The sequence below is a fragment of the Maribacter antarcticus DSM 21422 genome, assembly GCF_000621125.1.
GTDB classification, from domain to species: Bacteria; Bacteroidota; Bacteroidia; order Flavobacteriales; family Flavobacteriaceae; genus Maribacter; species Maribacter antarcticus.
In genome coordinates this window covers 115,343-173,013 of the sequence record NZ_JHZC01000008.1, presented here as the reverse complement: position 1 = coordinate 173,013, position 57,671 = coordinate 115,343, and the positions used below count along the sequence as shown (strand labels likewise).

At 38.2% G+C, this 57,671-nt stretch carries 48 protein-coding genes (2 of these 48 running past the window's edge); 16 read left to right on the top strand and 32 right to left on the bottom strand.

Going from position 1 to position 57,671, the window contains the following annotated elements:
• The 6 genes from bioB to bioA all read right to left on the bottom strand — a co-directional run.
• Positions 1-1,063, bottom strand: partial view of a biotin synthase BioB gene (gene bioB, locus Q360_RS0109240; RefSeq protein ID WP_027076840.1) — the 5' portion only. 32 nt of this gene lie to the left of the window's left edge; the window shows 1,063 of its 1,095 coding nt (coding positions 1-1,063); its start codon is at positions 1,061-1,063; its stop codon lies beyond the left edge, outside the window.
• Positions 1,064-1,230: 167 nt separating this feature from the next.
• A complete protein-coding gene (locus Q360_RS0109235; RefSeq protein WP_027076839.1) occupies positions 1,231-1,614 on the bottom strand; it encodes a DUF3037 domain-containing protein in 384 nt (127 codons plus the stop codon).
• A complete protein-coding gene (locus Q360_RS0109230; RefSeq protein WP_027076838.1) occupies positions 1,604-2,383 on the bottom strand; it encodes a HipA family kinase in 780 nt (259 codons plus the stop codon). The genes Q360_RS0109235 and Q360_RS0109230 overlap by 11 nt, the downstream gene beginning before the upstream one ends.
• A gap of 204 nt (positions 2,384-2,587) precedes the next feature.
• The gene (locus Q360_RS27140; protein WP_051554647.1) at positions 2,588-2,944 is read right to left on the bottom strand and encodes a hypothetical protein; all 357 of its coding nucleotides are present in this window, start codon (positions 2,942-2,944) and stop codon (positions 2,588-2,590) included.
• A 97-nt stretch (positions 2,945-3,041) separates the two neighbouring features.
• On the bottom strand, positions 3,042-4,208 hold the full coding sequence (locus tag Q360_RS0109220) for a beta-ketoacyl synthase N-terminal-like domain-containing protein (protein WP_027076837.1): 1,167 nt from the start codon (positions 4,206-4,208) through the stop codon (positions 3,042-3,044).
• An 8-nt stretch (positions 4,209-4,216) separates the two neighbouring features.
• The gene (bioA, locus tag Q360_RS0109215) at positions 4,217-5,485 is read right to left on the bottom strand and encodes an adenosylmethionine--8-amino-7-oxononanoate transaminase (RefSeq protein ID WP_027076836.1); all 1,269 of its coding nucleotides are present in this window, start codon (positions 5,483-5,485) and stop codon (positions 4,217-4,219) included.
• Between the two features lie 43 nt (positions 5,486-5,528).
• Here bioA and Q360_RS0109210 point away from each other — a divergent pair, with 43 nt between their 5' ends.
• Together Q360_RS0109210 and Q360_RS0109205 are read left to right on the top strand one after the other, a co-directional pair.
• Positions 5,529-6,293: a glycosyltransferase gene (locus Q360_RS0109210; protein WP_027076835.1), complete on the top strand. Its 765-nt coding sequence runs from the start codon at positions 5,529-5,531 to the stop codon at positions 6,291-6,293.
• Complete coding sequence (locus tag Q360_RS0109205) at positions 6,286-7,779, top strand: ArnT family glycosyltransferase (RefSeq protein ID WP_027076834.1); 1,494 nt, start codon at positions 6,286-6,288, stop codon at positions 7,777-7,779. Before Q360_RS0109210 ends, Q360_RS0109205 begins: the two co-directional genes overlap by 8 nt.
• On the opposite strand, the gene bioD is transcribed toward Q360_RS0109205, so the two are convergent.
• From bioD to Q360_RS0109190, 3 genes are read right to left on the bottom strand one after another with little or no spacing between them, the layout of a single operon-like run.
• Entirely contained in the window at positions 7,765-8,382 is a 618-nt protein-coding gene (bioD, locus tag Q360_RS0109200; RefSeq protein ID WP_027076833.1) for a dethiobiotin synthase, read from the bottom strand. The two genes, Q360_RS0109205 and bioD, sit on opposite strands and share 15 nt — an antisense overlap.
• Before the next feature lie 2 nt (positions 8,383-8,384).
• A complete protein-coding gene (locus tag Q360_RS0109195; protein ID WP_027076832.1) occupies positions 8,385-8,768 on the bottom strand; it encodes a putative signal transducing protein in 384 nt (127 codons plus the stop codon).
• A gap of 5 nt (positions 8,769-8,773) precedes the next feature.
• Entirely contained in the window at positions 8,774-9,928 is a 1,155-nt protein-coding gene (locus tag Q360_RS0109190) for an aminotransferase class I/II-fold pyridoxal phosphate-dependent enzyme (protein ID WP_027076831.1), read from the bottom strand.
• 62 nt (positions 9,929-9,990) lie between these two features.
• Between Q360_RS0109190 and Q360_RS0109185 the strand changes: the two genes are divergently transcribed.
• The 3 genes from Q360_RS0109185 to Q360_RS0109175 all read left to right on the top strand — a co-directional run bounded on the left by Q360_RS0109185 (position 9,991) and on the right by Q360_RS0109175 (position 12,757).
• The gene (locus tag Q360_RS0109185) at positions 9,991-11,784 is read left to right on the top strand and encodes a M61 family metallopeptidase (RefSeq protein WP_036195543.1); all 1,794 of its coding nucleotides are present in this window, start codon (positions 9,991-9,993) and stop codon (positions 11,782-11,784) included.
• A 252-nt stretch (positions 11,785-12,036) separates the two neighbouring features.
• Positions 12,037-12,549: a DUF2975 domain-containing protein gene (locus tag Q360_RS0109180; RefSeq protein WP_169734642.1), complete on the top strand. Its 513-nt coding sequence runs from the start codon at positions 12,037-12,039 to the stop codon at positions 12,547-12,549.
• A gap of 1 nt (position 12,550) precedes the next feature.
• Positions 12,551-12,757, top strand: a complete 207-nt coding sequence (locus tag Q360_RS0109175) for a helix-turn-helix domain-containing protein (RefSeq protein WP_027076828.1) — start codon at positions 12,551-12,553, stop codon at positions 12,755-12,757.
• 98 nt (positions 12,758-12,855) lie between these two features.
• Here the strand turns inward: Q360_RS0109175 and Q360_RS0109170 are convergent, their stop codons facing one another.
• The 7 genes from Q360_RS0109170 to Q360_RS0109140 form a co-directional block, all read right to left on the bottom strand.
• Positions 12,856-13,134: a F0F1 ATP synthase subunit epsilon gene (locus tag Q360_RS0109170; RefSeq protein ID WP_027076827.1), complete on the bottom strand. Its 279-nt coding sequence runs from the start codon at positions 13,132-13,134 to the stop codon at positions 12,856-12,858.
• Positions 13,135-13,205: 71 nt separating this feature from the next.
• Positions 13,206-14,714, bottom strand: a complete 1,509-nt coding sequence (gene atpD, locus Q360_RS0109165; RefSeq protein ID WP_027076826.1) for a F0F1 ATP synthase subunit beta — start codon at positions 14,712-14,714, stop codon at positions 13,206-13,208.
• A gap of 167 nt (positions 14,715-14,881) precedes the next feature.
• Positions 14,882-16,516 carry a hypothetical protein gene (locus Q360_RS0109160; protein ID WP_027076825.1) on the bottom strand — a complete coding sequence of 545 codons (1,635 nt, stop codon included), beginning with the start codon at positions 16,514-16,516 and terminating at the stop codon, positions 14,882-14,884.
• Positions 16,517-16,540: 24 nt separating this feature from the next.
• The gene (locus Q360_RS0109155; protein WP_027076824.1) at positions 16,541-19,342 is read right to left on the bottom strand and encodes a TonB-dependent receptor; all 2,802 of its coding nucleotides are present in this window, start codon (positions 19,340-19,342) and stop codon (positions 16,541-16,543) included.
• Between the two features lie 195 nt (positions 19,343-19,537).
• On the bottom strand, positions 19,538-21,382 hold the full coding sequence (gene glmS / locus Q360_RS0109150) for a glutamine--fructose-6-phosphate transaminase (isomerizing) (protein WP_027076823.1): 1,845 nt from the start codon (positions 21,380-21,382) through the stop codon (positions 19,538-19,540).
• Positions 21,383-21,530: 148 nt separating this feature from the next.
• Positions 21,531-23,417 (bottom strand): DUF4270 domain-containing protein, encoded by a 1,887-nt coding sequence (locus Q360_RS0109145; protein ID WP_027076822.1) that lies wholly within the window; start codon positions 23,415-23,417, stop codon positions 21,531-21,533.
• Positions 23,418-23,422: 5 nt separating this feature from the next.
• The gene (locus tag Q360_RS0109140; RefSeq protein WP_027076821.1) at positions 23,423-24,232 is read right to left on the bottom strand and encodes a glycogen/starch synthase; all 810 of its coding nucleotides are present in this window, start codon (positions 24,230-24,232) and stop codon (positions 23,423-23,425) included.
• 103 nt (positions 24,233-24,335) lie between these two features.
• Here Q360_RS0109140 and panC point away from each other — a divergent pair, with 103 nt between their 5' ends.
• The 5 genes from panC (at position 24,336) to radA (ending at position 29,329) form a co-directional block, all read left to right on the top strand.
• Positions 24,336-25,181, top strand: coding sequence for a pantoate--beta-alanine ligase (panC, locus tag Q360_RS0109135; RefSeq protein ID WP_027076820.1), 846 nt, complete (start codon positions 24,336-24,338; stop codon positions 25,179-25,181).
• A gap of 13 nt (positions 25,182-25,194) precedes the next feature.
• Complete coding sequence (gene panD, locus Q360_RS0109130) at positions 25,195-25,545, top strand: aspartate 1-decarboxylase (RefSeq protein ID WP_027076819.1); 351 nt, start codon at positions 25,195-25,197, stop codon at positions 25,543-25,545.
• Positions 25,546-25,547: 2 nt separating this feature from the next.
• Positions 25,548-26,516 (top strand): lysylphosphatidylglycerol synthase transmembrane domain-containing protein, encoded by a 969-nt coding sequence (locus Q360_RS0109125; RefSeq protein ID WP_027076818.1) that lies wholly within the window; start codon positions 25,548-25,550, stop codon positions 26,514-26,516.
• Positions 26,517-26,538: 22 nt separating this feature from the next.
• Positions 26,539-27,681, top strand: a complete 1,143-nt coding sequence (locus Q360_RS0109120) for an alpha/beta hydrolase (RefSeq protein ID WP_027076817.1) — start codon at positions 26,539-26,541, stop codon at positions 27,679-27,681.
• 286 nt (positions 27,682-27,967) lie between these two features.
• The gene (gene radA, locus Q360_RS0109115) at positions 27,968-29,329 is read left to right on the top strand and encodes a DNA repair protein RadA (protein WP_027076816.1); all 1,362 of its coding nucleotides are present in this window, start codon (positions 27,968-27,970) and stop codon (positions 29,327-29,329) included.
• A gap of 105 nt (positions 29,330-29,434) precedes the next feature.
• On the opposite strand, the gene Q360_RS0109105 is transcribed toward radA, so the two are convergent.
• The 3 genes from Q360_RS0109105 to Q360_RS0109095 all read right to left on the bottom strand — a co-directional run bounded on the left by Q360_RS0109105 (position 29,435) and on the right by Q360_RS0109095 (position 32,902).
• Positions 29,435-30,475, bottom strand: a complete 1,041-nt coding sequence (locus Q360_RS0109105) for an aldo/keto reductase (RefSeq protein WP_027076815.1) — start codon at positions 30,473-30,475, stop codon at positions 29,435-29,437.
• A gap of 93 nt (positions 30,476-30,568) precedes the next feature.
• On the bottom strand, positions 30,569-31,999 hold the full coding sequence (locus Q360_RS0109100; protein ID WP_169734641.1) for an FG-GAP repeat domain-containing protein: 1,431 nt from the start codon (positions 31,997-31,999) through the stop codon (positions 30,569-30,571).
• 141 nt (positions 32,000-32,140) lie between these two features.
• Complete coding sequence (locus Q360_RS0109095) at positions 32,141-32,902, bottom strand: exodeoxyribonuclease III (protein WP_027076813.1); 762 nt, start codon at positions 32,900-32,902, stop codon at positions 32,141-32,143.
• A gap of 201 nt (positions 32,903-33,103) precedes the next feature.
• Here Q360_RS0109095 and Q360_RS0109090 point away from each other — a divergent pair, with 201 nt between their 5' ends.
• Complete coding sequence (locus tag Q360_RS0109090; RefSeq protein ID WP_027076812.1) at positions 33,104-33,658, top strand: hypothetical protein; 555 nt, start codon at positions 33,104-33,106, stop codon at positions 33,656-33,658.
• A 30-nt stretch (positions 33,659-33,688) separates the two neighbouring features.
• Positions 33,689-35,770, top strand: a complete 2,082-nt coding sequence (locus tag Q360_RS0109085) for a TonB-dependent receptor family protein (RefSeq protein ID WP_027076811.1) — start codon at positions 33,689-33,691, stop codon at positions 35,768-35,770.
• Here Q360_RS0109085 and Q360_RS0109080 read toward each other — a convergent pair.
• Positions 35,767-37,311, bottom strand: a complete 1,545-nt coding sequence (locus Q360_RS0109080) for a glycine--tRNA ligase (protein ID WP_027076810.1) — start codon at positions 37,309-37,311, stop codon at positions 35,767-35,769. The genes Q360_RS0109085 and Q360_RS0109080 overlap by 4 nt on opposite strands.
• Positions 37,312-37,349: 38 nt before the next feature.
• Positions 37,350-38,246 carry a hypothetical protein gene (locus Q360_RS0109075; RefSeq protein ID WP_027076809.1) on the bottom strand — a complete coding sequence of 299 codons (897 nt, stop codon included), beginning with the start codon at positions 38,244-38,246 and terminating at the stop codon, positions 37,350-37,352.
• 42 nt (positions 38,247-38,288) lie between these two features.
• Between Q360_RS0109075 and Q360_RS0109070 the strand changes: the two genes are divergently transcribed.
• A complete protein-coding gene (locus Q360_RS0109070; protein ID WP_027076808.1) occupies positions 38,289-38,993 on the top strand; it encodes a ComF family protein in 705 nt (234 codons plus the stop codon).
• Between the two features lie 222 nt (positions 38,994-39,215).
• Entirely contained in the window at positions 39,216-40,832 is a 1,617-nt protein-coding gene (locus Q360_RS0109065; protein ID WP_027076807.1) for an Ig-like domain-containing protein, read from the top strand.
• Here Q360_RS0109065 and Q360_RS0109060 read toward each other — a convergent pair.
• Together Q360_RS0109060 and Q360_RS0109055 are read right to left on the bottom strand one after the other, a co-directional pair.
• Positions 40,816-41,592: an amidohydrolase gene (locus tag Q360_RS0109060; protein WP_027076806.1), complete on the bottom strand. Its 777-nt coding sequence runs from the start codon at positions 41,590-41,592 to the stop codon at positions 40,816-40,818. The two genes, Q360_RS0109065 and Q360_RS0109060, sit on opposite strands and share 17 nt — an antisense overlap.
• Positions 41,593-41,801: 209 nt before the next feature.
• Complete coding sequence (locus Q360_RS0109055) at positions 41,802-42,281, bottom strand: ankyrin repeat domain-containing protein (RefSeq protein WP_036195539.1); 480 nt, start codon at positions 42,279-42,281, stop codon at positions 41,802-41,804.
• A gap of 925 nt (positions 42,282-43,206) precedes the next feature.
• Between Q360_RS0109055 and Q360_RS0109050 the strand changes: the two genes are divergently transcribed.
• On the top strand, positions 43,207-43,611 hold the full coding sequence (locus tag Q360_RS0109050) for a response regulator (RefSeq protein WP_027076804.1): 405 nt from the start codon (positions 43,207-43,209) through the stop codon (positions 43,609-43,611).
• A gap of 1 nt (position 43,612) precedes the next feature.
• On the opposite strand, the gene Q360_RS0109045 is transcribed toward Q360_RS0109050, so the two are convergent.
• Together Q360_RS0109045 and Q360_RS0109040 are read right to left on the bottom strand one after the other, a co-directional pair.
• Positions 43,613-44,995 (bottom strand): DUF5689 domain-containing protein, encoded by a 1,383-nt coding sequence (locus tag Q360_RS0109045; protein WP_051554654.1) that lies wholly within the window; start codon positions 44,993-44,995, stop codon positions 43,613-43,615.
• A gap of 9 nt (positions 44,996-45,004) precedes the next feature.
• Positions 45,005-47,746 carry a TonB-dependent receptor gene (locus tag Q360_RS0109040; RefSeq protein WP_027076802.1) on the bottom strand — a complete coding sequence of 914 codons (2,742 nt, stop codon included), beginning with the start codon at positions 47,744-47,746 and terminating at the stop codon, positions 45,005-45,007.
• Positions 47,747-47,858: 112 nt separating this feature from the next.
• On the opposite strand from Q360_RS0109040, the gene Q360_RS0109035 reads away from it, so the two are divergent.
• On the top strand, positions 47,859-48,905 hold the full coding sequence (locus tag Q360_RS0109035) for an endonuclease/exonuclease/phosphatase family protein (protein WP_027076801.1): 1,047 nt from the start codon (positions 47,859-47,861) through the stop codon (positions 48,903-48,905).
• Between the two features lie 181 nt (positions 48,906-49,086).
• On the opposite strand, the gene Q360_RS0109030 is transcribed toward Q360_RS0109035, so the two are convergent.
• From Q360_RS0109030 to Q360_RS0109000, 7 genes are all read right to left on the bottom strand, one after another.
• Positions 49,087-49,683 (bottom strand): 3-keto-disaccharide hydrolase, encoded by a 597-nt coding sequence (locus Q360_RS0109030; RefSeq protein ID WP_027076800.1) that lies wholly within the window; start codon positions 49,681-49,683, stop codon positions 49,087-49,089.
• Between the two features lie 104 nt (positions 49,684-49,787).
• On the bottom strand, positions 49,788-50,246 hold the full coding sequence (locus Q360_RS0109025) for a hypothetical protein (RefSeq protein WP_027076799.1): 459 nt from the start codon (positions 50,244-50,246) through the stop codon (positions 49,788-49,790).
• Positions 50,247-50,342: 96 nt separating this feature from the next.
• The gene (locus tag Q360_RS0109020; RefSeq protein ID WP_027076798.1) at positions 50,343-53,597 is read right to left on the bottom strand and encodes a TonB-dependent receptor; all 3,255 of its coding nucleotides are present in this window, start codon (positions 53,595-53,597) and stop codon (positions 50,343-50,345) included.
• A gap of 175 nt (positions 53,598-53,772) precedes the next feature.
• A complete protein-coding gene (gene pgi, locus Q360_RS0109015) occupies positions 53,773-55,410 on the bottom strand; it encodes a glucose-6-phosphate isomerase (protein WP_027076797.1) in 1,638 nt (545 codons plus the stop codon).
• A gap of 1 nt (position 55,411) precedes the next feature.
• Positions 55,412-56,689, bottom strand: a complete 1,278-nt coding sequence (locus Q360_RS0109010) for a peptidoglycan DD-metalloendopeptidase family protein (RefSeq protein WP_027076796.1) — start codon at positions 56,687-56,689, stop codon at positions 55,412-55,414.
• 9 nt (positions 56,690-56,698) lie between these two features.
• The gene (locus tag Q360_RS0109005) at positions 56,699-57,661 is read right to left on the bottom strand and encodes a tryptophan 2,3-dioxygenase family protein (RefSeq protein WP_027076795.1); all 963 of its coding nucleotides are present in this window, start codon (positions 57,659-57,661) and stop codon (positions 56,699-56,701) included.
• A gap of 6 nt (positions 57,662-57,667) precedes the next feature.
• Positions 57,668-57,671: the end of a DUF3108 domain-containing protein gene (locus tag Q360_RS0109000; protein ID WP_027076794.1), read on the bottom strand. 776 nt of this gene lie beyond the right edge of the window; the window shows 4 of its 780 coding nt (coding positions 777-780); its start codon lies off the right edge, out of view; its stop codon occupies positions 57,668-57,670.

Here is a 57,671-nt window from a genome sequence, read left to right as displayed (position 1 = left end):
TCTCGTTACGTTCAATTTTATGTCCTGGCCTTGTCCATTTTGGCTTTTCTCCTAAGGTTTGAAATTCCGATTCCGAAGCTTCTACCGTTTTGGGCTGGGAAACTTTAGTAAATGGTTTTTGAGGATTAAGACCCAAAAGTTTGAACATTTCCATATCATCGTTCACATTAGGGTTTGGTGTGGTCAATAATTTATCTCCTGCAAAAATAGAATTAGCTCCAGCAAAGAAACACATCGCCTGCCCTTCTCTGCTCATCTCTGTTCTACCTGCTGAAAGCCGTACTTGCGTTTCTGGTAGTACAATACGTGTCGTTGCTACCATCCTAAGCATATCCCAAATAGCTATTGGTTCTATATCTTCCATAGGGGTGCCTTCCACGGGTACCAAAGCATTAATAGGCGTAGACTCTGGTTGTGGACTTAAAGATGCAAGAGCAACGAGCATACCCGCGCGGTCTTCCAGTTTTTCTCCCATTCCTATAATACCCCCACTACAGACCGTAACGTTGGTCTTCCTAACATTCTCTATCGTGTTCAAGCGATCTTCAAAAGCACGTGTAGAAATCACATCTTTATAGTAGTCTTCTGAAGTATCTAAATTATGGTTGTAGGCGTATAATCCAGCTTCCGCCAAACGTTTTGCTTGATTTTCTGTAATCATACCCAAGGTACAACAGACCTCCATATCCAATTTATTAATGGTACGCACCATTTCAAGCACTTGGTCAAACTCTGGACCGTCCTTTACATTTCTCCAAGCTGCTCCCATACATACCCTAGAGCTGCCTGATGCGCGCGCGCGCAAAGCTTGGGCCTTTACATGAGGTACAGTCATTAAATCATTCCCTTTAATATCGGTGTGGTAACGTGCTGCTTGCGGACAATAGCCGCAATCCTCCGGACAACCTCCTGTTTTTATAGAGAGTAAGGTAGATACCTGAACCGTATTAGGGTCATGGTTTTTCCTATGAATGGTAGCTGCATCATAAAGAAGCTCCATCAAAGGGGTATTGTAGATCTCAAGAATTTCTTGTTTGGTCCAATTGTGTCTTGCCTCGCTCATAAAATATTTGATTGTAACTAAGCTCAAAAATAGCTGAATTAGAGTACATATAATAATTTAACGAATTGAAATATATTTAGAATTTTGTTGCCTACACAGATACGGAATCTCTAAAAAGACATCTTAACCTCAGCTAGCGCTTTATTCTTTCTATAAAACACAAATCTTTACAAAACAATCTTCATGAAAATATCTTGAAGCTCTTTTTCTGGATTTTCACATAGCCCTGGGTGGGTTTTAGAGCTTTGGATAATGGTACTTCTCGTTGCTGTCAACCAACGAAACCTATCGGATAATTCTAGCTTTCCAATAGCCCCTCCTAATGGTGCTCCCGCACAAATTAATTCCCATGCCTTTAGATATTCCAATAAATTTTCTACTCCTATCTCGTCCGTAAACGCTTCTAAAAGGTTCTCATTTATTTGATACTTTACATTAAGAAAATTTTTTTGCTTGGAGAAAAGTATGACCCCTACATTAAAAAACTCCTCGCGCTCCACTTTAGGAACGACTCTGATAATGGCATATTCAAATGTACATCTATCTTGCATCCTCCGCTTCTTTAACCAGTAAATCTATCTTAGCTAATTTTACCATAATAAAACGTACATACGCCGCCCTAATCTCTTGAGGTGACATGGTATCTGTTTCATTTATTAGCCAGTCCTCCGGTATGTTGGATACAATCTCGATAATCCTCTTTTTATCTAATAGCTCTATTATTGCTATAGCCGCCTCTAGCAAATCAGTTGCTTGAGATAATAATACATGATCTTTAATAAGTGGAAAAGTCCTTGTTAAATGGCTTTCCCAAGTTTCCCAATTGTGGTGAAAATAAAAACTTGCCCCGTTATCTATAATCCATAATTCTTCATTCCATTTTAACAAATTTGTATTTTTAGCTGTTCGGTCTATATTACTGATAATACTATCCAACAACACAACTTTTGACGCTGTTACACCATCTATTTTAGACGCTAAAGGGTCAAAAGTAATAGCACTTGACAAGAAATGTAATCCTAGATTTAGACCAATACTAAATTTAAGCAAATCCTGAATTTCCTCATCTGGTTCCGTTTTGCTAAACGAGTCATCTAAATTCATAAATACGAGTTCCGGAACTTTTAACCCAATTGAACGCGCAAGTTCTCCTCCAATAAATTCAGCGATAAGAGCCTTCTTTCCTTGACCTGCGCCTCGAAATTTTAACACGTATAAGAATCCATCATCTGCTTTTACAATTGCAGGAAGCGAACCTCCTTCCCTTAAAGGTTTTATATATTGAACTACATCTACGGTACGGATTTCAATTTTATTCATGATATCTGCTATACTAAAACTTAAAAATCAATAATTCTAATGCTTGTACATAATTGTAAATTCTATGAAAAAGACCAAAGAACAAAAGTTCAATAGCCGATATGCTTCCTAATCATACAACATCAATCTACTCCTCCTTCTTCTTAGTAGAAGTTGTTTTCTTAACATCTACCAATTCTTCTTCACTAGTAATATCTTTCCCTTTTAAATACTCTGGCAACGGCATCCCAGCCATATTGAGCATATCCTGTAATGGAGGAACCAACTTGTATAACCCTGAACTAAAGTTAGCGGTAGCATTTTTACCATCTTCCGTTTTTCCGCCAGAATCCCAGACCAGCTAAAGATGGTCAAAAAGCCCATTACGTTTTTAAAGGATAAAAATGGAAACCCTATTCCGGAATCATCTTTTATCTCCACATCCACATCTCCACCTAGGCCATCGGCATCACCACCGAATAAGGTCATGACAATTAGAACTACAAATACGGAAGATGAAATGAGTGCAACGACCCAATAAAATTTTTCAAAAAGCGATAAAGCTTCGAACCATTGTTCCATATCAATTATGGGTTAATTGGTTACTTGAAAGGTACTATTTTATACTATTCGATGAACTTTTAAAAACATCCGAATAGAAAAAATATTGAGATTATTCCTAAACAGGCGATTCAAGTAAAATACTTACCGCATTACCACCAAAACCTACGGCATTCACTAACACTTTATGTATTCTCTTAGGCAAATATTGCTTTTTAATAAATGGAACTGGAATAGCTTTTTGATGTTGCAGCATTAGCACGGCCAATTCTATATTCAACATGCCCGACGCTCCAAACGTATGACCTATTTTCCACTTATTGGTAGTTAAAAAAGGTGTTTTGCTACTAAAAATCTTTTTTATAGCTCGATATTCGGTTTGATCTCCTTTTATAGTTCCAGGTGCGTGCAATACTATTACATCTACTTCCTCTGGTAAAACACCTCCTAAGGCCATTGCGATGGACCGCTGAAAACAAAGTGCATCCGTAGAGATAGAAACATTATGCACTAGAGGCTCCGTAGCGTAACCTAGACCAATAATCATAGCCAACGCATTAGGTACAGCCCCTATCTCTAAGCATGCCATGGCAGCTCCCTCTCCCAAAATCATAGTGTTTTCTGTCTTTTGGAGGTCTAAGGCTTGACACGGGTAGCTTCCGCTTTGCCTGTTTTGAGCGTAGATTTTTAAAGCTTGCATCTGCGCGATGGTAAAGGGTGTTAAGGGTGCTTCGCTTCCGCCTACCAAAAATTTATCGGCCATACCGCTTTGTAACCATGCAATACCGTTCAAAACTGAATGTAATGCCGTAGAACAGGTAATGGAATGCGAAATTTCTGGCCCTTGGGTTTGTAAATCATGGGCTACCCAAGAAGAAATATTACCCAGTGTAGTAGTGGGCGAAGCTAACGTAGTTGTCTTTTTCTCTTGTAAAAACTCTTTATGATACTTTTCAAATAGCGAGGTGGCCCCGCGCGAAGACCCAATATTGATTCCGAAATTATCAGCAGGTTTCCAACCAGCGGTACGTATTGCATTTCTGGCAGAATGTATAGCAAACAAAACGCTATCATCCAGTTTTTTATATTTTGTATCCGATTTCCGTAGTGCATCTACTTTACTTTTTAGATGCTCTGGTAAACATGCTGCCCAAGCTTTCTCACCATTGAACGATTGTTGGCTAAAACAATGATCATCGCTTTGGTAATTCTCCCAGACCTCACCTAAACTATTCCCTAAAGGAGAAATTGAGGCTATTGCTGTTATGGCTATTTTTTCTTTCAAAACCTTAGTTAAAATGTTTCCAATGCTTCCAAAATGGCATCGTATATTTTCTTCAATTGGACATTTGTAATAACAAATGGCGGCAGTATATACACCGTATTCCCAAGAGGCCTTAAGATAACTCCTCGTTGCATAAAGAACTGATAAAGTTTATCGCGCAAGTTACCATAACGTTCCATTTCTATGTTTAGGTCTATTGCCAGTATTACGCCCTTAGAACGGGCATTACCAACTTTTGGATGGTCTTGAACCTCAGCTATAAATTGTTCGTGGGCATTTTTGATATACTGTCGCCGTTCCAAAATTTCGGGTGATTCCAATAAATCCAATCCAGCCAGCACTGCAGCGCATCCTATGGGATGTGCACTAAAGGTATGTGCATGGAAAAAACCTTTGGATACGGCATCGCTTAAAAATCGATCATACACCTCTTGCGAACAGCTCGTAATACTTAACGGGAACATTCCCGCGGTCAGTGCTTTGCTCAAGCACATAATATCAGGTTTATGTTTCATATTCTCAGAAGCGAAATTTTTGCCTGTTTTCCCAAATCCAGTCATGATTTCGTCCGCTATACAAAGAATTTCTGCTTTCTTGCATAGTTCTAGAAGTGTATCTAAACCACTTTCGGAATGGAATTTCATTCCTGCCGCGCCCTGTACCAAAGGCTCGTAAATAAAGGCAGCACAATCGTTTTTTTGAATGATATCTTGGAGCTGCGATACGACTGCATCTAAATTATCTTCTTTTGGAACTGGAATACGCTCCACTTTTAATAAAAAATCAGCGAACGGTCCGTTATAAGAAGAGAGTCCGGACACACTCATAGCGCCGAAGGTATCGCCATGAAAACCATCTTCAAAAGCAATAAGCGTATCACGCTTTTCGCCCTGATTATGATGGTACTGTAAGGCCATTTTTATCCCTGCTTCTACTGCAGTAGAGCCATTGTCATTAAAAAAAATCTTTGCTTGGTTATTTGGCAAAAGTGGTAATAACCTTTCTGATAATTGTACTGCTGGCTCATGGGTAAAGCCACTGAAAAGCACAAAATCCAACTGCTTCATTTGGGCAGTCATAGCATTTATAATATATTCATTTCCATGCCCGTACATACTAGTGTACCAAGAAGCAATACCATCTATATATTCCTTACCTTCTTCATCCCAAAACACAGCTCCCTTTGCTTTAACAATACCCAAAGGGGCTGCTGCCGTTTTATGCTGTGTTAACGGGTGCCAAAGGTGTTTTTTATCTCTTTCAGAAAGATTTTTCAATTGAAGCTATTTTGTTAGACGGGGTTTTACGTATTTTGCAAAGATGGGAAATAAAAACCTTGGACAACTACTAATTATTATTCCATGCTATAATGAATACAGTAGATTACCCATTTCCGAAATTCAAAATTTCCTAACAAAAGAAACAAGGGCCACCCTATTTTTTATTGATGATGCCTCTACCGATAATACTATAGATCGCATAGAAGCATTGGAAAACCAATTCCCCGCTAAGGTCCTAAAATTATCAAATTCAAAAAACTTAGGCAAGGCAGAGTCCATTAGAAAAGTAGTGCGTTATTGCCTAGCGCATAAAATAGGAGAAAACTTTGCCTATTTAGATGCTGATTTAGCCACTAGCTTAGAAGAATGCTATTCGTATTTACAATTTTTAGAAGATGGAAAAACGTTTGTTTTTGCATCTCGAATATTAAAAATAGGATCCATAGTAGAACGGAAATTTTTAAGATTTTTGTCGGGCCGTGTTATCGCATCCTTTATATCCAATCTTCTGGACATAAAAGTATACGACACCCAATGCGGCTGCAAGTTGTTTACGGCTACTATTGCCAAACTTACATTTGACAAACCCTTTATTTCCAAGTGGCTTTTTGATGTTGAGATCTTTAGTAGAATCCTGACACATTATGGGAAACCGCAGGCGTTAGCACTAATGGATGAAATTCCCGTAAAAAAATGGATAGATAAGGGCGACTCCAAAGTTAAGCTATCCTACTTTTTTCGTTTATGGGTAGATTTGTATTGTATTTGGGGTAGTCATAGAAAAAATTTGAATTTAAATGAATAATGGCTTTCTTTCTACAATTATAGAAAAATGTAAAGCATTTGAAAGTAAGACGACCTTCTTACTACTCTTCTTTGCGTCCTTTTTTATTCGGTTCCCCTTTTTTTTTCGAGATTATATAGACCGCGATGAAAGCACTTTTATCCTTGTCGCGCAATCTTGGGTAGAAGGTAATTTACCGTTCACGGAACTCTGGGACGTAAAGCCGCCACTTACCTTTTTCTTTTTTGCCAGCATCATTTATGCTTTTGGCAAGAGTATGATTACCATTCGCCTATTTGGGGTTCTACTGGTGGCCATCAGCTCATTTTTTACGTATAAAATAGGGTTACATCTATCTACTAAAAAAATAGGATTTTGGTGCGCTGTAGGCGCTGTAGTACTACAAAGTTTATTTGGTAGTCTACAAGGTGTGATGTCCGAACATATTACTATGGCATTCTTTATGCCTGCAACCTATATCTTATTGAAAAACCGAAGCTTTTTCATGGTCTTTATTGCCGGCTTGCTTATGGGAATTGCTTTAATGGTCAAGTTAAATATGGCTTATGCCGTTCTCTTTATAGGTCTCTATCTTTTATTTCAATATAGTAAGGAAAAAGAGTATACAAAAGGGTTTTGGAACACGCTGGCATACGGTTTGGGAATACTGATTATCATTAGCCTCACCATACTACCCTATTTTTTAGAGGACCACTTGGAACTTTGGTTCAACTCGGTCGTAAGGGCACCATTGGAGTACTCGGCGGCAAGGCGTTATTCCATTTTAAAATTGACACCTATTCTAGTTATCTTGAGTGCTTTCTTCTTTATTGTATGGAAAAAACGATACATTGATTTTAAAAATCCAATAGTTCAGACTCTTTTTATAGCAATCTTTGGGGTAGTCCTTTCTTTTATAAAGGGTGGTCGAGTAAACGGACATTATTTAATTCAATTACACCCCTTGCTTATTATTTTTATTGGTATCGTAATATCCAAAATTAGTTGGCCCAGAACTGTGCGGTTTAAACAACTACTTTGGGTTCTATTTCTACTTATACCCGTAGAAACCTATCTAGAATATGGAAACATTATTAAAAATAAAATAACCAAGGGAACGTTTTTCAATGGAGAGGGGATTTCTGTCCCAGCCTATGTGACAGAAAATAATCTTGATAAAACAAATATCTTCTTCCTAGAGTATCAAATCGGATATTGGTTTCTTAATGTAAATCCGCCTACGAAAATAGCCACGCATCCCAGCAATATTTGTAAAGACGAAATGTTCGAGTTCTTTGACAACCCTAGAAAAACATCCGTAGAAGAATTAAAATACATCATGGAAGTCCTTCAGCCAAAAACAGTAGTACTTAGAAAAGGCAGACGTATCTTTGATAAGAAAGAAATCGAAGAAAATACTTATATTGAAGCGTATTTGGCTAAGCATTATAACGTGTATGCTGTGGTAGAAAAAGCAGAAATACTACAACGCTTAGAGGGTTTCTAAAATGTTCTTGAACTTCTCGGCATAACCTGATATTACACTTTTATCGAATTTTTCTTCTTCATTAATTCTACCTATCAATGAAACCCCAGTTTTATGCAGAATGATATCCTCTGTAAACGGGTTGGCATCTCCACTGAACAAAACCGAAACATCATAACCTTTTTGTTGCAGCCAGCCGATGGTTAACAAGGTATGATTTATACTACCTAAATAATGCCTGGAAACCACGACTACCTTGTAACTAGGCATAATAATATCAAATATGGTATCCTCTTCGTTTAAGGGAACCAAAATACCCCCTGCTCCTTCTATAACCAAATCATTCTCCGTTTCTGGTTCGTTGATATGAAAGCGATCTATACGGACCCCATCTATCTCCGCGGCCGCATGCGGACTCATAGGCGTTTTAAGCTCATAGCTGCTTGGGTGTATTACCGTTTTGGTATTGGAAATCAGCCTTGCCACTTTATGACTATCCGTATTATCCAAATCGCCTGCTTGTATTGGTTTCCAATAATCGGCCTGTAAAGCCTCGGTAATTATTGCTGACGCTATAGTTTTACCTACTTCTGTGGATATTCCGGTAACAAAAATTTTTTGCATGCCTAACTTGGTTTCGTGATTATGCCACAATTTAAACACTTATATTTTCTTTTTTCAAAAAATGGGAAAAGTTTATAAAAAATACCCCTTCTATTATAAAACGTTTCGGATTTGGTCGCCTTGCAATTAGGACACACAACTGGATTATCATTGGCATCCAAAGCATAAGCTCGTACCTCGTTATAAATAGCAACGGCCCTTTCTTTGTCCTTAGTGTACACTTGTAACTTTACACCACCTATGGCATTACTAATTATCGGGTCGGAATTTAAGGTATTCTCATCCCTTAGGAATACGGGAATACCCTCAAACTCCAATTTCCCTTTAAGAATTTGCACATCGGCTGCATACTCAAAGGATGCTAGTTGGTAAAAAGTTTCTTCCATAGCGATTATAAATATTTTGATAACAGTTCTAATACCAGGCCTATTTCTTCCTTACCCTTTGTACTGTGCAAACAAAAGCGGAGTCGCTCTTTCCCTTCAGGCACAGTTGGTGAGCGAATAGCCTTCACATAAAAGCCCTTATCCAATAAGGTTTTAGAAATTTTTAGTACTCTTGCGTTACCTTTCAAGATACAAGATTGTATGGCAGAACTACTAGGAATAAAATGCTTTTCTAGCCCTAGCGCACTGTACTTTTCTTTAAAAAACACAAGATTTTCTTGAAGACGCCTTATCTCTGAAGTACCCTCGTTTTGTAAATACCCATACGCCGAAATAATAGTTGCTACTGTGTGTGGCGTAAGGCCGGTAGTGTACACAAAACTTCGTGCAAAATTAATAAGGTATTCCTTCAAGGCACTTGCTCCTAAAATAGCGGCTCCATGGCAACCCATAGCCTTACCAAAAGTGATTATCCGTGCAAAAATCTCGTTTTGTAAACCCAGTTGCTGCACTACGCCTTGCCCTTTTGGCCCCATAACACCTAAGGCATGCGCTTCATCAACCACCAAACAATACCCTTTTTTAGTGCAAAAAGCGGCTAGGGCCTTTAAGTCGGGCGTATCACCATCCATAGAAAAGACAGATTCGGTTACCACATAGATGACTGCTTGCGTTGCGCTTCGGTCTTGCTCGGTTTTACATCTTGATTCTAAGTCCTCAACATCATTATGCTTGAATTTATAACTTTTAGCATTGCCTATTTTGATACCATCTCGTATACTAGCATGAATATGTTCGTCATAAAACACAATATCGTCTCGTTGTGGCACCGCACCAAAAAAACCAATATTCGCATCATAGCCCGAGTTGAACACCAAGGCACTCTCCGTCTCATGAAAATCGACTAAAAGTTGCTCTAATTGCAAGTATAACTTATGGTTGCCAGAAATAAGCCGAGATCCTGTTGCACCATTCTGGGCTATATTCTCGGTCAACAACAACTGAAAGGTTTTGGAAAACAAGGTTTCGTTATGGGCAAATCCCAAATAATCATTAGAGGAAAAATCTATGAGCCCAGCTGTTTTTTCCAAAGAGCGCAAAGCTTTTTCCTTAGTTCGCTTGGCTATCTTTTGCTGGAGGTTTGTTGGTAGTTTTTGCATCAAGTCAAATTTAGTGTTTACACTGATTAAATAGTATATTCGTTTTTATAAAATTTTGAATCATGCAACGTCCTATTTTCTTTATCCTATCGCTATTCGCTACAGGTCTTTTGGCACAGACCAACTCCTACAGTATTTCCTTTGAGAATGCTGTACATAATGAAGCTAGTGTTACAGCCAACTTTCCAGATATTAAAACTGATACACTTGAAGTACGAATGAGCCGTACCTCTCCGGGAAGATATGCGGTGCACGAATTCGCAAAGAATGTCTATGATTTTAAGGCAACAGACAGCAACGGGAATCCATTGAACATTTATAGAAAAGACCCATATTCGTGGTTTGTATTAAATCATAAAGGCATGGTAAATATAACGTATACCTTGTTTGCCAACCATGGTGATGGCACCTATGCCCAAGTTGACGAGACACATGCCCACTTAAATATTCCCGCTACTTTTATGTACGCACCAGGACTAAGTGAGCGAAAAATCGAGGTTGAATTTAAGGTGCGCGATGATTTAGGTTGGAGGATAGCCACACAACTTCCCTTGGTTTCAGGCACTACATATTCAGCACCCAACCTACACTATTTTATGGACAGTCCTACAGAAATAAGCAATTTTGGACTGCGGGAGTTTATGGTAGATGGCCAAAACGTGCGCTTAGCGCTGCACCACAATGGTACCGAAGAACAACTAGACACTTATTTTGAAAAGGTAAAAAAAGTAGTGCTTGAACAACAGAAAGTATATGGCGAATTACCCGATTTCGATTATGGAGCCTACACCTTTTTGGCTTGCTACATTCCCAACGCATCTGGCGATGGTATGGAGCATAGAAACTCGACCATTCTTACGAGCACTAGAAGCTTAGCCGCTGGTGGTATGAAACGCAATATTGGGACTGTTTCCCATGAATTTTTTCATGCTTGGAATGTGGAACGTATTCGTCCAAAAACCTTAGAACCTTTTGATTTTGAAGAAGCAAATATGAGCGGAGCCCTCTGGTTTGCAGAAGGGTTTACCAGCTACTATACGAATCTTATTTTATGCCGGGCCGGGCTTATGCAGCCAGCAGCATATATTGAAGGGCTGTCAAGTACGTTTAATTATGTCTGGAATTCGCCTGCTAGACAATTCTTTAATCCAATTGAAATGAGTTTTCAAGCACCTTTTGTAGATGCATCTACCTCTGTAGACCCTGTAAACAGGGAGAACACATTTATTTCTTATTATTCCTACGGTAGTGTACTTGGCTTGGCGCTAGACCTTTCTCTTAGAAAACAAGGCCTTAACTTAGACGATTACATGAAGCTGGTCTGGACAAGCTATGGTAAAACAGAAATACCATACGCCATAGCAGACCTACAAAAAACCTTGGGGATATATGCAGGTGATACGTTTGCAAATACGTTTTTCGGTAACTACATTTACCAAAGTAAAATGCCAAACTACCAAGAACTATTTTCTAATGTCGGCGTTTCACTTTCTCAAAACCCAGACACATCTTATTTTGGTGCTTCCGTAACTGTTAAGAATGATGGGCATGGCTTTGTTGACAGCAATCCGCTTAAGGGTTCCCCTGCGTACAATGCAAACCTAACCAAGGGAGATGCTATTAGCCAAATTAATGGTCAGCCATTACCCACAAATCAAAAGTTTACGGCATATCTGCAAGACTTTAAAGTGGGTGACAGCATTCGTTTAAATTTTGAAAGATATGACCAAACCCTGAGCACCACTGCTATCCTAAAAGCGAATCCAAAGTATAGTATTACTCTTTTAGAAAAAACAGCAACTGTACCTACCAAACAAATGTTGGAACAAAGAAAGCAATGGTTGGGCTTGGATTAGTTTTAGCTACCATTTTTACCATTAACAGATACTGCTCCGTAGGTACCTACGGTTTTTTATAAACTATTGATTCACTACTCGATATAGTTTTAGGTTAGAAAAACAGATTGATTTTGGCTTATCAGGAATAATTCAAAACGATATATAGGCTTGTAAACCATACTTCTATTAACTAGAAAACTTTGAATTCCAAATTTTTATTATTGTTTATCAATAATTTTTATATATATGTTATTGATAAAAAATAATTTTATGAGTATGTTCGGCCCAAAATACCTTTCCCATATCCTTTTCTATCTTTTTAGAGGTCTATCAATTTTCGGTTTGCTTTCGGTTATTTATTACGATGTGTCATTCTTGATAGAGAATTTTAGGCATGAAAACGACCGATACCTTATTGATATTCCCCTTATCGGAACGTTTATGAAAGGTGAGTTTCAATTTAACGTCATCCTTACTGTTTCACTAACCCTTATTTTTATTATTATCTTCTTTTTTGTGCTTTCCAATATTTTCAAAGCACTCAAAGAAGATGTGGTTTTTAATCACAAAACTATTAAAAACCTTCATTACTTTACTGTGCTAAATTTAGGTGTTGGTCCAGCTTTATATCTCCTTGTTCATTATGTTATTATGCAAAAGGAGAATTATCGGGATATTCATAACCTTATACTTCTTATCCTATTTGGGGTAGTAGCACTTTTTTTAACAACTACATTTAAAAAAGGTGTGCATGTTCAGAATGAAAATGATTTAACCATATAACATGAGAATCATCGTAAACTTAGACAAGGTATTGGCAGACCGAAACATGAAAAGCAAAGAACTGGCAGAAAATATTGGAATTACTGAAGCTAACCTGTCCATACTAAAATCTGGTAAAGCTAAAGCAGTTCGATTTTCTACTTTGGAGGCTATCTGTAAAGAATTAGATTGCCAACCTGGAGATATTCTAGCGTTCCAATTAGACTGAAAGAGAAGGCCCCAAAAGTTGATACTGAAACAAATTCAGAATCAACTTTTGGGGCCTTGCTATTATTTTTATCCCCACCTTTTAAGGGCGAGTTGACTTTAATCTGCCAATACAATTACCTTATTGTCCTTGAGTTCTATTGTTCCGCTGGTAATGGCAAGTATCGTCTTTCCTGAAGCATCTTTTGTGAACGCTCCTTCGTGTTCTTCCTCCAAAATAAGCTTTCCTTCTACCTTAACATTACCTTCTTGCAACAAAGAAACAATAGGTGCGTGACCTTGTAACATTTGAAACTCCCCATTTATTCCGGGTACGATTACCGATGTCACTTCTCCTGCGAATAGAGTAGCTTCTGGCGATACAATTTCTAAATACATATTTTTTAGTGTATAATAGGTAGCTATAATTGGCAGTACTAAATACTGTAAACCATTCCTACCTGCTAAATTTAAGCCTCGGCCAACATTTTCTCTCCAGCTTCTATAGCTTCTTCGATAGTTCCTTTAAGGTTAAAAGCAGATTCTGGAAGGTGATCTAATTCTCCATCCATAATCATATTAAAGCCTTTTATTGTCTCCTTAATATCTACCAACACCCCTTTAAGTCCAGTAAACTGTTCTGCCACATGAAAAGGTTGAGATAGGAAACGCTGTACACGTCTTGCCCTACCTACAGCTAATTTATCTTCTTCGGATAATTCCTCCATACCAAGGATGGCAATAATATCCTGTAATTCTTTATACCGTTGCAATAACTCCTTCACGCGTTGCGCACAATCGTAATGGTCGTTACCCAAAATATCTGCTGTTAAAATCCTAGACGTAGAATCCAATGGATCTACAGCTGGGTAAATACCTAACTCCGCAATTTTACGAGACAATACCGTGGTAGCATCTAAGTGCGCAAATGTCGTCGCTGGTGCTGGATCTGTTAAATCATCCGCAGGCACGTAAACTGCCTGGACCGATGTAATAGAACCTCTCTTCGTTGATGTAATACGTTCTTGCATAGCTCCCATCTCTGTTGCCAAAGTTGGTTGGTACCCTACTGCAGAAGGCATACGTCCTAAAAGTGCTGACACCTCTGAACCTGCTTGCGTAAAACGGAATATATTATCTACAAAAAACAGTACATCTTTTCCTTGTCCTTCTCCAGAACCATCACGGAAGTACTCTGCAATAGTTAATCCAGAAAGCGCAACACGTGCCCGTGCTCCTGGTGGTTCGTTCATTTGTCCAAAAACGAATGTCGCTTTAGAGCCTTTCATTACTTCTTTGTCTACTTTGGATAAATCCCATCCGCCTTCTTCCATAGAATGCATGAAATCATCTCCGTATTTTATAATACCTGACTCGAGCATCTCACGAAGTAAATCGTTTCCTTCACGCGTTCTCTCGCCAACTCCGGCGAAAACAGAAAGTCCACCGTGTCCTTTTGCAATATTATTAATCAATTCTTGAATCAGAACGGTCTTACCAACTCCAGCACCACCAAATAATCCAATCTTACCTCCTTTTGCGTAGGGCTCTATCAAATCGATTACCTTAATGCCAGTAAACAATACTTCTGTTGTAGTCGTAAGGTCTTCAAATTTTGGAGCTTCACGGTGAATAGGCAAACCCGCTGCACCTGCCTTAGGTAAATCACCCAAACCATCGATAGCATCACCGATTACATTAAACAAACGTCCATAAATATCATCACCAATGGGCATTTGGATTGCAGCTCCAGTAGCGAAAACATCAGTGCCTCTGCTTAAACCATCTGTAGAATCCATAGAAATGGTTCTTACGGTATTTTCTCCTACGTGAGACTGCACCTCTAATACCAGTATAGATTTATCTTTATTGATGATTTCCAAAGAATCATAGATTCTTGGGAGGTCTGCACCTGATTGGAACTCTACATCAACCACGGGGCCAATGATTTGTGAAACTTTACCTGTAACTTTTGACATTACTTATATGTTTATGTATATCGTTTAAACTGTACTAAAAAATACGTGTATTTTAAGGCTGCAAAGATATGTTTTTACATTTTAAACGAAAACTGTTTTTTAGCTTTTTTAAAAAACAAAAAAGGCGCTCTAAGAGCGCCTTCAAAATCAATTATAACTCGTTCCTATTATTGTAACAAAGGAGAATAATTTGTTGGGTAATTTCCGACGTTTACAAAATTTCCTGAAGCTTCAAAATTACTTCCGTAGGTAACGTCTATAGCCCTCATGAATTCATTAGCTATAAAGGCATATCCTCTTGCTGTAGGATGAACACCGTCCAAAGAAAAAGCACTACCCGTTACCAAATTTGACGCCAGTGTATACTGCCCAGTTATTACACCTCCATTTGCCATCTGATTAAGAAGTGCATTCGCATCTACAAACGCTAATCCTGCTGCACTCGCAGCAGCTGAAATTATTGAATTAAAAGCAGCAGTTGCTATCGCGATTTCTTGCTGCTCGCTGGGTAACAATACCCACTTGTCTTCTAGAGGCAGTGTAACCCCTTCCACGGCAAATTGACCAGCCAACGCTTGCGGTAAACCTTGTGCCATTAAGGCACCAACTACCGTAGTGTTCACCGTTCCAATTACAGCAGAAGAAGGAAGAACAAGTAAATCTGCCGCAGTGGCCTCACGTGTTTGACCGTAGGTAGCTCCAAGCAAACCAGCTACCAATGGTGCTGCTTCCGCAGGCAAACCAAAAGAGGCTACAAATGCTGGAAATGTGGGGCTTGCCCCGAGAACTCCTGCAATCTGAGCCGATAAATCTGGCAAGGTTTCATCACTAATCACTACTTCACTAGCAGCCGCGGCAGAAAACTCAATGGAACGTTCTGGAACACCCAGAAAGGCATACACTTGATTTATTTGTCCAAAAATACCGTTTAATGTAGGTATCTGAGGCCCAAAGGATTCATTGGTTGGGTCTAGTGGATTGTGCGGAACAGTCGTAAAATGCGGGATACTGGTCACATCAGGTATGTTAGCGACCACACCCTGTGCATCACCTGCAGTAAGCGTTGCTATTAAAGCACCATAAGTGCCATCAAAACCAACGCCAGGCATCCCGTTTACAGGGGTAATAGGGTTAGAACCGTCGCCACCAGTTGTGGCATATCCTAACACATCGTTAGCCCCAATCCATAAAGAAAAAAATGTTGGCGATTGTACCATAGCATCACCCAACATAGAAGCACCGTCGCTAGATGCCATCCTTACAAAATATGGATTGGCCGTCGGAGGATCTGAAGATACTCCTGCAATATTTCCATACCCAGGAGCCAATAGGTGAAAACTTTTAGCTGCCGGTACACTCATATTATTAAATGGTCCTGTTGGATTATTCAGAACTATATCGGTAGTAACAGTAACTGGACCAATCAAAGATTCCAAAGGTACTGGCCCGGTACCGCCAAATACAAGTCTTGGACCAACTATTCGATTACCGCCGGCAGCAAGACCCCCAAAATTATCGTTTACTAAAGGTTGTGTAAAATCTCCACCACCTACCAGTCTAAATTTTTGAGATAGAATATTAGGTAGGGAATTTTCCTGACTCGCTCTAAACAAGGAGCCATCCGTAACACCTGCAGATAAGGAATTCCCTAAAGAAACATAGTTAGAAAAATCGGCAGAACCCGCTGTTAATTCAGGCACTACTGCCTCTATAATAGGATTTAAATCTACATCTTCGGGGTCGTTACAATTCGTAAAGAACAGCAGTGAAGAAGCAAAAAATATATATTTAAAATTTTTCATGTCAAATGTTGATTTGATTTTCGTTTAGTTATTGATAACCCAAGATACATAGTAAATAGAACCTATAAACCCGGTTCCAAATGCCGTAAAGTATTCCTCGCCCAAAAGATTATTGGCCCCTACCTTAAAGGTAGATTTGATACTAGGCACAGAATAATTGACCTGCGCATCTACCACATGGAATTCAGGAATTATCCCGTTACCGAACGTAGCCTCCCAGTAGTAATCATCGCTAAACCTATAGTTTACATTAAAACCAAAGTTATTAAACAGCTCGTCATTTCCAAAAGACGCCTTAAACTGATGCTCTGGCGTATTAAACTGTACCTGAAAATCAGGATTCGCTTCTCTATCAAAATCCAATCGCGTGAAGGTATAACTACCGCTTAGGTCATAGTTGCCAAACACTTTGGCACTCAATCCTAAAGAAGCACCATAAGAAGCGATATCTACATCTGAGTTAGTGTAGGCTTGATACGTGGCAAAATCTCCATTGGCTATTGCCGCCAAGGAAAGTGAATTATCCCCAACGGTACCATAATAAGGTGCAATCACGTTTTCTGGTGAAATAAAATCTTGGTATTGGTTAAAATAAGTGCTAAAATCGATAACCAACTTATCCAATTTACCACGGTATCCTATTTCATAAGAGGTGACCTGTTCCGGTTGCACTGCATTGGGATTTCCAATTTCGATATCGGCAACATTGCCACTGGCTGCAAAGCGCTGTAAAGATGCCGCTGAAAAAGAATTTTCATAAGCTGCCCTACCTGTTTGGGTAATGGTGGCTGGTTGGCCCAACAGCTGTCCACCGCCACTAACGGAAAGATTCCTGGAATAGCGATCTAAGTTATCCGGAGCCGCACCAATTAAAACAGCTCTACCGGCATCAAGCCCAATAAACAAATCCTGTGTGGAAGGGTTTCTGAAACCTGTTTGTATCGATGCCCTAACGTTATGGTTTCTATTAACCGTATACCCAGCTGAAATCCTAGGTGAAAAGAAACCATCGAAAAACTCATTTTTATCATAACGTACCGAACCGGTGAGCTTTAAGCTTTGCTCTCCTGCTAGTTCAATTTTCTTTTGAACTTGCGTATATAATCCAAACTCATTATATATAATGGGGCCATCACTATCTGTATAGATGGTGCCAAAAGAATTCAATTGAAACTGACGAAAAGAACCACCCACTTGAATTTCTGCCCAATCTATCACATGTCCTAAGTTGTAATTGGCATCGGAATGATAGTATTTGGAGGCATCCCTAAATTGGGAACCTTGCGAAAGATCCGGATTTTGGATTACACGGTCAAACGCCGACTGAAATTCAGGTGTTCCCGGTAAAAACCGTCCAGATTCTGCTTGAGCCCTACCCAACGCATGTGCTTGTTGCTCTGTGGCACCTCCTAAAGTTGCTTGCACAAATGCCCCTGTATATTCTCCAAACCATTGGTTGTCCGGTTTCCATGCTCGGTTAATGTTAATTCCAGTAAATACCATGTCATAAGAATCACCTGCCTTGTCCCCTACCATATACCCCCTTACAAAGAAGTTATCGTTCTTGATCTCAAATTTATGTTGCTGTTGAAAGAAATTTCGAATGTTATAGCGGTTGGTGCCTTGATATATGGTATTTCCGGTTCCCACTTTACCTACGTAGGACAGCTCCAAACTATTCCCTTCAATAGGGCGATAGAAAAGTCCCCAATCAGATTTGATACTTCGCGCGGTATAATCGGTCAAATACCTTTCATTATACCCCGTTCTACTCACTGCTTGTGATGGCACTAAGGCATTAGCTCCAGCTGGCAATCTGCCTAAGCCTTCTAAAGTAAGTGCTACATCCTTAATATCAGCGGACACTTCGTCCCCGTAGACATTTATACCGTTGTAATTTAAATCATTAGCTCTCGTACTACCAGGCGAAGCGGTATTTTGAACATTTTTGCCAACTTCACTAGTTGCGGCCCAATCAGTACCGTCCAAATAGCCAAAGTTCCATTTTACAGCAAATTTATCACTGAACTTGTGAGCAGCCCGTATACCAACATCTGTATAAGAATTGGTTCCTGCAGCTTCTTGAGAAGTAACTCCTTGCTTTATAGAAGCACTTATCCCTTGGTAATCAAAAGGACTCTTACTTCGCATGAAAAGAATTCCATTAAATGCGTTTGCACCATACAATGCGGAAGCAGCTCCTGGAAGTAATTCTACGCTAAGTACATCTACCTCTACTAAACCTGACAAATTTCCAATAGGAAAGTTCAAAGCAGGCGTAGAATTGTCCATCCCATCTACCAACTGCATAAAACGCGTATTTGCAAAGGTGGCAAAACCTCTAGCGTTTACCGATTTAAAGGTTAAACTGTTGGTGTTTACATCTACCCCTTTTAAATTCTCCAAACTCCCATAAAAATCAGCAGAAGCAGTATTTTTTATAGCCTGTTGGCCTATACGCTCTACCGTAACAGGAGATTCAAAAATACGTTCCGGAGTTCTGGATGCGGACAGCACCACTTCATCTAAAAAAGTCTGTGCCTCTTGTAGCACCACATTTATTGTTTGTTTTGCCGTGCTTATGTTTTCACGAACTTCTGAATACCCTAAACTTGAAATAACTAGTTGAAAAGGGGGGACTTCTGAAGTTTCTAAAACAAAATTACCGTCAAAATCAGCGATCGTACCTATTCTTGTTCCAACAATAATAATATTAGCTGCCGGAATAGGTTGGTTGTTTTCGTCTACAACGGTTCCACTAATGGTTGTTTGGGAGAAACCAAATGCTACAAAAAACATCAATACTAAAAACAGTATCTTTCTCATTATTTTCTTGAGTTAAAATTAGTTAAGCCCAAGGTACAGATAATTTTAAACGCAATATAGGAAATTCAAATAAATTATGCATGCATAGTATTACTATGATAAAATAACCATATTAATATTGTGAATTTGATAAAGTAAAAAAGAGACCCTTAAAATTCAAGAGCCTCTTTTAAGAAATACTTATTTTGATATTTTTTATTCTACCGTCACAGATTTTGCCAAATTCCTTGGCTGATCGACATTACAATCGCGCATTACCGCAATATGGTAAGATAGAAGTTGTAATGGAATAGTAGTTAATAAAGGGGTCAGACTTTCCAAAGTTTCCGGCACCTCAATCACATGATCCGCTAAATCCCTTACTTGCTCATCACCCTCGGTAACAATTGCAATGATTTTACCTTTTCTAGATTTTATTTCCTGAATATTACTCACCACTTTCTCATAATGTCCCTTTTTGGTAGCAATTACAAAAACGGGCATATGCTCGTCAATCAAAGCAATAGGACCGTGTTTCATTTCCGCTGCCGGATAGCCTTCTGCATGTATATAACTAATTTCCTTCAACTTTAAAGCCCCTTCCAGTGCTACTGGGAAATTATAACCTCTACCTAAATAAAGACAATTTGTGGAATCCTTATACACATTAGCAATAATTTCAATTAAAGGATTAGATTCCAAAGCCCTTTCAACCTTAGCCGGAATCGTCTCCAATTCGGTTAAATACTCATGATATTTGGTTTCAGAAAAAACACCTTTGGCTTTCGCTAGTTTTAGGGCAATCAAGGTCAACACCGTAATCTGTGTGGTAAAGGCCTTTGTTGAGGCAACACCAATTTCTGGACCTGCATGCGTATAGGCTCCTGCATCGGTCTCCCTAGCAATAGTAGAACCGACTACATTACAAACCCCAAAAACGAATGCTCCTTTCTCCTTTGCTAGTTTAATAGCAGCTAACGTATCTGCTGTTTCGCCAGATTGTGATATGGCAATTAACACATCCTTATCTGTAATTACCGGATTTCTGTACCTAAACTCTGATGCATATTCTACCTCTACTGAAATTCTGGCAAGGTCTTCAAAAATGTACTCCGCTACCAAACCTGCGTGCCAAGATGTCCCACAGGCAACTATAATAATTCTATTGGCATTGGTGAATTTTTCCAGATTCTGGTCAATTCCTGCCATTCTAATAAGGCCTTGGTCTGCGTGTAGCCTTCCTCTGTACGTATCTTTTATTGCTCTTGGCTGCTCATAGATTTCCTTTAGCATGAAATGCTCATAACCACCCTTTTCAATCTCCTCTAAGTTCATCTGTAATTCTAGAATCCTTGGGTAGGCTACGGAATCATCCTTTATCTTTCTTAGTTTAATTTCTTTGCCAAGACGAATAATAGCCATTTCCTCATCTTCTAAATACACGGCATTGTTCGTAAACTCAATAAAAGGAGAAGCATCGGATGCAATGAAAAATTCATCTTCACCAATACCTATAGCCAATGGGCTTCCCAGTTTAGCAACAACAATTTCATCTGGCTTTCTCTTGTCGAAGACTGCAATAGCGTAGGCCCCAACGACTTGGTTAAGCGCAAGTTGAACCGCTTTACCCAACATCACGTCTTCTGTTTTCTTAACTTCTTCTATAAGGTTGACCAGAACCTCAGTATCCGTATCGGAAGAAAAGATATAACCCCTTTTTGAAAGCTCTTTTTTTATAGATTCATAATTCTCAATAATTCCATTGTGTATAATGACCAAGTCACCAGAATTAGAATAATGTGGATGGGAATTCACATCGTTTGGAACACCGTGAGTAGCCCAGCGCGTATGACCAACCCCTAAACTTCCCTTTTGAGAAATTTCACTTGCCTTATTTTTTAAGTCTTCTACTTTTCCTTTTGTTTTGGCAAGATTGATGTCTTTGCCATCAAACAACGCGATACCTGCACTATCATAACCCCGATACTCTAGGCGTTGCAATCCTTTAATAATAATAGGAAAAGCATCCCTATAACCGATATATCCTACAATTCCGCACATAATTTAATACTATTTGATAGTTGTTGTGTTATAAATTCTTACGCAAATGTAAGTGAACGCCTAAGAATCAAATTGTTATTCGGGATATAGAATGCATTTACTCTGTAAAGCGATATAAACAAAAGCTAAAAAGTATAAAAATAAAAGACTAATCTACCTTAGTGTAGGAAATTTCTAACCTTAATCGTTTATCAAAATCTGGATCTGTAACAGGGATATTACTTCCAAACAGGACTGTTCCTAATGGGGTTAAAGTAGAGGTTACCGGAATAAACCTTTCCACATTATCTGCAAGCATAGCATTGGCTGAGCCAATCGACAAAATATTCGTAGTCAAGGTTAGACCAAGAGTTACGTTAGTAGAGTCCCGCAACACCAAATTATTGATGTGATCGGTGATTTTAACCGAATATTTTATACCATCCTCTCCAGATTTTTCTATTACCCCATCATAGTTAGGATAACTATTCAATAATGGAAAAGGATCTCCCTGTATAGGTCCGGGGTCTGTAAAAGGATTATACAAAGGAACGTTTGATTGCGTATTATATAGATATAATCTAGGTGGCTCTATAATCCCCCCAACCATGTCCAATTCATCCCTATCTATATAAAAAACTAAATTCGCTTCATTAATAATCCAATTTTCAGACTTTATTTGGCTAATTGCCTCTCTACCATTTGCTGTTTCAAATAAATCGATTTCTGAAAATATCCCAGCACCACCTTTTACATATATCCTAGACGTAGTTTCTCCAGTATCCAAGGTCTGTGCAATGGCAGTTGGATAATTATCGTTTATCAATGTGTTAACAGCATTTCCATTAACCGAACCTGTTTGAGTGTTTGGGGTAATAAGATTAATCTGGTAGTTCTTTTCCAATACCTCAATAGAATTTTCATTTGTGCTATTAGCGTTATAAGAATCATGGGTGTAAGTTATCTGAATATTAGCAAATCTTAAATCTAACAATAACATTAGGCCTTCTGGAGCATCACTCTCTAAAGATAAATGTATCCCTCTTAAGTATGTACTGAAATTAGATTGACTAAAGAGTTCCGAACTCCCTTCTTTACTTAGAATGTAATCCTGAAAGAAATCATTATCAAGAGGTACCCGAATGCCTGGGTTAAGTTTTTCAAATGTTAAGGACTCATCTACCTCATCTGTAGTTTCATTATCCTCTTGGGATAATAATATTTCTTTATCATCAATAAATAATTCCCCTGACTCTGCCGAATCATATAATACATCAGATACAAAATTTGGAGAGAACTCTTGCGTAGAAAAATAAGCCTGTGATTCTTGAAAATTGCTGTTTGGGTCTAAATCTCGTAAAAAGTAGGTGCTGTGCTCCACTTTTAACCTAAACGAAGCATCGATTGCACCGTAAATACTATCCAATACCCTACGTTGCGCAAAATTATTTGCTACAATCGGTTGGCCGTCCGTATCATTTATACCGTCTGCGTTTGCATCTAAACTCTCGGTATCCCATGGATCCGTGTTTGTGGCGCGCTCCAAGCTATTGGATACGCCATCGCCATCACTATCGTTATCGGGATTTTCTGGCTCAACATCTAAAGCATCCACAACACCATCAAGGTCTCTATCCGTTGCGCCAACTGTTAAATATGGAATGTATAGGAACACCTCCTTAACCGTCTCATTCTCTTCAATGGTAGTAATAGCATCATCTGAATCTGAGGTGTCTTCAGTACTTTGCCTTAAGGAACCAAAAAGAGGATTGGGATTAGAAAGTTGAAGTTGGGTAGTAATACTTCCTTCAGTGTTGCCAAAAACACCGTGTGAGAACATCCCTAACTGATATATAGGAAGCCTATTTGTTCTAACCGCCGCTACATTTTTATTATAGGTAAAAACATCATAAACCACTGTTCCTGAGGTAAACGCTTCAGCACCTACCACACCTGAACCAATAGTTGTTAAATCTTCTTCACAGGAGCTAAAAAACCCCACAGTTAGCGCAAGACCCAAAACTATGGGAAACGTGCATTTCTTAAAAAAATTCATTCCGATTATTTTAAAACTTCTGTGTTATAAAAATTGGCGTAAGCTTCCTCGAACTCTTGAACGGGAACATACGGCAGCACTGGTTTTTGAAGGTTGGCAATGTGAGCATTTAACTCCTCTGGAATATTTTCTGAGGCTAAAATAACTGCATCTGAAAAATCCACAGCTACTTTTAACAAATTATTATAGGTAGGGGACCCTAAGGAGGTGATTTCTTCTTCGGGAATACCATCAAACGTTATTTTTTTAACCATATCCTTATCAAGTTCTCCTTCAAAGGTTTTTCCATAAACGGATAACACTATCTTGCTATCTGCAAAAAGTGGTTCATCCGTATAGTATTTTTTGAGATATAACGGCAATAAGCTTGCCATCCATCCATGTACATGAATAATATCTGGCGACCAGTTGAGTTTTTTGACGGTCTCCATAACCCCTTTTGCAAAAAAGATAGCCCGTTGATCGTTATCTGGAAATAAGTTCCCATCCTTGTCGGTAAACGTTGCTTTTCTCTTAAAGTACTCGTCATTATCTATAAAATATACTTGAATACGTTCCTTTGGTATAGAAGCCACCTTAATAATCAAAGGCATATCCATATCATTGATTACCAAATTCATCCCTGACAAACGAATAACTTCATGTAATTGATGCCGCCTTTCGTTGATATTCCCATATTTTGGCATAAAAATCCTAATCTGACCCCCATTGCTGTTGACCATTTTTGGAGTTTCGTAAGACATTAATGAAACTTCGTTTTCTGGTAGATAAGGCACTAATTCAGAAGATACAAACAATATCTTTTTACCATTCATATAAGTTATTTTTAATTTTTTGCTCGAAGGCGAATGCAAAATTACAAAAAATATAGAGATTACCAGTATTTATAGTAAGTTTGCTCGCCAATGACACTTTTACATGCTACCCATCAACACGAAAAAAGAACTTCTCAAAAAGCTTAACAGCCTACTTGAAAATCATACTATAGGTCTTGTTCCTACTATGGGCGCATTACACTTGGGCCATGCCTCTCTTATAAAAAGAGCCCTTTCTGAGAATGACAAGGTTGTGGTAAGCATTTTTGTAAATCCTACACAATTTAATAACCAAGAGGACCTCATAAAATACCCTAAAACACTCGATGAGGATATGGCACTTATAAAAGCAATATCCTCTGAAATTATAGTTTTTACGCCAAAAATAACCGAAATATACGATAATGCAACCGTCTCAAAATCTTATGCCTTCAATGGTTTAGAAAAAGTTATGGAAGGAGCCTTTAGATCAGGACATTTTAACGGTGTGGCAACCATAGTAGAAGCTTTGTTCGACCTAATTAAGCCCACAAGAGCTTACTTTGGCGAAAAAGATTTCCAACAATTATGTATTATACAAAAACTGACTGAATTACAGAAAATACGTGTTGACATTATAGGCTGCCCAATAGTTCGTGAACCCAATGGTTTAGCCATGAGTTCTAGAAATGAAAGGTTGAATACCCTGCTAAGGCAAAAAGCTAGTTTTATATACGAGACACTACAAGCTGCCAAACAAAAATTTGGCACGGAAAATGCGCATAAAATAAAGGGGTGGGTAGAATATATATTTAGAAAGCATACCGACTTTAAACTGGAATATTTTGAAATAACGGATGTCGCTACTTTAACCCCCATTCAACAAAAAATAAAGAACACAAAATATAGAGCCTTCATTGCCGTTTTTGCAGATGACCTTAGACTTATAGACAATATAGCGCTCAATTAATTACTTTTGAACCATGCAAATAGAAGTAGTAAAATCTAAAATACACCGAGTAAAAGTCACAGGGGCAGATTTAAATTACATAGGAAGCATTACTATTGATGAAGATTTGATGGACGCTGCCAATATTATTAGAGGAGAAAAGGTGCAAATAGTCAATAATAATAATGGCGAACGACTAGAAACCTACGCTATACCTGGCCCTCGTGGCAGTGGAGAAATTACCTTAAATGGTGCTGCCTCAAGAAAAGTTGCCGTTGGTGATGTTTTAATATTAATATGCTACGGTAGAATGGATATTGAACAGGCAAAGAAATTTAACCCTTCACTTGTATTCCCTAACGAGGAAAATAACTTGTTAAACTAATTTTGACAAACACTTTAAAAAAAAATCTAAAAATAATACTCCCGATTGCTCTGGGAGTTTTTTTAGTTTGGTACTCCTATAATGCTACAAGTCCGGAAGACCGTAAGCAAATCTTTTTTTATATTAAGGAGGCCGATGCGCTCTGGGTGTCCCTATCTGTGCTACTAGGTGTCTTAGGCCACGTCTCACGCGCCATTCGTTGGAATTATTTATTAGAACCACTGGGATACCAGCCCAAACTAAAAAATAATTTACTAATCATCTTAATGTCCTACTTTGCTAATCTTGGAATCCCAAGAACAGGAGAGGTGCTGCGGGCAACAGCCCTGACTACCTACGAAGACGTACCTTTTGAAAAAGGCTTTGGAACCATCGTAACTGAAAGGGTAATCGATGTAATTATGTTACTATTTATCGTGCTTTTGGCATTGGTTTTACAGACCGATGTTATTATGGATGTTCTAGAGAAAAAAGGGTTGGACATAAAGGGTATAGTATCGCTTTTAGGAGCTGTTTTAGTTGCTGGTACTGTTTTTGCCCTTTTTATAAAAAAATCATCAAACGGTATCGCAATAAAAATAAAATCTTTTTTAAAAGGCTTATTAGATGGTGTTTTTAGCATTTTTAAGATGAAGCGAAAATGGTCCTTTGTGCTTCATACCCTATTCATCTGGGGATGCTACATTGGCATGCTCTGGGTCATAAAATTCACAGTTCCGGAAACGGTAGAACTAACGTTTAGTCAGCTATTGGTAGCCTTTGTTGCAGGTGCTTTTGCGATGGCTACCACCAATGGAGGCATAGGTCTATACCCTATAGCGGTAAGTAACGCTTTAACTATTTTTGGCATTAGCTCCGTAGCCGGAGATGCCTTTGGATGGATCATATGGATTTCACAAACCTTAATGATCGTTGTTTTTGGTGCAATATCTTTTCTGCTATTACCGTTATTGAACAGAAACAAACAGTAGTTATACTGTTGAAAAACACAAAATGCGCCACATTTTATTCCTCACCATCTTTTTTTTAGGCCTTGTTTCCAGCGCCCAAACAACTCAAGAAATATTTGAATCCTTTAAACTTCAGGAGCGACGAGATGTTCACTATTATTTTCCAGAAAAACTTGACGATAACAAAAAATATCCGCTAATTCTAGTACTAGATGCGGAATACCTTTTTGAGCAAGTAGTAGCCACATCAAAATTTTATAGCCGTTTTCATGGTGCTCCAGAAAGTATCGTAGTAGGAATAAATCAAAGCAAAAATGACATTCGATTTGAGGACTGCGCCTTTGACCGAGAAACAGGACTCCCCCAAGAAAAATCAAAAAAATTCTTTGAATTTTTAGGAATGGAAATCATTCCATACCTAGATCTCAACTACAGTACAGCTCCGTTTAAGATTGTGGTAGGTTACGATATCAGTGCAAATTTTCAAAACTACTGGCTGTTTAAGGATAACTCACTTTTTAACGCATACGTTAGCATCTCGCCTACCTTAGCACCAGAAATGGAAACCCGTGTACCAAGCCGTCTGGGTAGTTTTGACAAGCAAATCTTTTATCAACTTATCTTAGAAGGAGAAAAAACCAAGAGTACGGAGGCTATACTTGCCATGGACAAAGGTATAAAGGCGATTAAGAAAGAGAGCTTACACTATTTCTTCGATACCTATGAAGATGCTGATCATATCTCAGTGGCTACCTACGGTATTGGAAAAGCATTTGACAACATATTTAGCATGTTCAAACCTATTAGCACCACCGAATATAGAACACAAATACTTACTTCAGATGAACCTGTATTTAATTACTTAGAAGCTAAATATAAGCGTATAGAAGACCTATTTGGCTTTAGCAAACCAGTGGCACTTAACGATATTATGGCCATTTATGTCGCTAGTAGAAAAAAAGAGGATTTTGACTCTCTAAAACCGCTCTCGGACCTATGCAAAAAACAATATCCAGACACTATGCTTGGTTTCTATTTTGAAGGGGAATATTACGAACAGATAGGCGAGCCCAAAAAAGCCCTTAAAACTTTCGAAAAAGCCTTTTTGATGGACGAAATAGATTTCCTAACCAAAGAATTGGCCCTTGAAAAAATGGACGCACTTAAAGCCGATTTCGGTTTCTAAACCTACTTAGGAGTACATCCCAAATCTTAATACCTACCGCTTATGATAAAAATTGACTCCAAGTACTTCATCGTCTCGGGAATCCTATTTACTTATTTTGGACTCAGAGGAGAATTTGTCCTGGTCTATAACGGGTTATCCCTTCTGATGGCATGGGCCTCATTTTTTATAGCCTTCAGTGAATTGAACAATAGCAGCAGCAAAAAATAGGACACCTTTATAAGTAACCTATACTAGCCATATTCAAACTTCTTGCTACCTTTATCCCAAACGGGAGATACTTAAGATGGCCAAGACAAAAACGGCATTTTTTTGCCAAAATTGCGGTACCCAATACGCCAAATGGGTAGGGCAGTGCGCAGCGTGTAAAGCATGGAACACGGTGGTAGAAGAAGTTGTCCAAAAAGAAGAAAAAGTCAGTTGGAAAACACCCACAAATACTGCAAAAAGGGTTTCTACACCACTACTGGTAAATGAAATAAGCACAGAAAAAGAACTACGCTTAGATACGTATAACCTAGAATTTAACCGCGTTCTTGGCGGTGGACTGGTTCCAGGTTCGCTTGTGCTAATCGGAGGTGAACCTGGCGTTGGTAAAAGCACCTTGCTTTTACAGATTGCCCTCAAATTACCTTACAGCACACTTTATGTATCTGGGGAAGAAAGCCAAAAGCAAATTAAAATGCGCGCCGATCGCATTCACCCCAATAGCCAAACCTGTTTTATCCTTACCGAAACTAAAACCCAAAATATTTTCAAACAAATAGAAGCGACTGAACCAGATATCGTAGTCATCGATTCTATACAGACGTTACACTCCGATTACATTGAGTCGGCCGCAGGCAGTATCTCTCAAATACGAGAATGTACTGCGGAACTCATCAAGTTTGCTAAGGAAACTAACACCCCTGTAATTTTAATCGGCCACATTACAAAAGATGGATCAATCGCCGGCCCGAAGATTTTGGAACATATGGTAGATACCGTTTTACAATTTGAAGGGGATAGGAATTACGTGTACCGTATTCTTAGGTCTTTGAAGAATCGCTTTGGTTCTACCGCAGAATTGGGTATCTACGAAATGCAAGGAAGCGGACTACGTGAAGTTAACAACCCGTCCGAAGTGCTTATTTCTAAAAACGATGAAGCTCTAAGTGGTACTGCTATTGCTTCTACTGTTGAAGGTATGCGCCCTTTACTAATAGAAATACAGGCATTGGTAAGTACGGCAGTTTACGGAACTCCTCAGCGCTCTACTACGGGCTATAATGCCAAACGTCTGAATATGCTTTTAGCCGTACTGGAAAAAAGGGCTGGTTTTAAATTGGGTGCAAAAGATGTATTCCTGAATATTACAGGTGGTATTTCTGTAGATGACCCTGCTATTGATTTAGCCGTAATTGCAGCAATTTTATCTAGTAATGAGGATATTCCTATAGAAAAAGGTGTCTGCTTTGCTGCAGAAGTTGGCCTTGCCGGCGAGGTGAGACCTGTACAACGGGTAGACCAACGCATCTTAGAAGCTGAAAAATTAGGGTATCACACCATTATTGTATCTAAAAGTAATAAAATAGGGCTTAAAAAAACAAAAATAAAAGTCCTTCTTGCTTCAAAAATAGAAGATATCGTCAAAAATTTATTCGGTTAACGTTTGTCTCTCATAATTCTGGCCATGACCAAAATAATAATGACAACAGCAATAATCAAAACTATTTGACCAAACCCCATTTGCAGAAACCCTTTATACATCATTTTAAGGTGCAGGATTAGGTATTTGATTGTGAATGGCTTCAATAGCTTTTAAAACTTCGTCCGAAAGTTCTACTTCTATACTAGAAATATTTTCCTTCAGCTGCTGTATGGAAGTAGCCCCAATGATATTGCTGGTTACAAAGGGTCTTGTATTTACAAAAGCAAGTGACATTTGAGCCAATGACAAATTATTTGCTTGGGCCAACTCGTAGTATTTTTGAGTAGCATGAGTAGCTGCTTCACCAACATATCTGCTAAAGTTAGGGAATAAGGAAATCCGTGATCCTTCTGGCAATCTTCCTCCCAAATATTTACCGCTCAAAACTCCAAAACCTAAAGGAGAGTAAGCTAATAATCCTATTTTTTCACGTATTGCAATCTCAGAAAGACCCACTTCAAAAAGACGGTTCAGAAGACTATAAGGATTTTGGATGGTTATGGTTCTGGGTAAGGTCGCATGTACTTTACTCTCCTCTAAATAACGCATAGTACCCCAAGGTGTTTCATTGGAAATACCAACTTGCCGTATCTTACCATCACGAATTAAATCGCGCAAAGTCTCCAAAACTTGATGAAAATTATCCTCCCAATAATCAGTAATATCATGCTCATAACCACGTTTACCAAAATAATTCGTATTCCTTTCTGGCCAATGCAATTGATATAGGTCAATATAATCGGTTTGTAGACGCTCCAAACTACCTTCTACGGCATCTATGATAGAATCTCGAGAAAAACCAGTGGTGCGTATAAATTTGGTATAATCACCATTCCCTGCAATTTTTGATGCCAAAACAACCTTATCACGGTTTCCTGTCTTTTTAAACCAACTCCCTATGATTTTTTCTGTGTGACCGTAACGATCGGCATGGGCAGGAACGGGATATAGCTCTGCCGTATCAAAAAAATTAACCCCTTGTTCCAACGCATAATTCATTTGTGCATGTCCTTCCTCCACCGTATTCTGCTTGCCCCAAGTCATCGTGCCTAGGCAAATTTTACTTACTTCAATATTTGTATGGGGAAGGCGCGTGTACTTCATCGTTTTTGAAAAATGTAAATTTGAAAAGCGGTAAAATTACTAAATAAAATATCCATAGCCGACAGGAATCAATTTTTGGAGTTTAACTGAGGTCTAAGGTGCTGTATTCGTTAACAACAAAACCTGAGGAAAGGCAGTAACCCCAGTACTCATAGAAATAGACATCATCTCCTGAATATTGTAGATAAACGTCCCCAGCATTACATCCAACCGATTGTCGTTATTAAAATCTCCTACTTCCATGGTAAGCCAATTTCCATGGATAGGAACTTCCATATACGATGGAGTAAAATCTAAATTTCCATTGTTTTCCAAATAAACAATACTCTCCTTTGCCGTGCGGTTATCGGTATATTCCGAATAAAGTGAGGCCCCAATAATATCCAAATCTCCGTCCATATCAAAATCCCGCACCATGGCTTTGCCACAATCATACATAGGATAAAAAAACGATTCTTCAAACACATCATTCCCGTCATTAAGAAAAATTCGAATCCCATGATATGGCTTGTCAATCGCAGAATAGTCCCTATTATCGCCATTGGTTACCATAATATCTTGATATCCATCAGCATTAAAATCTGCCAATTCAAAATAACTTGTTCCGTTTACAGCGTCAAAACTCAATACTGTTCTTTCCTCAAAATTATTATTCCCCGTATTGTAGTAAATAATTATTTGTTCCCTTGCTTGCGTCATAAGGGCCATAATGTCCGGTTTACCGTCTTTGTTAAAGTCAGATATTTCAACTTTTCTTGTGCCTGGTAAGGTGTTCAGCACCTGTTCTTTTGAACTGTCAAAATTATCGAACCACGAAAGAGAACCACCATAATGCCCAAAACTACAGAGTACCAAGTCCGTTTTTCCATCGGCATTAAGGTCTTCTGCAATAAAATTTACAGGGCGTTTTAAATTAGAGAACAGCGTCTCTGTATCTACTCCGGATGTTGCACCCATGCGGTATAAATTTCCCAAAGATTGATCTGATGGCGAAAGTTTTCCTAAAGTGAGCAGTAATGGATTTCCATTGGTATCAAAATCTAAATGGGAAGCGGGACTATCCAAGGTATACGTATTAACGATACCTCCTGTATTATCTAAAACAAAAAGACTTTTGAAATCTCCAATATATAAATTAGAAGTAACAGAATCATAACGTAAAAGACTTACCTGGGGCAGTTTGGAATCTCCAATACTAATGGTTTGGGCGGTAAAGGGAAATATCGCCTCAGAAGATTCCGCTTTTCTTACCAAAGCCGGTAAACTTTTAGGGGCATTTTCCAAATAGTATTTTTTTACCAGGCTCCAATCTTCTTCAGAAATCAAGGGGTACTCTGGGTACACGTTTAATTCCTCTACCAAACTCGCTTCTTGGGGTTTCATATCAGCATCCCATCCTTTACCATCGATTTTGAGTCCTAGCCTAAGTCCCATATTAGGCAGTACGCTATTTTTCCAAGTAGTATAGTCTAAAGATTTGGGGCTAGGCAATTTATGGCAGGTGGCACAATAGATTGCTGCCAATTTTTTTCCCGAATCTTCTGTTTTCAATTGCGGGCTAACGACGGTGTACTCAGTTCGCCCTTTATTTTCTGCTAGAAAATATAAAGCTATAAAAAAGGGAAAGCAAAAAATAAGAAGGTATTTCCGAGACATAACTGGCATTTAATCTAACTCAACTAAAATAGGGCAATGATCACTGTGTTTGGCTTCTGATAAGATAATCGAGCGTTTTAACCGTTCCCTTAAAGGCTCAGCGACCATGGCATAGTCTAGGCGCCAACCTTTATTATTATTCCTAGCATTTGCTCTATAACTCCACCACGTATAATTCTCGGATTCTTTATTAAAGTACCTAAAACTATCTATAAATCCACTTTCCATCAAGTTGCTGATCCACTCCCGCTCTACAGGTAGAAAACCGGAAACATTTTTAAGGCCCAGTGGATTATGTATATCTATGGCTTCATGACAAATATTATAATCCCCTAAAACGATCAGGTTTGGCCTAACCTTTTTCAAGGCATCTAAATAGTCCCGTATTTCATCCATGTAATTCAACTTAAACTCTAGCCTATCCATATTAGATCCTGAAGGAAGGTACATACTCATTACCGATAAATTCCCGAAATCTGCACGGATATTCCGCCCTTCAAAATCCATGGTATCTATACCGGTGCCGAACTCTATATGGTCGGGTTTAGTTTTTGATAAGATAGCTACGCCACTATACCCTTTCTTTTGAGCGCTATACCAGTAGTTGTTCGCATAGCCTGCGGCTTCAAAAACAGAAAGATCTAACTGCTCTTCTTGCGCTTTTATCTCTTGTAAGCAGACCACATCTGGGTCTACTGCCTGTAACCAATCTAAAAATCCTTTCTTTAACGCCGCTCTTATGCCGTTTACGTTATATGATACTATTTTCACGTGAATCTTTTTTATTCGAAAATACACAATGTTCCCTTTTTAAACGATGAATGAACTTAATTTTATCCCCGCAACTCATCTATTTAACAGCAGATCTTAGTAGATTTTTTTTTGTTGATTTTTATGTGACAAATCGATAAAAGCTATAAATTGGCTTACTAATTGAAATTATCTTGCCTTAAGACTAAAATACACTTTGCTATGAAAAAATTATATGCACTATTAGTTTTCTTATGCCTTTCTTCCAGTTATCTTAACGCACAGGATTCTACCGACCCAACAGATGGCAGGGACGAAGTAAAATTGGGTTTGTTTAATCTCGTAGCTTTTAAATATTTAGATGCGTCTTATGAACGACTTATAGATGAGGAATCCTCTTTTGGTATAGCCGGACTTATTAATCTAGGGGACGATTTTGACATCTTTGATTATCTAAGGGAATTTTCCATTACGCCTTATTACCGCAGGTATTTCTCCAAAGGCTATGCGAAAGGCTTTTTTGTAGAAGGTTTTGGTATGCTGAACCAATCTTCTGATGAGTTTTCCTCTAGCTTTGATGAATTTGGCCAACCTAATGGCTTTGCAATCGAAAAATTCAACGACTTAGCCATTGGGGTTTCCCTGGGTGGAAAATTCATTTCCAAGAGAGGTTTTGTAGCCGAAGTATATGGTGGTATTGGCCGTAATCTTTTAAATTCCGCTAATCCAGTAGAAGTTGTTGGCCGTGGTGGTATTTCGCTAGGCTTTCGCTTTTAATCCTTATTTTTACCACCTTACTTTTAAGGCATGAAACGGTATTTCTTTTTTCTAATTTCTTTATTTTTAACCAGCTATTGTTGGTCACAAAACCCTGTAAACAAAGATAGTGTAACTCAACTGGACGAAGTTATATTACTGGATGCACTTCGCACCAAGAATACAATAGGGCTTACCCCTTCCGAAATCATATCTGCACGTGCTTTTCAAAACTACAGTCCTGTTTCCATAGTACCCGCTATGAATCAAATACCTGGTGTTTATGTTTTTTCCGGTGCATTGAACACCAATCGCATTACTATACGTGGTATTGGTTCGAGAACACTTTTTGGGACGAACAAGCTCCGTATGTACTACAGCGATATCCCCATAACAGACGGGTCTGGATTTTCTTCTATCGAAGCTTTTGACCTAGAAAACCTAAGCCAAATAGAAGTGGTTAAAGGACCAAAGAGCACTACGCATGGCGCCAATCTGGGCGGAGCGATAATTTTAGGCCCAAAGGAGGCTTTGGGTGTTTCTACAAATTTTTCCAATAACCTCACCGTTGGATCGTTTGGACTCTTTAAAAACAACCTCTCCTTTAACCATTATAACGGAAAACTACGTGTTGGGCTACAATACAGTCGGATGAAAACAAATGGCTACCGCGAGAACAGTAAGTTTGAACGGGATGGGCTACTACTAAATACTTCGTATCAAATCAATACTAAGAACAATATCTCCCTGCTCGTAAACCATATAGATTTTACGGCGCAAATACCTAGTTCCCTCGGTGCAACCGCCTTTGCAGAAAATCCGCAACAAGCAACGTTTACTTGGCGCGCCGCTCAAGGTTTTGAGGACAACAACTATACCTTGGTGGGACTTAATCTTGTACATCAATTTAGTAATACTTTTCAAAATTCTACCAGTATTTTCTATAATTACTTAGACAAAGAGGAAGCTAGACCTTTTGGTATTTTGGAGGAAATAACCAAAGGTTACGGACTAAGAACACTATTTTCAGGAAACTTCAACTTTAATAATCGGGGTGCCCAATACACCTTTGGAGGAGAACTCTTTAAAGACGAATACGACTGGGACGAATTTGAAAACCGATACGAAGAGAACGATGGCAACGGAAGTTTAAAAGGAAATCAATTTGCCCGAAATAAAGAATTTAGAAATCAATGGAACGCTTTTGGAACACTTTTAATACCGTTCTCCGAAAAATTTTCAACACAACTAGGGCTAAACATCAACAAAACACAATACGATTACCGAGACTTGTTCAACGCTCGCAGCGATAACAAAAGCGCGGACAGAAATTTTAAAGCTATAGTATTGCCAAACCTGATGCTAGACTATGCGCTTACAAACAACCATAAAATTTATACTAATATCAGCCGCGGATTTTCTAACCCAAGCGTGGAAGAAACCTTAACTCCGGATGGGGTTATTAATCCAGATATTGCCCAAGAAACCGGAATGAACTATGAGCTAGGAACCCTACTTTTTTTTGATGAAAAAAGGTTGAAAATAGACATTTCTTTATACCAAATGAGAATCAATAATCTCTTGGTAGGCGAACGCATAGACGAAGATAGATTTGTAGGAAGAAATGCTGGAAAAACACGTCATAATGGCCTAGAACTGGGATTGAATTATACTTGGGACGTTTCAAAAAACCTACAAATAGCGCCCTTTGTCAACTATACATTTAACGACCACAGCTTTTTAGAATTTAACGATGAAGGTGTTGATTATTCTGGGAACGCCCTTACGGGAGTTCCTAAGGTAACAGGAACAACCGGACTCCAGTTACGCTTATTTCAGCATTTTTATTGGAATACGACTCACCAATACGTAAGTACCATCCCATTAACCGACACCGGTGATTTGGATAGCGATTCATTTTCTATTTTCACCACTCGTATGGGCTATCTCAAAAAGCTTGGCACTAATTTTACTGTTGGTGTCGATTTTGGCATAAATAATCTATTTGATAGTGTTTACACGCAATCCGTACTGATTAACACCCAAGGATTCGGAGGTCGGGAACCGCGTTACTTTTATCCAGGCGATGCCCGAAATTATTATGGTAGTATTCGGTTGGGATACAAACTTTAATCCATCTTTTTAAGCCAAGTCTTCATATCAACAGCTTCGTGAATAATCCTTTTCAAATCGGAAATCGCAACACGCTCCTGTTCCATAGAATCGCGATGTCGAATAGTTACCGTTTGGTCTTCTAAGGTTTGATGGTCTACCGTGATGCAGAAAGGTGTACCATTAGCGTCTTGTCTTCTATACCTGCGACCTACGGCATCTTTTTCATCATAGGTAACGTTGAAATCCCATTTTAGGTCTTTTACTATCGCGCGGGCAACATCCGGAAGTCCGTCTTTCTTTATCAAGGGTAAGATAGCAGCTTTCGTAGGAGCTAAGACAGCAGGGAGCTTTAAAACAGTTCTGGTGCTTCCGTTCTCCAATTCTTCTTCTTGTAGCGAAGTTGCGAAGACAGCCAAGAACATACGATCTAGGCCAATAGATGTTTCCAAAACATAAGGCACATAGTTCTTATTGGTCTCGTGGTCAAAATACTGCAACTTTTTACCAGAAAATTTTTCATGGCTTCCCAAATCAAAATCTGTTCTTGAATGTATTCCTTCCAATTCCTTGAACCCAAACGGGAAACGGAATTCTATATCAGCTGCTGCATCGGCATAATGCGCCAATTTATCATGGTCATGGAAACGATAATTATCCTGACCCAAACCTAGGGAAAGATGCCATTTCATTCGTTTTTCCTTCCAGGTATCGTACCATTCTTTTTGCGTGCCGGGTTGGATAAAAAACTGCATTTCCATCTGTTCAAACTCCCGCATTCTAAAGATAAACTGGCGCGCCACAATTTCGTTTCTAAATGCTTTTCCAGTCTGGGCAATTCCAAACGGAATTTTCATCCGGCCACTTTTCTGTACGTTCAAAAAGTTTACAAAAATACCCTGTGCCGTTTCCGGTCTTAGATATAAATCCATAGCACTTTCCGCACTAGCACCTAACTTAGTACCGAACATAAGGTTAAACTGTTTTACATCTGTCCAATTTTTAGATCCGGACATAGGGCAAGCAATATCCAATTCTTCTATCAAGGCTTTTACATCAGCTAAATCCTCTTTCTCTAGGGATTGACCCATTCGTTTTAAAATGGAGTCACCTTGTTCTTTATAATCAACAACACGTTGGTTAGTAGCCAAAAACTGCTCCTTATCAAATTTATCTCCAAAACGTTTGGCTGCTTTTTTTACTTCCTTTTCTATCTTGGAATCTAGTTTACCTACATAATCCTCGATTAGAACATCGGCACGATATCTTTTATTGGAATCCTTATTGTCTATTAATGGGTCATTGAAGGCATCTACATGGCCAGAAGCTTTCCAAATGGTCGGGTGCATGAAAATAGCCGAATCCAAACCAACAATATTATCATTGAGTTGTACCATGGCCTTCCACCAATACTCTCGTATATTCTTCTTAAGCTCCGCCCCGTTCTGACCATAGTCATAAACAGCACTTAGCCCGTCGTAAATTTCACTGGATTGGAATACGTAACCGTATTCCTTTGCATGGGATATAACTTTCTTAAACTTATCTTCTTGATTTGCCATGTGGCAAAAATAGAATTTTTAGCTATAAACGAGTATAATTATTTCAATTCAAATTCCGAAGAGGTGATCAAACGTTCATCCTCAAATACATTGAGGGTATAGATGCCTTCTTTTAGAGAACCTTCAGGAACTGTTACTACCTCGCAAACTTGGAATTCGCTGCCCAAAAATATAAATTCTACACGCTTACTGTAGACGTTCCCATTCACCGTAATCGTATTGGCATTGTCTTCTACTATCTGTTTGTTTGGATTTAAGAATTGTAAATAAATAACTTTTTCTGATTCGACTTCGCTAGCATCTGTAAGAATAGTAACACATCCTCTTAGCTTCTCTATCGTAGAAGCTTTATTAGTACCCACCGGTCTAGAACTCCGCATCCTAAAGCCACGACCTTCGGAAAAATCCATCTTTAAGTAACTTTTGGTCTTCAGTTTTTGGTTCAGTTCCAATATTTTTCTGCGTTGTAGCGCCTCCGCTTCTGCAAGAGAGCTACTATTTGAACGTAAAATTTCTACTTCGTTTCTGGTTTCCTCATATTTTTCGGTCAGTAATATATTGTTGTACCTAAGAAAATTATTTTTCAATTTAAGACTATCATTCTTCGCTTCTAGCCTTCGTAATTCTGTCTTAAATTCCCGTAACTTACCTATAGTGAAAGTTAACCTTCCAACGGAATCTAATAACTGTTGCACCCTATATTTAGAATCTTGAAGCTCGATATCGCTTACCTCGTTCAATGTAGACATAAGGTCTACATCAGCTTTCATGAGCGTAAGATCGCTTATCAAAATATTCTTTTCTTTTTCTAAAAAGTTGATTTGCGAGGCAGACTGCGCGTGACTAAAGTAAAAAGCAATAAGAATACCTATCACAACGGCAACAAGTGCAGCAAGGATTATGTTATAATTGAATTTGTTATCTTGACTATCCATTAAAAATTGGCCGTTAAGTAGGTTAACAAAAAATTACAGGATTTGACCCGTAGCAAGCTTTCAAAGATAATAAACGATATAAACACCCTCCTATTGCCCGTGGTATGTTTTGGATGTAATGAGCAATTATACAGAGGAGAGAAACATATGTGTACCGTTTGTCGACATCAGCTGCCACTCACCGAGTATACCTTTAACGTTGAAAACCCAATAGACCGTATTTTTTACGGTCGAATTAACATAAAAAAGGCAAATTCCTTTCTATTCTTTACAAATCATGGTATTGTAAAAAATTTAATACATCACTTAAAATATAAAGGACAAGAGCAAATTGGTGAATTTTTAGGAGATTGGTTTGGCCTTATCCTGAAAGAAAATAGCAACCTACCTGCTATACATTATGTAATCCCTGTTCCATTGCATAGAAAAAAACTACGAAAAAGAGGCTATAATCAAACTTCGCTATTCGCCCAACAACTAGCGTTTCACCTTAACAGCAGGTGTAACAACCAACTTCTTATCAAGACAGCCAATACAAAAACACAAACAAAGAAAACACGATTGAGCCGTTGGTATGACAATAGATCGCTCTACGAGATTACCAACCAAGACCTCCTTAAAAACAAAACTATCCTATTGGTAGATGACGTAATTACCACAGGTGCCACAATGGAACTTTGCGCAACAGAGATAAAAAAAGTCCCTGGAACTACGGTATTCATTGCAAGTATGGCAGTTGTTGTTTGAGTTTACACATGAGGCTTAAAAGCCTATTTCATGAAGTTTTGATTAATTTTAGTTGGATTTTCACCATACTTTTAATAAAAAGAGGTGGTGGCTATATTTTTACTTTAGCTTTACGCCTATAAACTACCCCTAATTTTATGTAGCAGAAGAGCTTCGAATTTTCAATTCGGCTTGATTTAGTTTCTATTAAATATGTTGTTTCTTTGTGCGAGAACTATATAGATGTTACGAAGAGTATTAGCCGTTTTTTTTGTTTTTTTTATAGCCTTGGCCTTTTATCAATGTGCTCGAAAAGGAACGCCCACAGGAGGCCCTAGGGATGTAACACCTCCGGTGTTACTAAAAGCAGAGCCAGAAAATATGTCTATCAATTTTAAGACCCAAAAAATTAGGCTTTATTTTGATGAGCTTGTGAAATTAAAAGATGTCCAAGAACAGCTCATCGTTTCTCCCCCCCTTAAATATCAGCCTTTGTTGAAGCCGCAAGGCGGAGCAAGTAAATTCATAGAGGTCACAATCAAGGATACGCTACTAGAAAATACGACCTACACTCTGAATTTTGGGCAAAGTATCGTAGACAACAACGAGGAGAATCCAAATCCTTTTTTAACCTATGTATTTTCTACGGGTACGTATATTGATTCCTTAGAACTTTCAGGTGCCGTAAAAGATGCCTTCAACAAAGCTGCAGATGATTTTGTTAGCGTAATGCTTTACCAAATAGATTCTGCCTACACCGATTCTACTGTATATCAAAAGCCTCCTAATTATATCACAAACACCTTAGACAGTACCGTGGTTTTTAAATTGAGAAACCTTAAGGAAGGAACCTATGCCCTTATTGGGCTCAAGGACGCCGCAAAAGATAATATCTTTGACCAAAAAGCAGATAAAATTGGATTTGTAAGGGATACAATAACCCTACCTACAGACTCCATCTATCTACTCAGCCTGTTCAAAGAAGAGCCTGATTATAGTATAATAGTACCTTCAATGGTCGCAAAAAATAGAATTAGTTTTGGTTATTATGGTAATGGAAACGATATTGAAATAAATACCTTGACCCAATTACCAGATACCGTTTCAGCTACTATTCTAAAAGAACGAAACAAAGACACCTTGGATTATTGGTTTACCCCATTTGAAATGGATTCCATCATTTTTACCGTAACCAACGAGAAACTAAAAGTACAGGATACGTTTAGTGTCAAAAACAGAAAAGTTGAATTGGACACCCTGTTATTGAACCTGAACCAAAGAGGAACTTTACAATTTGATAAACAGTTAAGCATCCTATCGAATACGCCTTTAGTAAAAGCAGATAGTTCTAAAATCACTTTAATAAACAAAGATTCCTTAAACGTCCCTTACACACTTGTTTTAGATAGCTTAGAAAATAAATTAAATGTCTTGTTTGAACTGCAAGCAAACGAAAGCTACAAAATGCAGTTATTACCCGGTACGGTCTTAGATTTTTTCGATAGCACGAACGACACCCTCGCATACGCATTCGGAACCAAAATCCTTTCGGATTACGGTAATTTACAAATGAACGTGAACGGAGATAATATTTCTTATCCTATTATTGTGCAGCTCCTTAATGAAAAAGAAGAGGTACAACGCGAAATATATGCTGAGGGGCCGAAGGTTTTTGAATTTAACAATATTGACCCCACTAATTATTTGGTGCGTATCATTTTTGATGAGAACCGAAACAAAAAATGGGACACAGGAAGTTATCTTAAAAAAATGCAACCAGAAAAAGTGAGTTATTATCCTGGGGTTATAGAGATACGTGCGAACTGGGAAAAAATTGAAACCTTTACCCTAAAAGACTAAAAACATCCTTATCATTAAGGAACCCAAGCTTTTTCCGTGTTTCCGTTATGTGCTTTTTGGACAGCGCTACCTCTAAAACCGCCTCATCCTCAGAAAATAATAGTTGCTTTCCTAAAGTATCATAGACCCCAGAATGTCCCGAATAGCTGTGACCGATAAAATCTGTACCTACCCTATTTACACCCACACAATACGCCATATTTTCAATGGCCCTAGCCCTTAACAAAGTATCCCAAGCTTCTACTCTTGTCTTTGGCCAATTGGCCACATAAAGCAACACGTCATACTTCATCGTGTTTCTGCTCCAAACTGGAAAACGAAGATCATAACAAATCAAGGGACAAAATACAAATCCTTTATAATTTACCAACAGCTGCTTGGTTCCTGCTGTATATTTCTCGTTCTCACCGGCCAGCGTAAACGTATGCCTTTTATCATAAGCTGAAATACTACCGTCCGGTTTAACGAACAATAACCTATTGAAATTCTTTGTTCCCTCTCTATAAACAATACTTCCTACAATAGCGGCATTTGAACTCTGGGATATACCCTGCATCCAAACTAGGGTAGCCTCATCTTCGAAAGGAGAGATATTATCGGGACACATAGTAAAACCAGTGGTAAACATCTCTGGAAGGATAATAACGTCAACATCCTTGGAGAGCGACTCTATTTTTTTTGAGAATACTTCCCTATTGGCCTCAGGGCTTTCCCAAAGTAGGGGTGCTTGTATCAATGCTATTTTAAGATTTTCTTCCATTTCCTTCATTTAGTAAACAGTGATTTTCTGCTAAATAAGCGCTACCTAAAAAGGTAAAAGATTATAGAAATATCGATAAAATACTCCTATTACATCCATATACAAACACGCTGTGTGAGTCACCCAAAGTTTCTAAATTATGGCGCAAAATATAATAATACAGTAATCCTATATCTTACCTTTTTTTTTAAAACAAGACCCTATATTCGTCATCCTTTACCTTCTAATAAATCAATTAAGGCAGGAGAGCCTTGCAACTTCGCATGGTCTAATGCCGTATTGCCTCGTGCATCTTTTATAGCTATATCGGCTCCTTTGGCTAAAAGCATTTGAGCAATTTCAGGTCTATTGAAAGTAACAGCATAAATTAATGGGCTGGAACCCATAGTATTCCGTTCGTTTACATTAGCTCCGTTTTCTATTAACTTTTTTGCAAGGGGGATGAAGCCCTTAAAACAAACACCCATTAGGGCTGTATTCCCCGTACCATCTTTTTCATCAACTACAGCTCCACTTTCAAGTAAAAAATCTGTTATTTCTAAAAAATCATAATAACTAGCAAGTATCAGCGAGGTACTACCACGAGAATCCCTTGCATGTATCAAATTAGGTTCGGTTGCTATAAGGGTTTTAATTTTAGGAAGATTTCCTTTCCGAATTTCATCAAAAAAATGAGCTGTGTTATCCATCAATTCAAGATATAAAACTTAAGCGAATTTCGGAAATGTTTTCCCATCACTCCTATAAATAAGATAAAAAAAGAATACTTACTAAACCCAAATAATAAAAATAAAGACTTCAAAGTACTGCGGATAATAATCAAGACACTTAGTTTATTTATTTTCTAAATTTTACAGCGCAATGCACTATCAAGGTTCATTCTTTCGTGCTAAAAATAATACAAAATAAACCCTACTAAATAGTACTTTAGGTTTTGTGATCTCAATTTAAAGGGATGTGACTTTAGTAAAAACATATCTTCATTTAGCAACAGGAGACTGGCAATAGAAAATATTTCTTTCCCGAATTTAAGCGCAAATAAACTCCCCAATGTTATTTTCGTAAACCTCTCCCGCCATTTGTGAATGGCTGGGAGTTACTATAAAAGATTAAGGATGTCGGCATTTTTAACAAGAAAAAATTAAAATAATTCCTATAAATTTCTCTACTAATCCTAGGGAAATAGAAATGATAGAAAAGTATCCTCTAATAACCCAATATGTTTTGAGGCCAATTACGCCATCTGAGTTGGAGGCCATAAATAATTCTTAGCACTAGAATTTTATCATATTTGGGTATAGTAAATAAAGAGCAATTCAGAAGAAAATTATAAGGTTCAATACCATAAATTGACAAACAATTATCCTGAAACCGATAACTCCTAACGATTTTGAAACAGTACTAAACACGTGGTTCGTTTGGTTTAGTTATTAATACTAATATTTGGTTAACATAAAAAGATTAATTTGATTCACCTTTTTATGTTAACCAACCCTATAAATAACATTGTATTCAACGAAATAATAAAATCAGCCTTACAGCAAAAGGATTAGCCCTAATTTTATCTCCTTTTTTTGTGATGAGCAGTTTAAACTGCTTACATTAGACATAGTAATGAAAGCATATCACAACTGTTGTATAATCGATGATGATGAGTTTTTTGCATTTAACGCAAAAAGACTCATTATAGATTCTGATTTTTCAGAAAATGTACTCTGGTATTCAGATGGCCAACGTGCAATTGATGGACTCATTGGATTACTAATTGAAAACATAAGTCTTCCTGAAATTATTTTGTTGGATTTAAATATGCCGAATAAAAATGGTTGGGAATTTCTTGATGAATTTGCGGCATTGCCTTTAAAAAAAAGAGAAAACGTTCATATTTTTATCGCAAGCTCTTTTGTAAGCCCTGATCTTATGGAAAAAGCAAAGGGCTATAATCTTGTATTAGAATATCTAGTAAAACCGCTAACCAAAGAATCTTTAGTAAAAATCTCAACCTTTCAAAAAAAATAAATTATTCTCTAGCTTTAGGAGTGTAATCCTCAGGAGCTATTTGCGGTTCATTAATTGTTCCCTCACCTCCAGTATCGTTGTACAACACCCATTCTGTAATCGTATAAGAGCTATTCCCAGTCTTCACTTCAAGTTTTCTAAATGCCCTACCATCTTCAAATTCATGGTCGGTACCGGAACCATCTACGCCTACCACACCAAAAACATCGATAACAGTTCCAAACGGATCTATGAGTTGTAGATTGTCATCGCCATTGGAATCTGCAGGAGAATTACTTCCGCCCATAACATCAGGAGAAAAACCATAAACATTCAAAAATTCTTCTGTATTAGCGGCTACCACCAAAGTGCTTTTCCCAGCTATGTTGTATGCGGATAAATCTAAGCTAGAACTTACTTCCAAGGATGCGTTGGTGTATCTAACTATTTGCCAACTATTTAAAGATAAAAGAGTGTCAGATGCGTTATAGATTTCTATAAACCTGGCCTTTGCTTTATTATGGGGGTCTGCCAGTTCAGTAAAGAAAATGGCTTGGGAGGTAAATTCATCAATAACATCCTCGCACCGCTCGTTAGTAAAACTGATATCCTCCAAAGCTCGAATCTGAATATAAAATTCGTTGTTTTCATTAATCAATAATCCGATAATGCTTCCACTACCTTCAGGTACTAAGTTGGCCTGAAAATCTGAATAACCACTATTCCGTATTTCTATTTCATTATCGTCACAATCGACTAGCAATCTTAAGGTTTCCTTTTTTTCCACAGCAAAGCTAAGCCCTAATTCGTCTTGGAAAAACTCCACATTATTAATTTCTACCAGTGAGCCTGCTGTTATAATAGCCAATTCTGATATATCAATTATGGTAGGTACGATATCCTGTTTATCATCACAAGAAACGAACACATGTTCGAACACTGCATTGGATGGAAGCCTTCCTACTGATATATTACCAAAAGAAGTAAATACCCCACCTATTTTATACACGCCTTTTGACTTCCCCAAATACAGCCCTTTTAACTTGATTCGTATGTTATCCCCAACAGCGAAAAACAAATGTGAATCTCTCAAATCTATTTCAATCTGAAATGCTTCCGTAGGGTTAGACGGCGTGTCCTGAAAATGTAGTACTCCGAAAAAATTACCGGTAACATCAGAAGAAACAACATACCCCTCGATAATTAAATCTTCGTGTATTTGTATCGTTTCTCCGGTATATAATCCCTTGATATCAGAAAAGCTGGTATTGGCTTTCAAATCCGTGTTACACGTTTTATTCAAGATATCAAAATCCCTATCATTAACACAACTCATAACAACAAAAAGCACCAATAGCAGCCAACATAAACCCTTATTAATTGGTATTAAGAATAATGAATTCATGTTCATAATTTAAAAACTTATGGCTATATTAATAAAATACGTACGACCAAAACCATACCAATATTTAGGAGCAAATGCTGGTGAGCCGCTCAGATTATCTCGTTGCAACTGTCCAAAATTACCATTCCTGCTCTGCTCATAACCTCCTGTCCTAAAGCCGGTATTAAAGAGATTATTTACACTGGCAAAAACGCCTATATATTTTCCGTTTTTTAACCAAGATTTGCCTCCAACCATGTTCAACAAATAAAAGTTATCGAGTGGTTTTTGAGCCAATAGCCTATTAACGTTCTCTGGAGTAGCATCAGGAAAATTTTGTCCAGTTTCAGGATCGAGATAAAAGCTATTTGTTCTGGTAATGGTAGAAATATTGGCATAATTATTAGCAAGATAGTTTGCTGTCATGCCCACCCACCAGTATTTAGGGTCACGATATTCCAGCCCCAAAGCAATGGCCTTTTGCGGACCCTGGGCTAGGTTTAGTCCTTTAATATTTGCTTCTCCTAAATCTTTGGAACCACTTATATCTATGAGTTCTTCATCTGCACTAGCCGTATCAAAATTGATATTTACAAAAGGGTTACTAGCAAAAGTGTAATTTCCCAGCGCAGCTACCGCCGATACTTTTACGGCAGCCGATAACTGGTATTCCAATCCCAGCTCCAAGCCTTTGTGCAGCTTATCTAAATCGGTCAATACCTCTTGTACAAAGTCAGAGCCTACTCCAGAATCCACAAAGAAAAAATTTACATCCGTTGTGTTTTGAAATCTGGTATAAAAACCAGTGAGTCTGCCCGTAAGTTTAGGCATCCGTATGTAATAGTTAAAATCCATAGTGCTTATCGTTTCCCTTTGTAGCTTCTGTACTATGGTATTGGACTCTCTTGGATTAATGAAAATATTCTGCAACAAAGGAGGTCTTTGCAGAAAACCCACATGTGCGTTAACCCAATGCCGACCTGTAATTTTATGAGACACTCCGCCCTTTACACTAAAATTAGAAAAATCTACTTTTTCACTTTTCCCTGCAGCGTTTTCCAAAAATCGTTCATTCTGGAAAAAACCATCACGCTGATACGAAACTACCGAGTACTGTCCCGATACAAAGCCCTTCCATTTATTATAATCAATATTTAGCTGCGCAAAAGCATCCGTATGATTGGCTAAAAATTCATAACTGTAGTTGAACTTTTGTCCTTGTTCACGATTTACCTCTGCATCTATATTATTTCTGGTATCTGAAAATGGATCTATATCCTCATGATATGCCGCTCCTAACAAGTCAGCTATCAGTGCATAGTTTTTAGATTGGAGGTTTTTGTGCGTGAACCCGAAATCTAACTTAAAGCTACTGCTTATCGTATAATTTCCGTTGACCCTTGCCGTAAACTGGGTGTCGTTTATTACATCGTCATACAACACATAGGCTGCCTTTCCACTGTTGGACGGACTCCTATTTGCCGTATATACATATTGCCAATTCCATTGTGGGTCGCTCAAAAAGCTGGTTCGCGCCCTATCCGCACTTACAAAATTAGCACCTATCGGACTGTTGATATAAAAACTAGGTAAATACCTGTAGAAGCTTGGGTCTGGATTAGGAGCATTATAGTATCCTATTCTGCTTCTGGCGTGTTTTCCCGTCTGAAAAGCCAACCCCATCGTAAGGTTCCATTTTTCGGAATCGTAAAAATAGTTGAGTAATACCATAGGTTCGGATATACGACGTTCCCTAGAATTTCTGATTTCCCCATCTTGTGTTCCCCAGTAGGGATTATAGCCATTCCCCACCAAATCGTACACTTCTTCCGTAATCGCAGAAGATCTTCCCCTTCTGTTGGTTGCTGAAAATGCCGTTAGGGTGATGCTATTTTTTGGGTTTAATTGATATTCCAACGCCCCATAAAACGAATAGGCGTCATACAAAGTACCGTCTCTGTAGCCTTCCTTGGCCCATCTTCTAGAAGTAGAAACCATATAGGCCAATCCATCCTCCTTTACCCCTGAATTATAGGTTGCCATTATCCTACCCGTATAAGTTCTATTGGAAGCAGAAGAAGATAACCGCAATCCGGAGCGTAAACCAGAAGGCCTTAAATCTATATTCGTATTACCCAGTATGCCTCCAAAAGTGTGGGCGGAAGCTCCTAGACCATTTGTGAATTCCTGATTTCTGATTACATCGTTGAGGCCGCCCCAGTTGTTCCATTGCGGCCTGCCATCGAATAGCTTGTTCATAGGAATACCGTTCAACAAAACTTCTCCATTTTGAGAATCATATCCACGTACCCGAAAAAAGGCTTGCCCAAAATCGAAAGCTGCCCTATTCAAAAAAATATCTCGGGTAGATTGCAGCAACCCCAACGAACTAGCACTGCCTTCATCATCCAATAACTCGGCATCCGTAAGGGTAATGAGATTATCCTGCTTTTCTAAGGTCAAATCTGTTTGTAAGTAAATGTTGCCTAGGGCTATATTGGTGTCATCAAGGAATATTGGGATTCTTTTGGTTACAAACTCCGAAAATTCAACTCTTAAAATATATTCTCCTTGTAACGAAACAATAAGACTGAAGGTTCCAGATGCATTCGTTTCTCCAAAAATCTGTTCCCCCTCCAAAGACACCTTTCCACCAAGGACAACCGCTTTATCCAAAGTCTTAAAAACCGTTCCGGTAATAACGACATCTGTCTGGGTATACACGTATAATGTATGCCAAAAAAGCAGTATAAATAGAAGCTTTCTAAACATACTTGATGGTTAGTGCATTCGATTAATTGTACTACAATATATTCAAAAAAGTATTAATTAGGTAAATATATTCCGATTAATACAGTATATTTTAGGTCACAATCATCTGAAAATGAGATTAAAGCTATTCTATTTCTTATTTCTGTCTGTTATTTGGGCACATAGTCAAAGCGAAAATGAATACGAGTTAAGGACCATCGCATTTTATAATTTAGAGAACCTTTTTGATACTAAAAATGATACGCTGATCTATGATGATGACCGAACTCCAGAAGGAAAAGATGCGTGGACTCAGGAACGATATGACCATAAATTAGGACAACTCTCCAAGGTAATCTCGCAAATAGGTCTAGATATCAGTAAAAATCCTCCTGATATTCTGGGGGTTTGTGAGGTAGAAAACAAACAGGTATTACAAGATTTAGTCAACCACCAAAACCTTAGAAAATACGATTATGGTATCGTTCATTTTGATTCACCTGACGAGCGAGGGATAGACGTTGCGCTGTTGTATCGGAAATCAGTCTTTATTCCTATGGCCTTCGAGAGCAGACGGTTATTACTTTCCAAAGACAATGACAAACGCGATTATACCCGAGATCAATTGGTAGTGGAGGGATTGTTAGATAATGAAAGAATTCATTTTATCGTAAATCACTGGCCCTCTAGGAGCGGTGGTGAAGCACGTAGTAGACCTTTTAGACTAGCAGCTGCTAAATTGAACAAACGTATTATCGACTCCATCCAACGGAACAACTCCTTGGCGAAAATTATAAGCATGGGCGATTTTAACGATGACCCAGTAAATCCCAGTATGAAAAGAGTGCTGGGCGTAAAAGGGAAAAAGAAACAATTAGAGGCTATGAGCCTATTTGGTCCTATGGAAAAACTATTCCGAAAAGGAGCTGGTTCCTTGGCATATAGAGACAAATGGAACGTCTTTGACCAAATATATATGACGGCTAATCTGGTTAACAGTAAAAAAGAACACTATAGCTTTTGGAAAGCACGTATTTTCACCCCTAGCTTCATCATTGACCCCAAAGGAAAGTACAAAGGCTACCCCTTACGCAGCTACGCAGGTGGAAGTTATATTGGAGGTTACAGCGATCACTTTCCAGTATATATTTATCTAGTACGAGAGGTTGGCTCTCCATGAGTTACTTTTACTAACAATTATAATAAAATTGTTTTAGTAACCGGAGCGCATGGCACCTAAAAAGATATCGACAAGCATATAATAGCTATTACATCCAACAAAAAAGCCAAGAAGATTACACCTCTTGGCAAATTTATAACCCAATTAAATATGTGAAAGATTACTATTGAAAATAAACCCGTTATTTGTCTAAATTCTTTAGTGTAATGTTACGCCATTTCACTTTAATACCACCGCCATCATGAATCTGCAATAGGACAGCGCCTTCACCAGCTCCTATAATTTTATCATTTAAAGTAATCATTTTAGTGCCATTCACCCATGAAGTAAGGGCATCACCATCTACCCTAATTTTCATTTTGTTCCATTCTCCCATTTTTAAGGCTATATCCTTTTTTGGGTCGGGTTTGATGAGCCAATTACGACCATAGGATTCATATACTCCGCCAGTATGTTTTCCTGGTGGAGCAATTTCTACTTGCCAACCACTAACGGTTGTGCCGTCTACAGTAGAACGGATAAACACACCGCTATTACCGTCTGCCTCTTGCTTAAATTCAAGTTCCAAGACATAATTCTTGTAGTTATCAGTAGTACCAAGATATCCGTAACCCTTGTCTGGACCACTTTCGCATATAAGGAGCCCATCTTCTACATACCATTTTTCAGTACCATAAATAGTCCATCCTTCTAGGTTTTCTCCGTTAAATAATGTCTTCTTTTGAGCAGAAACTCCTAGTGAAAGAAGTATGATGATCGCTGATAGAATGTTCTTCATTTGCATTTATGATTAATGACGGATACATATTCATATGTACCGAATCGAGTTTGGCACAAGTACTGAAACGATTTCAGTACGGCACTGGAAATTTTAAAAATAAGTTAACTAAACCACTGACCCCAAGGATTCCTACTCAGAATCAATAGCAGTCCAATCCCATAAAAAATAGCGATACTTTTGAATTTCTTTTGACCTTCCATAAATTTCTTATGACGAGACCATCCTATGGTAATAAGCACTACCGCCAATATATTCACAAAGGGGTGTTCTACTGCCAACAAACGTGCTGCTGAGCTTAAACCACCCATGCCGAACTCCTGAATGACATAAAACCCGTTTGGAGAAATAAAATAAAGCGCTAAACCTACCAATAACATTAAATGGGTTAGAATGAGCGCAAAAAGACTAAGCCTAAAATCTTTTTGTGGTAAAAACATTTTATTGTTGAGCCATCCTAAAGTAGCGTTGCCAACAGCTAAAAACAATACAGCTATCACGATATAAGCCAAATAGGAATGAAGCGATAATGCCAATTGATGAGAGAGTGCGTATTCTTCCATAGTCTATATGTTTTATTTCATGTTAAAAATAGTAAAAATTAAGCATAAAAAAAGGCCCTGCATTGCTGCAGGGCCTTTTTATGACTAGAATAAATATTAGTTAAACAAGTAACGGATACCTACTTGTAACCTCCAAGTATCAGCAAGACTAGCAGAAGGCCTGAACGTTTCCGTTGGCAAAATAGAAGTTCCTCTTATGGTATTGACTCTGTATATTGGCTCATTTGCGGCATTTCTACCTCTATAATTCAATACGTTTCTCTGAAATGCAAATTGAGGTACGCCCCAATCGGAGTTGAACATATTACCTACATTCAAGAAATCCATAGACAACTGAATGGTATTCTTCTCATTTTTAGTTAGCTCAATGTCCTGTGTGATTCTAAGGTCATAGCGGTTTATCCATGGGAGTATAGCTCCATTACGCTCTGCTACCTGTCCTTTGTTTTCACTTAAATAGTCATCCTGAGCAATATAATTATTCAAGAGATTCACTTGTGCCTGCTCAGTTATTATATTACCATCTAAAGTGTACTCTTCAAAATTCAGCTCAGAAGCATTTTTAGGAATGTACATCAAACGATCGGCATTGTCACCAAAGTTACCCGAATAGGTATAGCTAAATCTACCGTTCTCCCCACCTTGCCAAAATAGGCCAATGGTGGTACCATCTTTCTGGTAATTAAAGTTTGCAATAAAACGGTTTGGTTGATTAGCTCCAGAAAAACCTAATTCTGGGTCATTTCTATCTTCCTGAACTACAGCAGACCATAAGGAACCTGCCTGAGATCCTCCTGTGGCACCCAGGTCATATGCTCTAGATGTTACATAAGATATAGAACCGTAAAACCCGTTATCAAATTGCTTTGACAGTGTAGTGGCAAGAGAATGAGAGTAGGGCGTTCTCTCTGAATTCGTTAAAAGGAATACATTTCTAAAGTCTGCGTCGTTAGAGTAACCACCGTCCCAGTATGGCCTAGCATCGGGGCCAGCTAAAACTCCATCTGCTTCTCTAAGCACTGGGTTATAAACATTAACAGCCGTGGTTTCTCTAGAATAAATAAAATCAACAGTACCCATAATACCCCAAGGCAGTTGTTGATCTACACCAATGTTAGTTCTCCAAGTTTGAGGTAATCTAAAATTTCGATCCGATAGGTTCAACTCGTTAGACAATGTCTGATCTGGGTTTGCAGGGTTACCAAAAGTAACATCTGGATTAAAGACATAATTTGGACCAAATTCAGCAGCAACGTCAGCTCCTTCGAAACCAACACCACCACGAACTACACCAGATCCGTTCACCTGATTACTCATCCATACAAATGGAATACGACCTGAAAAGATTCCTGTACCTCCTCTTACTTGGGTCTTCCCTTCACCATTTACATCCCAGTTAGCACCAATTCTTGGAGACCATAAAGGTCTAACCTTTGGGAACTGACTTACATCTGGTGTAAAGCTATCTCCATTACCATCAACAAAGGTTTTGTTTAAATCGTCCAATAAGGTGTTTCTTGGAATATCCGTAGTATAGAATGGCATATCAATTCTAAGTCCGGCTGTTATCTTCAAATCATCGTTAACTTGATATTCGTCTTGGAAGTAAATACCAAATTGGCCAAAATTGGTTTCATCAACTGGAGGGGTAGTAGATCCGTCCAAAGCAAAACTTTTAGCAAAAGCATCAGGATAGGCACCAGGTGTCTGGTTGATGACCGTTTCAACGAAACTATCACGACTCGTAAAACGATAAAAACCATTGAAAACAGGGTTGAACGCATTTTTAAAAGTCATTAATTCTAAGTTAGCACCTATAGTGTAGGTATGCTTACCTGAATAGATAGAGAAGTTATTGGTAACGTTAAATACATTGTTTTCTAATAAGTTTCCTACGGTAAACAATTCGTTTCCTAAGGCCGTATAGTACAACAAGTTTCCGGATGGGTCTGGCTCCAATACCTCAATAAACGGAAAGGCTTGTCCTCCTGGAACACCTCTTTTAGGGTCTCTAATAGCAGTATACCCAATGTTCAATTGGTTAGACATATTATCCGATACCTTTGAGTTCCATTCTCCAACAACGGACTCTACAAGTCGATCATTTGTATAGTTGGCATTCGCAAACGTAACTGCCTCAACACCCTGTCTTCTTGTATTTCTGTACCGTGTTGGTAGAAAACGATTGGAGTTGTTGTTAATGCGCACATCATTAGCAGCGTTATACCTATTATAACGTAGAGAAAATTTATTATTTTGATTCAAGTTGAAATCCAAACGTGCATTAAAACGTGTTTGTTCGGAGGCAAAAGGATAGTTTTCATAAGGTCCGGTTTCATACCCATAAAGATTACGCATACTTTCCTGAATAAAATCCAAGTCAGATGACGGCACTCTTGAGACATTGAAACCATCTGGCGCAAGACCCGGTCTAGAGGCAACACGTTGAAAGCTAGGAAGAGCAGCTGCTTCTTCTTCATAACTAACAAAAAAGAAAAGTTTGTCCTTGATGATGGGACCTCCTATCGTAATTCCTTTTATATCGTTTTGAGAAGTCCCAGGGTCCACTTGTAAATTACGTAGCTTATTACCTACCATTTGATCGTTTCTGAACAAATAATATACAGAACCTTTAAAATCATTTGTTCCAGATTTGGTAATCGCATTAACAGATGCTCCTGTAAAACCCGCAAATCTAACGTCCATAGGCGCTAAGTTTACCTGAACTTCTTCAATAGCATCCAAAGATATTGGACTACCACCTGCAAACTGGCCAGATCCTAGACCAAAATTATTGTTGTAAATATTACCATCAATCGTGTAGTTATTAAACCTGCTAGATGTACCTGCAAATGAACTTCCATTACTCTGTGGTGTAAGTCTCGTAAAATCCTCTATACTTCTATTTACAGTAGGTAAAGCATCGATTTTATCCCTAGAAAGGTTTATAGAAGCACCTGTTCTATCTGGATCAATTACGTTCCCCCTGGTAGAAGTAACAACGACCTCTTCCAATTCCATACCTTCACTTAGTACTACTTTTAGGTTGTAACTCTGTCCTAATCCTAAAACAATACCTTCAAAGCTTCTGTCTTGGAAACCTACGTAAGTTACCTTTACCGTGTATGGGCCACCAACTCTGATATTAGGTAAATAAAATCTACCATCTTCATTGGATATGGCACCATAAAGTGATCCTGAAGGTGTGTGGGTGGCAACGATGTTGGCACCAAAAAGGGCTTCCCCTGATTGATCAGCAACAACACCTTGCATACTTGAGGTCGTAACCCCTTGCGAAAAAGCACTTGCCGTCATTAAAAGGACCACAAATGCAAAATAAATCTTTTTCATTTTTTTTTTAAGTGTTTGTTAGTTTTTAACTTGCTACAAAAGTCCTATATTTTTGAACTTCTTACGTTAAGATAACGTTAAATCAACCCTAATAAAATTAAGTTAAAAAACAACAAGGACACCCTGAAAACCAATAAGTTATCAAGAAATCTTAAAAAACAATAAAGAAACTGAATTAACTCTTAAAATATTGAAGAAGCTGCAGTGTAGACCCATCATGATTAGCAATATCCAAGCCTTCTATATCCTTTAGAATGGTTCCAGCTAATTGTTTTCCTAGCTCTACACCCCATTGATCGTAACTAAATATATTCCAAATAATTCCCTGAACAAAAATTTTGTGCTCATAAAGGGCAATCAAAGACCCAAGAGAGGCGGGTGTAAGTTTATCTATCAAAAAGGTATTGGTAGGATTATTTCCCTCAAAAACTTTATAAGCTGCCAACGCGTCTATTTCTTCTTTCGAGTGTCCTTTAGCTTTTAGATCCGATATTACTTCATCTTTAGTCTTCCCGTTCATCAAAGCTTCGGTCTGTGCAAAGAAATTAGCCATCAACTTATTATGATGACCGGGATTCCCATACAACGAATGTTTAAACCCAATAAAATCGGTAGGGATTAGTTTTGTGCCTTGATGTATCAACTGAAAAAACGCATGTTGTGAATTCGTACCAGGTTCTCCCCAAATTATAGTTCCAGTTTCGTAGGTAGTTCTGTTGCCATTCCTATCTACACTTTTTCCGTTACTCTCCATGATTGCCTGCTGTAAATAAGCAGAAAATCGACTTAAATACTGAGTATAAGGTATGATTGCCTCTGTCTCAGCACCATAAAAATTATTATACCAAACACTTATAAGTGCCATAATTACTGGCATATTTTTGGCAAAATCGGCTTCCCTAAAATGAGTATCCATATTATTGGCGCCCTTTAAGAGATCATCAAAATTATCATAGCCAACGGCTAAAGCAATGGAAAGACCTACGGCGCTCCATAAGGAAAATCGACCTCCAACCCAATCCCACATGGGAAAAACATTTTCAGCAGAAATCCCAAATTCACGTATCTTGGTCGTATTCGTAGATACCGCAGCAAAATGTTTGGCTATATCTTCTTGGGAAGCATAGTTTAAAAACCACTTCTTAATCGTGGTCGCGTTACTCAAAGTCTCTTGAGTAGTGAATGTTTTAGACACCACAACAAACAAGGTAGTTTCAGGGTTTAGCTCTTTTAGCACTTCGTTTACATGGTCTCCATCTACATTGCTTACAAAATGAACTTTAAGGTGATTCTTATAAAACTTTAAAGCTTCGGTTACCATGGCAGGACCAAGGTCTGATCCTCCTATGCCAATATTGACAACATCTGTAAATCCTTTCCCAGTAAATCCTTTTTTATCCCCATTGATAACGGCATCGGTAAACGCTTTAATGTTTTGCCTTACTTCATACACTTCTGGAACTACATTTTCACCATCAACCTTTACTATATCCTCTTTTTTTGCCCTTAACGCATTGTGCAATACAGCCCTACCTTCTGTCTGGTTAATTTCCTCACCATTAAAACAAGCGGTAATAGCTTCTTTTAATTTTACATCATCTGCAAGCTCCAATAATAAGGATAGTGTTTCTTCCGAAATACGATTTTTAGAATAATCAAATAAAAAACCATTCCATTTTAAGGTAAACTTCGATGCCCTATCTGAATCTTTACAGAAGTAATTCTTAAGTTCCTCTGTTTTTGTGTTGCTATAGTGATTTGTTAATTTGACCCAAGCTTTTGTAGTGGTCGGGTCAATTTTAGGTAAGGACATATTATTCGTTAAGGGTTAATAAATTCTCTTCTTCATTTTCCAAGACCGTATATTCTATACAATCTAAGTGCGTCTTCAAAGGGTCAATATACGCCATATAAGTCCCTCTGATGGAATCTGAAATAGGTTCTGCAGCAGGTAATTTCTCACGCAACGGGTCTACTTGTGCGCCATTTTTCCAAAACCGATAACACACATGCGGGCCTCCGGTATTTCCTGTCATACCAACCCAGCCAATAACATCACCTTGGCGCACGTATTCTCCTTTTTTTACCTTTTGCTTTTTCATGTGGAGGTACTGGGTGCTATAGGTGCCGTTATGCTTTATTTTAACATACCTACCGTTACCTCCTCGTCTGGTAGACTCGCTTACAGTCCCATCAGCGGTTGTAACGATAGGCGTTCCAATAGCCGCTGCATAATCGGTTCCTTTATGTGGCCTAATTTTATAACCATAATAAGCGATACGCCTTTTTAAGTTATACCTAGATGATACCCTGTAGCCAAATTTTATTGGTGCTATTAAAAACGTACTTCTCAGATTATTCGCTTCTTGATCAAAATAATCCGTAATCTGTTTTAGGGAATCAGTCTCATAGGCAAAGGCATAAATAGGTTTTCCCTTATGTTCAAAATAAGCAGCTTCAATAGGTTCAAAACCAGCATAAATACTATCGCTTATATACCGCTCTTTATACAATATCTTAAACTTATCGCCTTTTTCGAGTTTAAAAAAATCTATTGTCCAAGCATAAATTTCAGATAGCGCTATAGTCACAGCGTAATCTACCCCAATCGCATCCAAAGATTCGGAAAGATTATTTGCAATAATCCCCGCAACTTCTCGCTGCACGTATTTAATTTTTTTTCTGCTGGTATACGCTTGTACTGTGTCTCGTAAATCTACTACCGTATAGTTAATTCTATCGTTTTCATAAATGAAAAATTGTGTGATCTGTGTCGTATCTTTTGACTTTAAAATCACGTAAGGCTTTCCTATTTTTATTCGTTTTACATCAAACGTATCTTTGAACTCTTCGGCTACCTTAACGATTTTTGGGTAGTCTACCTCATGTTCTATCATTAATTCCCCAAAACTGTCACCTCTTTTAATTGTATCACGGATAACGGAAAATTCCTTTAAATTAAAACCATATGATTTAGGAACTGGTTTTTCTATTACAGGTAGCTGCGTACTTTCTTCTGTATCTTTTTTTTGTTCCGTTTTACACGAAAAAAGCACTGCAAGTGCCAACAATGCGCCCCAATATTTCTGCATTCCTTCTATTTACTGTTTTTCAGGGTTAAAGATATGGTCTACCCACTGTTTACCCCAATCGTTCGTCTCTTGTTTTGAATATATTTTTGGAAAAAATATCACTTTCTGAAAACTTGGAGGCAAATATTCCTTCCAATTAGTACCTCCTGTAGCACCTATACTACTTCCTTCGTTCCCCAAATATCTGTGAGCAGAACCCATATGCATTAGAGGCCAGTTGACATTCGCATTCAAATCCATCACTTTTAAAGATGCTATAAGCTCTTGGTTATCCCGGTGAATTTTAGGTAAGGCCAAGTACTTATGATAGATATTGGAGTCCTCCATCTGCCTAGCAATACGTATTAACCTAGGCGTATATCTATACTCGAACTGCTTTAAGGTTAAGGTTTTCTCCCCACTGGTAACATCTGTTGCCCCTTTTTTCCAATAGATATTTTCGTAAAGTTCTTCTATAGTGTTTTTTGATGAAAAAGCATCTCGTTGGGTATGGTGCACCAAATGTTCCATTGCGGTTGCGTAAATCTCTATCATTCTATATTGGGCAGACTGAAATCCACTTGCCGGCAACAAGGCCATTCTATATTGCAAGAATTGCTCCCGTTCCATTCCTGTTATCATAATGCCAAAAGAGGAAATAAGAGCAGTATAATAACTATTTATACGCCTTACCTTTTCAATAAAAAAAGATAGTTTTTGTGATTTATCATCTACCAGCTGCTTCTGTTCGTGAAGAATGAGCTTGAAATAAAGCTCCGTAATCTGGTGGTACATGATGAAGATTTCCTCATCTGGGAAATGGGTCCTTGGTACTTGAAGGCTTAATAAGGTATCTAAATGAATATAATCCCAATAGGTAAGATAGCGCTGGTATAGCAGACCATCTAAATAAGAGCTTAAATCCTGACCTGAATCCTTATATTTATCCTCAAGCTTTTCAATTTGAGACTGAATCCGCTCTTCCTCCTCCATTTTTAGTTAA

What these genes read in the sequence shown, in the direction of transcription:
- Q360_RS0109235 (WP_027076839.1), bottom strand. Translation starts at nt 1,614, where the DNA reads ATGCAAGATAGATGTACATTTGAATATGCCATTATCAGAGTCGTTCCT.
- Q360_RS0109230 (WP_027076838.1), bottom strand. Translation starts at nt 2,383, where the DNA reads ATGAATAAAATTGAAATCCGTACCGTAGATGTAGTTCAATATATAAAA.
- Q360_RS27140 (WP_051554647.1), bottom strand. Translation starts at nt 2,944, where the DNA reads ATGGAACAATGGTTCGAAGCTTTATCGCTTTTTGAAAAATTTTATTGG.
- Q360_RS0109210 (WP_027076835.1), top strand. Translation starts at nt 5,529, where the DNA reads ATGGGAAATAAAAACCTTGGACAACTACTAATTATTATTCCATGCTAT.
- Q360_RS0109205 (WP_027076834.1), top strand. Translation starts at nt 6,286, where the DNA reads ATGAATAATGGCTTTCTTTCTACAATTATAGAAAAATGTAAAGCATTT.
- bioD (WP_027076833.1), bottom strand. Translation starts at nt 8,382, where the DNA reads ATGCAAAAAATTTTTGTTACCGGAATATCCACAGAAGTAGGTAAAACT.
- Q360_RS0109195 (WP_027076832.1), bottom strand. Translation starts at nt 8,768, where the DNA reads ATGGAAGAAACTTTTTACCAACTAGCATCCTTTGAGTATGCAGCCGAT.
- Q360_RS0109190 (WP_027076831.1), bottom strand. Translation starts at nt 9,928, where the DNA reads ATGCAAAAACTACCAACAAACCTCCAGCAAAAGATAGCCAAGCGAACT.
- Q360_RS0109185 (WP_036195543.1), top strand. Translation starts at nt 9,991, where the DNA reads ATGCAACGTCCTATTTTCTTTATCCTATCGCTATTCGCTACAGGTCTT.
- Q360_RS0109180 (WP_169734642.1), top strand. Translation starts at nt 12,037, where the DNA reads ATGAGTATGTTCGGCCCAAAATACCTTTCCCATATCCTTTTCTATCTT.
- Q360_RS0109175 (WP_027076828.1), top strand. Translation starts at nt 12,551, where the DNA reads ATGAGAATCATCGTAAACTTAGACAAGGTATTGGCAGACCGAAACATG.
- Q360_RS0109170 (WP_027076827.1), bottom strand. Translation starts at nt 13,134, where the DNA reads ATGTATTTAGAAATTGTATCGCCAGAAGCTACTCTATTCGCAGGAGAA.
- atpD (WP_027076826.1), bottom strand. Translation starts at nt 14,714, where the DNA reads ATGTCAAAAGTTACAGGTAAAGTTTCACAAATCATTGGCCCCGTGGTT.
- Q360_RS0109160 (WP_027076825.1), bottom strand. Translation starts at nt 16,516, where the DNA reads ATGAAAAATTTTAAATATATATTTTTTGCTTCTTCACTGCTGTTCTTT.
- Q360_RS0109155 (WP_027076824.1), bottom strand. Translation starts at nt 19,342, where the DNA reads ATGAGAAAGATACTGTTTTTAGTATTGATGTTTTTTGTAGCATTTGGT.
- glmS (WP_027076823.1), bottom strand. Translation starts at nt 21,382, where the DNA reads ATGTGCGGAATTGTAGGATATATCGGTTATAGGGATGCTTTTCCTATT.
- Q360_RS0109145 (WP_027076822.1), bottom strand. Translation starts at nt 23,417, where the DNA reads ATGAATTTTTTTAAGAAATGCACGTTTCCCATAGTTTTGGGTCTTGCG.
- Q360_RS0109140 (WP_027076821.1), bottom strand. Translation starts at nt 24,232, where the DNA reads ATGAATGGTAAAAAGATATTGTTTGTATCTTCTGAATTAGTGCCTTAT.
- panC (WP_027076820.1), top strand. Translation starts at nt 24,336, where the DNA reads ATGCTACCCATCAACACGAAAAAAGAACTTCTCAAAAAGCTTAACAGC.
- panD (WP_027076819.1), top strand. Translation starts at nt 25,195, where the DNA reads ATGCAAATAGAAGTAGTAAAATCTAAAATACACCGAGTAAAAGTCACA.
- Q360_RS0109120 (WP_027076817.1), top strand. Translation starts at nt 26,539, where the DNA reads ATGCGCCACATTTTATTCCTCACCATCTTTTTTTTAGGCCTTGTTTCC.
- radA (WP_027076816.1), top strand. Translation starts at nt 27,968, where the DNA reads ATGGCCAAGACAAAAACGGCATTTTTTTGCCAAAATTGCGGTACCCAA.
- Q360_RS0109105 (WP_027076815.1), bottom strand. Translation starts at nt 30,475, where the DNA reads ATGAAGTACACGCGCCTTCCCCATACAAATATTGAAGTAAGTAAAATT.
- Q360_RS0109090 (WP_027076812.1), top strand. Translation starts at nt 33,104, where the DNA reads ATGAAAAAATTATATGCACTATTAGTTTTCTTATGCCTTTCTTCCAGT.
- Q360_RS0109085 (WP_027076811.1), top strand. Translation starts at nt 33,689, where the DNA reads ATGAAACGGTATTTCTTTTTTCTAATTTCTTTATTTTTAACCAGCTAT.
- Q360_RS0109080 (WP_027076810.1), bottom strand. Translation starts at nt 37,311, where the DNA reads ATGGCAAATCAAGAAGATAAGTTTAAGAAAGTTATATCCCATGCAAAG.
- Q360_RS0109075 (WP_027076809.1), bottom strand. Translation starts at nt 38,246, where the DNA reads ATGGATAGTCAAGATAACAAATTCAATTATAACATAATCCTTGCTGCA.
- Q360_RS0109065 (WP_027076807.1), top strand. Translation starts at nt 39,216, where the DNA reads ATGTTACGAAGAGTATTAGCCGTTTTTTTTGTTTTTTTTATAGCCTTG.
- Q360_RS0109060 (WP_027076806.1), bottom strand. Translation starts at nt 41,592, where the DNA reads ATGGAAGAAAATCTTAAAATAGCATTGATACAAGCACCCCTACTTTGG.
- Q360_RS0109055 (WP_036195539.1), bottom strand. Translation starts at nt 42,281, where the DNA reads ATGGATAACACAGCTCATTTTTTTGATGAAATTCGGAAAGGAAATCTT.
- Q360_RS0109050 (WP_027076804.1), top strand. Translation starts at nt 43,207, where the DNA reads ATGAAAGCATATCACAACTGTTGTATAATCGATGATGATGAGTTTTTT.
- Q360_RS0109045 (WP_051554654.1), bottom strand. Translation starts at nt 44,995, where the DNA reads ATGAATTCATTATTCTTAATACCAATTAATAAGGGTTTATGTTGGCTG.
- Q360_RS0109040 (WP_027076802.1), bottom strand. Translation starts at nt 47,746, where the DNA reads ATGTTTAGAAAGCTTCTATTTATACTGCTTTTTTGGCATACATTATAC.
- Q360_RS0109035 (WP_027076801.1), top strand. Translation starts at nt 47,859, where the DNA reads ATGAGATTAAAGCTATTCTATTTCTTATTTCTGTCTGTTATTTGGGCA.
- Q360_RS0109030 (WP_027076800.1), bottom strand. Translation starts at nt 49,683, where the DNA reads ATGAAGAACATTCTATCAGCGATCATCATACTTCTTTCACTAGGAGTT.
- Q360_RS0109025 (WP_027076799.1), bottom strand. Translation starts at nt 50,246, where the DNA reads ATGGAAGAATACGCACTCTCTCATCAATTGGCATTATCGCTTCATTCC.
- Q360_RS0109020 (WP_027076798.1), bottom strand. Translation starts at nt 53,597, where the DNA reads ATGAAAAAGATTTATTTTGCATTTGTGGTCCTTTTAATGACGGCAAGT.
- pgi (WP_027076797.1), bottom strand. Translation starts at nt 55,410, where the DNA reads ATGTCCTTACCTAAAATTGACCCGACCACTACAAAAGCTTGGGTCAAA.
- Q360_RS0109010 (WP_027076796.1), bottom strand. Translation starts at nt 56,689, where the DNA reads ATGCAGAAATATTGGGGCGCATTGTTGGCACTTGCAGTGCTTTTTTCG.
- Q360_RS0109005 (WP_027076795.1), bottom strand. Translation starts at nt 57,661, where the DNA reads ATGGAGGAGGAAGAGCGGATTCAGTCTCAAATTGAAAAGCTTGAGGAT.